A 57,671-nucleotide genomic window follows, 5' to 3' on the forward strand; every position below is an offset into this window, starting at 1 on the left:
ATAAATCATTAATCAAATGGTATTGCATAAGCAATAACCGATAAAAGTCAGAATAATGAATTTATTTCTGGCTCTTTGAATCTGGATATAATTTCTTTATGTTCGGTTTAATCATCAATTGTTAATTTTTAAACGATTGAAAATATAGCGCCCGTGTATTTAGTTGCTAAAGAACAACCTCTTCATCCATAAAATTATTGAACATACTTTTAAACATTAACTGATTATTTATCGCTTAAATTTGCTAAGTGAATTAATGTGATAGCCCATTAGTTAAGTAAAAATAAGGCGAGGGCACAAAAGGAAGATGATACATGGCAATTAGTCATGATCAATTAACGAAACAAGACAAGTCAGGCTGTAGGCAAAAATAGGCTGGTGCGCAAGAAAGTTGTAAAAAGATGAAATGCCTAAAATAACATTTGGAAAGTAACTAACTATATGATAAATATTTAATTCTATTTTAGATAGCTAACAAAGCAGATCGCCTAAAAAAACAACAAAAAAGTTGGTAGAATTTTACACTTTGCTATTTTAATTAATAAACAATAGGTTATAATTAGGGTGTTCCCTGTATACACAGGGATAAACCGTTACTGGAATACATGAATTTGTAAATTATTTAGTGTTCCCTGTATACACAGGGATAAACCGCGCACGGGGCAGATTTTAACGCCGTTGTGATCGTGTTCCCTGTATACACAGGGATAAACCAGCCGGAGCCGATTGTTAACACAGGAGGCGATTTGTGTTCCCTGTATACACAGGGATAAACCGTAGTCATAGTAAAAATAAAGCACCTTGACGGCGTGTTCCCTGTATACACAGGGATAAACCGAAACACAATCGATACAGGTATTAAACGTAAATGTGTTCCCTGTATACACAGGGATAAACCGGATCTGCCGATTTTTTTCTATTCGGTTATCCTGTGTTCCCTGTATACACAGGGATAAACCGCGGAGTTTGGCTCGTGCCGCGTTTAACCGACTGGTGTTCCCTGTATACACAGGGATAAACCGATCGGCGATTCAACGCCTACCGAAATCAGCATGTGTTCCCTGTATACACAGGGATAAACCGTGGCTAAAAGAAAATCTAAGCGAGGCTCAGGCGGTGTTCCCTATATATACCTAGGGATAAACCGAATAGAATTAAACGCCGAAATTCTTAGATGTGCGTGTTCCCTATGCACATAGGGATAAATCGTTCCCCTCAAATAGGGCTATCTTTAAAATTATCGTGTTCCTTAAATGAATAGGGATAGCCATCATTTTCAAAGATCTAAAAATTAACGCTTTGTTCAAACTCCTAATTATTTCTTCTGTTATCAAACTTCTAACTATTGTTATAACATCTGTCTACGAATTAATGGTTATAACATTCGGCATAAAGCCGAATAAAACAAGAAGCTAAAGGTAAGATCAATATAAAGTCGTTCGTTAAAATCATCTACCAAAAAGTAACATGTTATCTTGTTCTCAAGAATTGCTCGGTGCGCAGTAAAAATTGCAAAAGAGTTTCCGCTAAAAAAACTCCATGATAGCAAGTAACTATATGATAATTATAAAATTACATCCATAATGTCTATTAAACTAAATCGCCTAAAAAAACAACAAAAAATCGGTAGAATTTTACACCTCCCTATTTTAATTAATAAACAATAGGTTATAATTAGTGTTCCCTATACACACAGGGATAAACTGTTCGCATGCGAACAAATATGAATAATCGGTAAGGTTTCCTTTATTCTTAAATAGTTCCAAGCAGGCATTTTGTGAAAATCCCTGCTTGGTGGGCGTAGATAGATGCCATATGGTTTTAAAACGTCTAAAAACTCATTTTTTGACAATGGCGTTTCTGCAACTTGTCATTTATAATCCTTATTTTTTAAGTTTAAGCAATCTTAATGCATTGGCTGTGACAATCGCTGTTGTTCCCGAATCAGCTAATACAGCAAGCCAAAGTCCTGTAATACCAAATAGGCTGGTAATTAAAAATATCAACTTAATGCCTAAAGCAATCGTAATATTCTGTTTGATATTACGGTTAGCAAAGCGCGTTAAACGTATCAATTTTGGTAAACTCAATAAACTATTTTTGGTTAAAGCCGCATCGGCTGTTTCGAGTGCGACATCTGTTCCGCTACCCATTGCAATACCTACAGTAGCGGCTTTCATGGCAGGGGAGTCATTAATACCATCGCCAACCATGGCAATAGCGGTTGTGGTGCTTATTTTTTCAATTTCATTTAATTTATCGGCTGGTAAAAGTTCCGCTCGGTAATCAATATTGAGTTGTTGGGCAATAGCTTTGGCTGCTCGTTCATTATCGCCTGTTAACATCAAGGTTTTTAAGCCTAATTGATGAAGTTGATTGAGTGCACTGACCGCATCTTGGCGAAGTACATCTTGCAAAGCAATGATACCCAATAATTTTTGATGAGATACTACAACGACAACCGTTTTTCCTTCAGTTTCAAGCTGTTGTATAAGCTGTGCATCTTCTTTTGTTAATTGGGTTGAAAGGGTATCGAGCCTATTCGGAGCTACAACGTAAAAAGTCTCTTGATTGATATCTCCTTGAATACCGACCCCAGCAATCGCTTTACGATTATTAGCTTCAGTAAAAACAATCTTATTTTGTTTAGCATAGTCAAGGATAGCTTTGGCTAACGGATGATGTGATCCACTTTCCACCGCAGCAACAACAGTTAACAAGTGTTCGGTTGTGATATCACGATTGATAACATCGGTAACTTGAGGTTTGCCTTCGGTCAGGGTTCCGGTTTTATCAAAAGCAATCATTTTGATTGAACCTATATGTTCTAGGGCTGCACCGCCTTTAATTAACACACCATATTTAGCCGCACTCGATAACGCAGAAGTAATAACAGCCGGTGTTGAAATAACTAACGCACATGGGCAACCTATTAATAGTAAAGTTAATCCACGATAAATCCATGTGTACCAATCAGTCTGAATCAATAGAGGCGGAATAACCATTACTAATAGCGATAATAGGGCAATAGCAGGGGTATAATAGCGACTAAATCGATCAATAAATCGCTCTATCGGTGCTTTGCGTTCTTCAGCATCTTCAATAAGTTGTAAAATACGGTCAACAGCGTTTTGTCCTGTTTCTGAGACAACTTTTAATTGAATGGTGTTATCTACCACTAGTGAGCCAGCTAAAATTTTATCACCATATAAATAATTGACTGGAATCGATTCCCCTGTTAGTGCGCTTTCATCAATGCTGGCTTGCTCACTGATTAAGATCACATCTGCCGGTAATCGACCGCCTGATGATATTTCGATAATATCGTCAGGTTTAAGACTATGACTTGCCACCGTTTTTCGATTTCCGTCAACAACAATCACGGTTTCTTCTGGCATTAATTTAACCAGTGAGGAAATACCTTTTTTAGCTTTATTGCTGGCAATCCCTTCAAGCATTTCGCCAATCATAAACAAAAAAATCACCATGGTGGCTTCTTCTGCGGCACCGATAAATAGCGCACCAATTGCTGAAATACTCATTAGCGTTTCAATGGCAAAGGGAGTGCCACTACGGGTTAAGATAATTGCTTCTTTGGCTATTGGAATGATGCCAATTATAGCCGTAACAATGAAGGCATACTTACCTATATCATGATTGATTAACAGGATGATATAACTTATTACAATTAAGATACCCAGCGTCACTAAAGGCAGTAGCGCTTTTTTATCCAAACTGTGTGAATGCTCATGATGATGATGTGGCGAAGATTCAAAAATAGGGGTATAACCTAATTCAACCACTTTATCTTCAATGAGTTTGATAATTTCTTTATTTTTGTTGGGCACAAATACCATGAGTTTTCCAGTTGAAAACGTCATTTTTATTTGATTGATATCGGGTAACGTTTTGATTCCATTTTCAATTTTTTGGGCGCAATGCGCACAATCCATGCCTTGAATTTTCCATGTTAATTTGACAGTTGGGCTTTGCTGGTCAGGTTCATCGGGTGGAGGATCAAGATCATTGGTTTGCGTTTGAATATGATCATGATTTTCACGCCCCAGATTGGATTGATGGTTTTTATTAATATTACGGGCATGAAGTGAATTATGTGCATGATTATGTGTGATGTTTTGGCAGCTATCATGGCAGTGATGATCAGCGTGCTGATGAGTGGATTTGTTATTATATAACATAACGTTACCTCGGCTAGTTGATGATTTTTATTGTACGCTTGTATCATTAAAAATAAATCTTTTTTTAATGATATTTGTCAAGGTTTGGTTTGTATTAATTAAAAAGGATTGAAAACAAGTCATGCGGGATTAAACCCGAATGCTTAACATGTTTTTTGTTATGCTTATTTTCAGTATATAATTATTTCATTCTATATACAGGAAATCACTATGCCGAGTACTTCATCTTTTCGACAATTAAAAGGGGTAATTTTTACTGCTTTTCTTGTTACTACTTTCATTATCGGAATCGCAGGCGCTTTACAATCTCCGACATTAAGTCGTTTTTTAACTGATGAAGTCAATGTTGATCCCATTCTTGTCGGTCTTTTTTATTCAGTCAATGCGATTGCCAGTATTGTGGGGAGTTTCTTGTTGGCGAAATATTCGGATAAAAAAGGTGACAGACGACTCATTGTCATATTCTGTTGTTTAATGGGGGTTTTCAATAGTCTGGTTTTTGCCTTTTCTCGGCACTATGTCTTTTTGATTACGTTGGGCGTGTTATTTGCGGCATTATCCTCAGCGGCAATGCCACAAATTTTTGCGTTAGCACGTGAGTATGCGGTTAAAACGGGTCGTAATGTTGTGGCATTTAACTCACTTATTCGAGCTCAACTTTCCTTGGCTTGGGTTATTGGTCCACCTTTGTCATTTGCGTTAGCGATCAATTATGGTTTTACTACCATGTATCTAAGTGCAATGGGGATGTTTTTTGTTGCGATGATCTTTGTCGCCATTTTTTTGCCTTCAGTCGAAAAAAATCCGGCTACACAGCAAACTCAAGCTATGAATCAGCAGGAGATAAATCAACCGTTATTCCAAAATAAAAATGTGGTTTTTTTATTTTTATCAACCGTATTTATGTGGACGGCGAATATGATGTATATCATCGATATGCCATTATATATAAAATCGAGTTTACATCTGTCGGATTCCTTGCCGGGTCAGTTAATGGGGCTTGCTGCAGGAATCGAAATTCCGGTTATGCTAATTGCCGGTTTTTTAGTACCTTATTTAGGAAAACGTAATCTATTTTTTATTGCAATTGGCTGTGGTGTTCTGTTTTATATTGGCATCATCCTGTTCAAAAATGAAGTGGCATTATTTTCATTGCAAATTTTTAATGCGCTTTTCATCGGTATTGTGGCGAATATTGGAATTATCTATTTTCAAGATCTTCTTCCTACCCGAATGGGCGTTGCTTCAACGCTTTTTAATAATGGTATAACGTGTAGCGTTATCATTGCCGGTCTGATTCAAGGTTTCGTCTCTAAAGCATTTGGACATGAAATGATATATTGGATCGCTTTAATTATGGTGGCGGTTTCTTTCCTGTTTTGTGCTTTTGTTAACGAATCAAAATCAAATCCTTAATAGTCTTTGTACGTCTTTCGATATAGGAAAGACGTACGCATTAAGCATTAGTCAAAATTTAACGCATTTTGCAATGTGTTAAGACTAGGATAATGTGTTCTTTCATAACTCATAGGCGTGATTGCAACGTAGCCACTGTTTGCTATATCCAGTTCTTTGTCTTTATGGCAAGCGGTTTGATTTCGTTTAGCTCTGAACCAAAAATAGTCATGTCCTTCTGGGTCTTTAGTCGGGGTGAGTATCAGTTCGCTTACATCCGGTTCCCCTTGTTTGGTGAGTTTATATCCTTTTATTTGATCAGCATTACAATCTGGAAAATTGACATTAAAACAGATGTTTTTAGGCATTGATAACCCATGCAATTTTCGAATGACGTTTTCAGCATGGTGAATGGCACAATGCCAATTTGTCGGTTGATTATCTTCACTGCTCACTTGGCTTAATGCCATTGCCGGTACGCCAAGGGTCATCGCCATCATGGCTGCCCCAACGGTACCCGATAAAATCGTTTCAAATCCAACATTAGACCCATTATTAATACCGGATAAGACTAAATCAGGTAATTGGTCTGTCATTAGATGTTTTAATGCAAATAACATGCAATCTGCTGGCGTACCATAAACGGCGTATTCGGTATGAGAACGTTTAGAAACTCTGAATGGGGCTTTTAAACTGACGGAACAAGACACGCCGCTTTGATCTATAATTGGCGCCACTACCCAAACTTCATGAGCCAGTTTTTCCGCCACATTTTTTAATATTTTGATACCTTGGGCATCGATGCCGTCATCATTCACTAATAAAATACGATTCACTAATTTGACATCCATTTTGTTTCCTTATGTTGTTCGTTACTCAGTAAAAGTGTCACATTGTTCAATTGAACCACTATCAAACCCTTTTTTAAACCAAGCGTAACGTTGTTTCGACGTGCCATGTGTAAAACTATCGGGCACTACATAGCCATCACGTTGTCGTTGTAGGCGATCATCACCAATGGCTTCGGTTGTGTTCAGTGCTTGCTCGATATCACCAACTTCAAGTAAGTTCTGTTTTTGAACTGCATTTCCCCATAACCCTGCATAGCAATCGGCTTGCAATTCTAATCTTACTGATAATTGATTATCGCTAACATCGGAATATTGTTTAAATTGTTTTAGTTGATTAAATGTGCCGAGTAGATTTTGCACATGGTGACCGATTTCATGGGCAATGACATAACCTTGCGCAAAATCACCGCCACCGCCTAGTCGCTGTTTCATCTCTTGATAGAAAGAAGTGTCCAGATAAACCGTTTTATCAATACTGCAATAAAACGGCCCCATAAAGGTTTGACCAGTACCGCAAGAGGTTTGCGTTGAACCTGTATAAAGAACTAATTTGGGTGGGATATAGGTTTTGCCGAGGCGTTTAAATTCCTGGCTCCAATAATCTTCGGTGCTGGCTAAAATGACCGACGTAAATTTCGCTGCTTGCGGATCATCAATCGCATACTCAGCGCTGTTTTGTGGAGTGCTATTAAGATCAATAACATCAGAATTGAGTAAACCCGTTAAATCAACGCCATAATAGCCGGCGATTAAAACAACAATGAATAGAACAACTCTACCTTTACCACCAATAGGAATTCGCGTTCCTAATTCACTTCCTGATTGTGAGCGGCGATCTTCAATATTATCACTCTCTCTTTGGTCTCTCCAGCGCATAGGAATTACCTCATCAGTTTTAGTAACGTCATTTTAAAGGATTATTTCATGGGATACTAGGTAAAGTTAAATTTGTTACAGGTGAACGATTTAGAGAAGGGTAGAACAGCTATTTTAAAAAAATTTAACCAGAATTGTATCGAATATATTGACGTGAAAGTTTCAACTATCAGATTGGTTGTAATTTTACAACCTGATCTTATGTTGCTATAATTAAAGCCTATTTTTTTGTCAAACTAAACGTAATTATCAAACTTAATTGATTGATAGTAATAACGATAAATCGTTTAATTCTTTTTCTGTTCCTTGTATATCTTCAAAATTTAAGTAATCAATAAACCATTTGTTGTCACTAAAGCACTATAGCAAGTCTTTATCAAAATTGTATTCAACTTATTCCATAATTTGCATGAAAATAGGCGGTTTTTTATGAAGAAGGCAAAAAAGTCAATTATAAAACCTTTGAATATTGATGATATTACCATTATTGATGATAGTAAGCTTAAAAAAGCCATTACGGCTGCTGCACTCGGTAATGCGATGGAGTGGTTTGATTTTGGTGTATATGGTTTCTTAGCCTATATATTAGGGCAGGTGTTCTTTTCAAATGCATCGCCCAGTGTTCAAGTTGTCGCTGCGTTAGCCACTTTTTCAGTCCCTTTTTTAGTGCGTCCATTGGGCGGTGTGGTGTTTGGTTTATTAGGTGACAAATTAGGACGGCAAAAGGTGCTGTCTATGACAATTGTGATTATGTCGTTAAGTACCTTTTGTATTGGCTTAATTCCTTCTTATGCAACTATTGGGATTACCGCACCAATCTTATTGTTACTGGCAAAATTAGCACAAGGATTTTCAATTGGTGGTGAATATTCTGGAGCGGCAACCTTTGTGGCTGAATATTCGCCTGATCGTAAACGAGGATTTATGGGGAGTTGGCTGGATTTTGGGTCAATTGCAGGTTTTTTAATTGGTGCAGGATTGGTTGTCATTTTATCTACTTTATTAGGTGATGCCAAATTTCGAGATTGGGGATGGCGTATCCCGTTCTTTTTTGCGTTACCTTTAGGGGTAATTGGTCTGTATTTGCGTCATGCGCTTGAGGAAACGCCCACTTTTCAGCAACAATCTGAGTCTAATGAACAACGGTCTGAAAAACCAACTAAAATTACGTTAAAACAGATTTTAACCCAATATTGGAAGAGTTTTATGGTCTGCGTGGGCTTAGTGATCGTGACCAATGTTACCTATTATATGTTGCTGACATATATGCCAAGTTATCTATCGCATGATTTAAACTATCATTCCGATCATGGTGTATTGCTGATTATTGCAATTATGATTGGTATGCTATTTGTTCAACCCATGATTGGCTTAATAAGCGATAAAATTGGGCGAAAACCCTTTATTATTGGCGGTAGTGTGGGGTTACTTATTCTTGCTTATCCGGCCTTTATGATGATTAATAGTGATAATATTGGTTTAATCTTTTTGGGATTACTAATACTTGCCATACTACTTAATTGCTTTACAGGTGTGATGGCATCTATTTTACCCGCTATTTTTCCTACCAATATCCGGTTTAGTGCGTTAGCTATCGCTTTTAATATCTCGGTATTAATTGCCGGGGCAACCCCAACAGTGGCAGCTTGGCTTGTCGAAGAAACCAATAACTTATATATGCCTGCATACTATTTGATGGTTGTGGCAATGGTTGGGTTAGTCACTGGTTTAAAAATGCGAGAAACCGCAAATCAACCATTAAGAGGCGCCACACCCGCTGCTTCAAATCGTCGCGAAGCAAAAGAAATTTTATCGGATCATTTTGATTCAATTGAACAAAAAGTTGAAGATATTGATGAACAAATCGAGAATCTGCAAGAACAGCGTCAAGATTTAGTCGATCAACATCCTAAACTAGATTAACGACGATAAACATTCGGATGTCAATCAGAATTTTTGAATAAGTGGTTTTGCTAATATTGAACACGCTCAAATCAAGAGGGGATAATATAATCTTCTCTTGATTCTCTCATCCCTCCAAAAAATTGAACATTGTTGTGTGACGGTTTTACAAGTGATAATTGTCAAAGTCCCATTGCCAAGTATTGTAAGTGTTTATTTGCTTTGGGTTTGGTGGATACTTGCCGATTGTGGTTGTTCAATTCTCTTACTGAAAGTTTATTAAATAGGAATTGTCATGATTGGATTGTAATCCTAAAACAGTTAACAGAATTTGATTTAAACATATAAGGTTAGGTGAGGCTCTCTTTAAATTCACATATATTTTTTAAATAAATAATAAGCCATACCTCCTAATAGTATGGTGATTGCATAGAGCTTCCATAGACTTTGCCAGATGATTGAAAAATTGACGTTTTTTAAATAAATCTGTTTAGTCAATTCGATAAAGTGACGCACTGGATTGATTTCAGTTAAATACTGTAAGCAGAGTGGCATGTTTTCGATTGGCGCAATAAAACCAGATAGTAAAATAGCCGGCACCATAAAGGTAATAATGCCGATAAAGGCTTGTTGTTGAGTTGAGCAAAGTGCAGATATAAATAATCCAAATCCCACTAAAGAGAGTCCGTAACTCATCATACAGAGATAGTACCAAATAAACGATCCTTGAAACGGTATTTGATATATAAAAATACTGGCAATAAGTACGATTGTTCCTTGTAATGTTGCCACAATGATTGCCGGTATCGCTTTACCAACAAAAATTTGCCATGTCATTAAAGGTGAAATACGTAGTTGGTCAAGCGTGCCTTGTTCACGTTCTCTCGCTACTGATAACGAGGTTACGATCATAACGCCAATGGTGGTAATAAGTGCAACCAGCGAAGGTAAGATAAAATGTTTATAGTCTAAATTACTGTTATAACGGTGACGAACGATTAATCCTCCCTTATCTTGATTCATATTTTGTTGCTGATATTGCATAATAATTTGTTGAATATAGTTAGCGGCAATTTGGGCACTATTTGATTTACGACCGTCTAAAATTATTTGAATTTGTGGCGATTGTCCATTCAGTAACTTGCGAGAGAAGTCAGCAGGAAATTGTACCACTACCAAGGCTTTTTGATGATTAATCGTGTCAGTAATGGCTTGCTGTGAATTTAATATCAATACGTTTGAAAAACTGCTGGCATGGGCTAGCCGATCGATTAACTCCGTCGTCGGTTCATCAATCGTGGGGCGATAAACGGCAATGGTCGCATTATTGACATTCAAGGTTGCAGCAAAGGGAAAGATAAAAATTTGTAGCAATACTGGCACGATTAAGATAATGCGTGTCTGTTTGTCTTGCCAAAGTAGGGCTAACTCCTTTTTGATTAGAGTTAATGTGCGGTAAAAGGCGATAGTGTTGAAAAATTTTAACATAGTATTACTCCTTTACCTTAATCTAATTGCATTCGGGTTTTTTTGAAAATCACCACAAATAACAGCAATAAACACATCAGTAAAAAGCCTGCATTAATCAGCATGACTGAAAAAATATCGCCCGCTAAAAAGAGGGTTTGTAGAATATTGACGTAGTAACGTGCAGGAATGATATAGGTAACTAGTTGAATGATAGCGGGCATGCTATTGATTTCAAATACAAAACCTGACAGCATGACCGCAGGTAAATAGGCCGCATTTAACGCTATCATTGCGGCATTAAATTGATTCCGCGTAAGCGTGGATATTAATAAGCCAAGTTGCAAAATCACCAATAAAAATAGACTGCTGAGTAGTAACAATAACGTAAAGGATCCACGAAAAGGGACATGCATAATGCCTACGGTGACAATAAAACAGATAATTAAGGCTATTAAACCGATTAAGTAATAGGGAATCAATTTAGATAATAAGAACTCCAACTTGGTCATCGGGGTAGAGAGCAATGCTTCCATTGTGCCACGTTCCCATTCTCGAGCAACGACTAACGACGTCAATATCGAGCCAATTATCGTCATAATAATGGTTATTGCACCGGGCAAAATAAAATTTTTGCTGATTGCTGCGGAGTTAAACCAAACGTGTGAAGTCATGTCAATCATTGGTTGACTATTCATTAATTGCTGTTGACTGCGCTGCTGTAACCAGATTTGCCACACACCGGTTAAATAGCCTTGTACAAAATTAGCGGTATTCGGTTCACTTCCGTCGGTAATTAACTGAATGGCTGCTTGCCTATTTTGCACTTGTTGAGCAAAATTAACTGGAATGATAAGCATACCTCGAATTTCGCCAGCATTTAATTTTGCCGATAATGCTGAACGATTATCCAGATATATGGGTTCAATATAGGGGGAACCATTTAACACTTGGACAAAATCATGCGCAGGTTGACTTTTTTGTTCAACTAATACCCCAACACGGATTTTATTGGAATCTAAACTGATACCATAGCCAAATAAGAAGAGTAATATTAATGGAATAATAATTGACATGATCCAACTGCTCGGGTCACGAATAATCTGTTTCATCTCTTTTTTACACAATGTTAATGTTCGAGAGAGTGAAAATATCATGTTGTTGCCCCTGAGTTAGCGTCGTTCACCAATTTAATAAAGGCTTGCTCCATGGTGGCGTTGCATGCGACCGATTGCTTAAGTTGGTTGGGGGAGCCTAAAGCAATCAACTTACCACCATTAATTAATGCAATGCGATCACAATATTCTGCCTCGTCCATAAAGTGAGTGGTGACCATGACCGTAACCCCTTTTTCGACTAAACTGTTGATATGGATCCAGAACTCACGACGAGTGATAGGATCGACGCCAGATGTCGGTTCATCAAGAAACACAATATCGGGTTTATGCATTAACGCACAGGCTAAAGCTAATCGCTGTTTGAATCCTAAGGGGAGTGATTCTGGTGTTTTGTCTAAAATAGGCTCAAAATTAAATGCGGTTATCATTTCATTCATGCGCAGTGTTTGTTCACTGCCTATTAAGCCGTAGATACCTGAAAAGAAGCTTAAATTTTGGAATACAGTTAATCTGTCATATAAAGAAAAACGTTGTGCCATATAGCCAATGCGTTCACGTACTTTAGTTGCACTTTTTTTGAGATCAAATCCCAATACTAACGCTTGCCCATCACTAATTGGTAATAAACCACACATCATTTTAAATGTTGTCGATTTACCTGCGCCATTGGGCCCTAATAAACCAAATATTTCACCACGCTTTATGGCAAAATTAACATGATCCGTTGCAATAAAATGACCAAAAGTTCGGGTAAGATCTTTTGCTTCTATGACAATATCGTTTGGCAGACCGGCAACCTGCGGCATAATTTTAGTTAATATTGATTCTTTTTGAGTTATTCCGCCTAATCGGTCAATAAACGCATCTTCAAACCGTCCTAAGGTAGGTTGATAAGTGATGTTAGTTGTCCCAAGTTTTGCTATGACTTGTTCAATGGCGTGATTCGGCTTGAGTATTAAGCGAATACGATCACCTTCAATCACGCCGTCACTGACTTCAGGGAGTTTTAAGGCCGTTTGTAATAACCGACGATGTGAAATTGGCGAAGCGAGCAGGTAAACTCGATCTTTGACACGTTCAGTTAAACATGAGGGTTGACCTTGAAAGAGTAATTCACCTTGATTCATCAGTAAAATTGTTTCACATTGCTCGGCTTCATCAAGATAAGAGGTGCTCCAGATAATTAACATCCCTTCTTTGGCTAGTTGATGAACCATGTGCCAAAGTTCTTGGCGTGAAATAGGATCCACGCCAACACCAGGCTCATCAAGTAATAATATTTGTGGATCGCCAAGCAAAGTACATGCTAACCCCAATTTTTGCTTCATTCCCCCCGATAACTTGCCCGCCAAACGTTGGGTAAATTTAGTTAAATTGGTGAATTTTAGGAGTTTGGCAAAAATTTGTTGACGTTCTTCTTGTTTGATATGTCGCAGATCAGCAAATAAATTAAGGTTTTCACTAACCGTCAAATCCTCGTAAAGACCAAACTTTTGGGGCATATAGCCTAAAATTGCGCGCAATTGATCCCGATCTTCAGTCGGATTATATTGCGCAACATTAATTTGACCTGCACTTGGCGAAAGCAAGCCTGCCAGCATACGCAATAGTGTTGTTTTCCCTGCACCGTCAGGGCCAACCAATCCTGTCACACCCTGTGCAAAAATTGTTGTCGATAAAGGTTTTAGTGCGACAGTGACTTGCTGATTTTTTTGCTTAAACACTTTGGTCACATGAGTGAGTTTGATTTGCTGGCGATTTTGTTTAGTCATAGCGATTATTCTGCAAATTTAATCGTTACCGGCATGCCTTGGCGCAACATATCATCCGCTTGACCGTCACCAGTTTGACGGATTTGAATACGTAAGCGGTAAACTAAATCTGTACGTAATACAGGGGTTTCGACGGTTTTAGGTGTAAATTCGGCCGTAGGCGATACAAAACCAATCTGTCCAATATAAGGTTTATCTGGCTGTGAATCGGTATAAACATAGACAGTTCTACCCGGAGTGGCTTGATGTAAATTGACCTCGTCAATATAAGCACGTACCCAGACAGGTCTGTCTATAGATATAGCATAAATCGGGGATCCTGCGGTTAACATTGTGCCTGATTCTACTGCCCGAGTTAAAATGGTGCCGTCGGTTGGTGCATAAAGTTCGGTATCCGATAAGTTAAGTTCCGCTTGGTCTAACTCGGCTTTAGCCGCTTGCACGGTGGCTTGTGCAGCTTCAACTTCTTCTTTTCGGTAACCATTAGTAAGTTGATCAAGTTTTTGCTTTGCTGTTTGTAAATTAGCGTTAGCTTGATTACGTAAGGTTAAACTGTTTTCAAGTTGATCTTTAGAAATGGATGATGATTTCATCAATTTGACCATGCGTTGGTAGTTATTTTCAGCATAATCATAACTTGCTTGATATTGTAAAACTTGTGCTGCTGCTTGGGCAACTTCTTCTTTACGATATCCGGTTATCATTAAATCAAGTTGCGCCTGCTTTACCATTAAATTTGCTTTCGCTTTATTTAAAGCGATTTGATAAGGTTTTGCATCCAGTTTAGCTAATAGATCACCTTGTTTAATCGAATCACCTTCTTCGTGATTTAATTGTATTAAGCGTCCTGATACACGAAAGCTACTGTTTACCGTTCGGATATCCACATTACCATATAAAATCAGCGATGAAGGACTTTTATACATGAACCAAATTGCCCAAATTACTGCAATAATGATTAATATTAACAGGGAGATAAGCCCTTTTTGTTTCATGGATATTCTCATTTAGTTTACTCGGCAAGATGTTTTAAAAGTTTAGTTAAAATTGAGCGTAACTGCTGGCGTTCTTCTTGAGTAATAACTTGCCAAGCTTGAACCACTTTTTTTTCCATGGGCGGTATTTCATATTGAAAAAAATTGATGCCTTTTTGGGTTAAAATTAAGCAATGTGAGCGGCGGTCATGCGGATCAGCTTGGCGGGCGACTAAGTCATTTCCCACCAGTGTATCAACAAAACGGGTAACTTGTACGCGAGTAAAATTGGTTAATTCACTGATTTTCGATGGTTTTACCCCTTCAGGGTGAAAGGCGTTAATCACTAATAAAACCGCAAATAATTTATCATCTAATTGATAATGTCGGTAGGTTTGATTCAAATTTTCTAATAGTGCTTCGGTACTAAATTGCAATAAGCGACTTAAAAAAATCTCGTCATAGTTTGAAGAGAGTCCACGAGCTTTAAATTTTTCAATCAGTTTTTCAACGGTTGCTATCGGGATTGCCATCACATCACCTTATTTAGATAATTTCATTTGAAACTATATCAAATGAAATTACTTTTTACAACCATTAATTTAGTTAACTAGTTTTGTTGTTATCCGTCATCGGTAATAATTTACTATGATATTGGCGACGGTATTCGGTAGGGGTACGTTCAGTTTTTTTTCTGAAGATTCGACAAAAATAGTGACTATCTTTGAAACCTGAAGCCAAGGCAATATCTTTGATATTTAAATCATAGTCTCTAAGGCGAGTTTTTGCATATTCCAGACGTACATGGGTAAGATATTCATTCAAACCTATTTTACCTTCTCGCTGGAATAGGTGAGATAGATAATTGGGTGAAATATAGAACATTTTAGCGAGAAAATCTCGGGTGATATCGTCACGAAAATGGCTATCAATATATTGCCGAATTGCCTCAAATAAGCTAACTGTTTTGGTTGAGGTTTCGACATCAACATTCAGTAAGTCGAAGGTATGACTTAATAAGCTTTGAATAAGATGATAAGCGGTAGGAGCACGCTCGCAAGGCTGATGCTGCCAAGTTAGTTCAGCTAGCGCTTGAATGATAAACGCCCCAATACGTGCTCCTCGCCTAGGTACATTAATTTGATCATAAGATGTCAGTGCTTGACCGTCCCACTGGTTGATAGTCATGCTAATTTGTTGTTTATCATACAGGATGCTTAATGTGGTGAAGGGGGTTGTATAAGCGGGCTTGCTCCAACTTTGTGCTGTAATATATAAAAGATCGCTAGGAAATAACGTTTTTTCAATAATGTTTCCTTGATAGTCTGCCCATTGTATGGATTGTTTTCCCTCTATCATGATTTCTATTCTGGGTAAACTGACTTGATCAGCAAGTAGTGGTGCTGATTGAGCATAATTAGCAAAATATATCTGATTCGTTTGTTGATGATTAAGGCATTTTGCTAACACTTCATTGATCGTTATCGCCATATCGCTATCTTCATAAAATAATATCGTAGATAAATCGAGTTATGTATCGTAACCATGATTATATACTGCCAAATAGTATTTTAAAGTATCAAGTAAATCGTTAATTTTATCATTAGGATATTCTTAAAATGTTTTTAGTGTGATCTCACTCACATTTTCTTATTAAGCGTACAAATATCCAGTAAATTGCAGGATTGTCATCTAGGCTATCGGTTTAATATTATCTAGTATGATATCAATACAGTGATTAATGATTTGAACATTCAGCAGGAGTTAACCATGGAGTTATATTTAGATACCGCCGATATTGAAGCCATTAAACGTCTAGCCCCCATTTTACCGATTAAAGGCGTCACAACCAATCCAAGCATTGTGGCAAAATCCGGTCAATCACTCTTTACCTTATTATCGACACTGCATGATTTATTAGGCGCCGATAAATTACTGTTTGCACAGGTACTTTCAAGCGATGCATCATCCATGATAAAAGAGGCAGAACAACTCAGAAGAGTCGTACCCAATATTGTTACTAAGATTCCTGTTAATGCAGAAGGACTGAAAGCGATTAGAGCTTTAACACAACAAGGAATCCCTACTTTAGGCACTGCTGTTTATGGCGCAGGGCAGGGATTATTAGGTGCGCTAGCTGGGGCTAAATATATTGCGCCTTATGTCAATCGAATTGATGCCCAAGGCGGCAACAGTAAAGATACCGTGCAAGAGTTACAAAAACTGTTAGCGTTACATTGTCCTCAAACTATGGTATTGGCGGCAAGTTTTCGCACACCTAGGCAAGCATTAGATTGTCTGTTAGCCGGATGTGAATCTATTACCTTACCGGTGGATGTAGCTGAACTATTTATCTCCGATCCAGCTGTAGATGCAGCGATAGTAAAATTTGAACAAGATTGGCGTAATGCGTTTGGTTCACTGACTTATTAATTTAAACTGTCATCATCTGTTATCACATTCCGCCTAATTGTGTGGAGTGTGTTTGTCTGTGTTTCTGAGCAATAATTGAAAAGATAGCCTAAAAATTTAAGTTTTGTTGTATGATAGTTAAAAATGAAATATTAGGTTAGCCATAATGACAGGAAAAAAACAAACATCTATTGTTAATGCACTTTTAACGGTATTGAGAATTGAAAGGTTATCGCATAGTTTTATTCGAATTAACTTTAGTTGTGATAAACAGCTGACGGTTAATCCTTTATGGATTTGTCCTCATTTAAAATTATTGTTTGCTGATCCTTCAACGGGAACGATAATTTTTCCACAATTAGACGACAATAATAAAATTCTGATAAATGACAAGATTCGTCAATTGGCTCGCAGTTACAGTATTCGTCATTATGATGAAACGACACAGCAATTAACGATTGATTTTGCCATTCATCAAGAGGGATTAGCTTCGGTTTGGGCTCAGCAGGCTAAAGTCAATGATCAGATAGGTTTAGTCGGCACAGCGGCAAAACTTATGTTTAATCAGCAAAGTTTGGTGTTGATTGGTGATATAACAGCTGTACCTGCCATTTGTTATACGCTTGAACACCTACCTAACAATGTTAATGTTCAAGCGTTTATCGAAGTCAATCACCCAACAGATATTATGGCTTTACCGAAGAATAGTCTAAATACTCATGTTAACTGGCTGATACAAGATGTTAATCAGCCAAATCAACTTGTTGAAACAATAAAAAAAGCGAATATTGTCCATAGTGATAATTTACTTATTTGGGGCGGAATGGAGCGGGATTTAGCCCAGCAAATTCGACATACGCTTAAAGATAATTATCCTCATTTACCCCCCGATGCATTTCATATTATTAGTTATTGGCGACATGGTTTTGCTGAAGGGGAGTTTAAACATCGTGAATAGTAACGTGTAATTAAGATGAACATTCTGGCTCATTTACATCTTGCCACTTTAGCTAATAGCTCCTTAATTGGCAATAGTGTGGCTGATTTTGTTAAAGGGGATCCTTATCTTGTTTATCCGCAAACGATAGCCGACGGTATCATGTTACATCGTAAAATTGATAGCATGGTCGACAGTTTGACTGAAGTGAAACAAGCCAAAACACACTTTATCAAACCGCATCAACGTGTCGCACCGATTGCACTTGATATTGTATGGGATCATTTTTTATCTAAACATTGGACTGATTATGGCATGGGGCAATCAGTGTCTGAATTTGACCAATACACCAGACAACAAATTCAGCCCTTTATTCATCTCTATCCTGAACATTATCAGCATTTTATTCAGTCTATGTGGCATGGAAAATGGTTAGAAAATTACGCAAATCTTGAGTTTGTTGGAAAAGTGCTTAATGGTATGGCCACCCGACGACCAAAGCTATGGTTATTAAAAGAGACTATTTATGATATTAAGCAGCACTACAAAGAATTCGAATCGCTGTTTTTTAATTTGTATCCTAAAATGTGTCGTTTAATAATAGCTGATCCTATTTAGTTATCATCACCGCTAGGACTACCTGTTATTAATGTAAAATTAGACTTAACAAATGTGAATTAATAACTTGGATCTGTCCTAAGCGGATTGCTAATTACCGTAGATACTAATTGGGTAATATAATTTTCCCGTTTTCAGTCGTGATTAAATCCTTTTGGTTTGGTGTTTGCGAAATAGGGACAAGCGTATTTTCGGTCAATTGTGGAGCAAAACCTATTTTACCACCTCTGGCTTTTGCACGAACAACCTGGCTTTCAGGTAAAGAGGCATGATTCGTTAAATGAAACCATAACCATTCCATGGCATCTTCCCCATAATAATCAATTGGTAAGAGCGAATTATCAAATGGATAAGTGCCATCCAAGTAGCTGGTGTTTTCAATCTCATAATAGCGCAGTTGCGAGGCGTTACCTTCTACTTGGCTATTTAATGCGACATAAGCACGTGCAGTATAATCAGGTAGCTGTTTAACGTTATGACGAGCATGAACGATAAGGGTTTTTGTGCCATGTAAATTTGCTGATGCACTCACTTGATTAATGCCAAATTTAACTCGAGGATGCGTTAATTTTTTATATAAACATATGGCGCCCTTAGCATTATAGTCAATGGCTTTTTTGTTATCTGAACCCGAAAAGAAATCGCTTCTTGGTGAATAGGCATCTTCATTATTAACCAGTGCTAAAGCCGTTGAATCATCCGTTAACCATATCGGTAAATGACCCGTTGCAAAAGACCATAGCTGTTGAAATGTCACTTCGTGTAAACTAGCAACTTTACCTTGATAATTTATCGGATTTTGTTGCGTACTTGCGACCGAGTAACCACACATTCTATCGGTGACATCAAAATGACCATAGGCACTGATATATTGATAAGGCAATCCAATTGTTTCTTTATAATAAAAATAAGGGAGTTGGATATCCATTGATGGCGTCCAACCATAGCTATGTAATTTTTCAAGTGCTTCTTCAGGGGTACCTTTTGTTAATAAGTTTTCTTTTTTTAGCGCATCACAACGGTTTTGCGAATAAAGGTATTTGTCGGCAAACGGAATAGTGATCGTTTTGTGCTTAGCTACAATAGCAGGTATAGCACAAGGAATATACAGGGACGCATAACTACTGTAATCAGCAATTGATTTATAATCGATTTTTTGAGGAGCACTTTTATTATATTGAATGGAAACGGTGCTATTTTCAACATTGGGTTGAATTTGTGGATTAACCGCAACGATACCTTTAATGACATTGTCAGTATCAAGTTCACCTGCTTTTAATGCTGCACCGCCACCATCACTTGCACCATAAACTAAAACTATTGTGTTATCCTTATTAAAATGAAACTTAGAATCAGAAGGGAATTGTGTATTAAGGGCATAAAAAGCAAATTCAATGGATTTTAATACAAATTCGCCCCATCTTTCTTCAGAATTTAATCGTGAATGGAGTTGTTTTATTGCATAGCGATTTGGATATTTTTTAATAAATCTATCTCTATTGAAAATAGTGGGTTCGAATAATAAATTAGTAGATTGAGTATGCCCATTTATGGCATAACCACGCTTATGCTCAATATCATAAATACCATTGCCTAAACCTTTATCATTATAAACAACCGCACAATTGTGCCGAAGTCCCCATAAACCACGAATTTGCACATCTTTTGCATTATATAACCCGTCTGAATCCGTCGCAGGCACTGCAACAATACATGGTTTATTTTTATCAAAATCAAGCGGGATTTGCAGTAACATGCCCACCTTTTCTTGTTCTAATTTTAGTGTTGCTAAAATTTCAAATCCCGGAATTTTGCCATCAAAAAGGGGACTTAATTCCTGGCGTCTAAATCCAAATAAGGAGCCTTCACCATTATTGATATTGATAAAACGATTGAGTTTTGCTTGCCGTAGCTCTTGAATGGTTGGCTGAGTCGGATCACTGAAATGTGGGGTATAAATTGACGTGGATAAGGTAGTAAATCCTAAACCTGCCGTAACGAGGTCATCACTGTCACCATCGTAATAAACGGCTTCTTCGGTAAGTAGCCAGTCGGGAGCTGAGATTGAGTAATTTTGAGAAGAATCGGTCTGAATATCTTGTTGAGCGTGCAAGGAAATTGGAATAAGTGTGGAGCTAAAAAGTAATAATGATAATAATGTTTTAACGTGAAAGTTGTGCAATTGCATTTCAAATATTCCTTTTTGATAGTCAGACTGTTAAATAGTTGCGTATCATTCATTGCAATCAAAAACATTAACAATCCTGTTAATGTTAGTTTTTGAATGACAAATCCATTATAAATTATTTTCTAATTTTTGGTATGATTTAGATTGGATAGGTTCCAAAATGCCGCGATAATTTTTTCGGATAATCGCCTTTTTTGGACACACATTCCTATGTCAAAAGGTTGCATTAAGTTGGTTGACCATTCAGTAATACGCTCTCTTATTCTTTCGGGACTGTTTTCCATCACAACTTTCGGTAATAGGGCAACACCGCAGCCTAATGCCACCATTGAGACAATGGCTTCATGTCCGGCAACGGTGGCATAAATTTTAGGGCTGGTAATTTTCTGTTGCTTAAACCAAAGATCAATACGTTGTCGGCTTGGGCCATGCTCAGGTAAAATGAAAGGGATATTATGCCAATCGGGCTTTTTTTGATGAAGTTTATCACTAAAGGTGCTATTAAGTTTGGGTATTAACAAAACCATTTCAATTTCACCAAATTTTAAAAATTCAACACCAGCAGGCAATTGTTTCGGTTTGCCTGCGATAGCGAGATCCGCCTCGTTAGACTGGACTTTTTCAACGGCATCTGCCGCATCGCCAGTTGATAATTTGATTTCAATCAGTGGGTAATGTATACGAAACTGGTCTAAAATGTCGGGTAAATGGCTGTAAGCGGCTGTCACTGAACAAAAAAGTCTTAATTCACCAATGAGCTGTTGATTGGATAATTCTAACTCTTGTTTTAATTGCTGATGTTGACTAATAACTTGGAGTGCAAAACGTTTGACCTTTTCGCCAACTTGGGTGATTTGAACTTGCCGATTATCACGTATAAAAAGCGGATGACCAAAATAGTCTTCCATGCGTTGGATTTGCCGTGATAAAGTCGATGGGCTAACATGCATAGCATTAGCTGTCATGCCAAAATGACACGTCTCACATAAATGTAAAAATAATTTCAAATCACGAATATTCATAGAAAGTTCCGTTTTGATAAAACTTTTGCGTAGTTCAGCGCTATTTTATACTGTAAATGTACAAATTGGCTAGGCTAGTGAAGATATTATGCAGAGATAATTAAATAAGGAAAATCACAGGTAATACATTCATGGCAATGCATAGCGATACCTGTTAAAATGCTCGATTATTTTTGTACAGGTTAATGAACGTTAATTTTATGACAGAACAAGCTTATTTAGACGAAGTTAATGCTCGTCGCACTTTTGCTATCATTTCGCACCCTGATGCCGGTAAAACCACGATTACCGAAAAGGTTTTGTTATTCGGTCACGCAATTCAAACTGCCGGAACGGTAAAAGGGCGGGGAGCCAATGCTCAACATGCAAAATCTGACTGGATGGAGATGGAAAAACAACGTGGTATTTCTATCACAACTTCTGTGATGCAATTTCCATATAATGATTGTTTAGTCAATTTACTTGATACCCCCGGGCATGAAGACTTTTCGGAAGATACCTATCGCACATTGACAGCAGTGGATAGCTGTTTAATGGTCATTGATGCGGCTAAAGGGGTGGAAGATCGTACTCGTAAATTAATGGAAGTGACACGGTTACGTAATACCCCAATTTTAACTTTTATGAATAAGTTAGACCGTGATATTCGTGATCCAATGGAGCTGCTTGACGAAGTTGAAAACGAGCTTAATATCCTATGTGCACCGATCACTTGGCCGATTGGTTGTGGTAAGTTATTTAAAGGCGTGTATCATTTGAAAAAAGATGAAACCTATCTTTATCAATCGGGTAAAGGTCACACTATTCAGGATGTACGTATTATTAAAGGGTTAAATAACCCCGAATTAGATACAGCGGTGGGTGAGGATTTAGCTCTGCAATTGCGGGAAGAGCTAGAACTGGTTCAAGGTGCATCAAATGAGTTTGATTTGGATGCTTTTTTATCTGGTGATTTAACCCCTGTCTTTTTTGGTACAGCGTTAGGTAATTTTGGTGTCGATCATATGCTTGATGGCTTAACTGCTTGGGCGCCAACACCACAACCTCGTCAAGCGGATAAGCGAGAAGTGAAATCCTCAGAAGAAAAATTTAGTGGCTTTGTCTTTAAAATTCAAGCTAATATGGATCCAAAACATCGTGACCGAGTTGCTTTTATGCGTATCGTGTCAGGGAAGTATGAAAAGGGCATGAAGTTACGCCATGTGAGGATTGCCAAAGATGTGAATATTTCTGATGCCTTGACATTTATGGCAGGTGATCGTGAACATGTCGAAGAAGCTTATGCCGGTGATATTATTGGATTGCACAATCATGGTACGATTCAAATCGGTGATACGTTTACGCAGGGTGAAGATTTTAAATTTGTTGGTATCCCTAATTTTGCGCCTGAATTGTTCCGACGGATACGATTAAAAGATCCGCTTAAACAAAAACAGCTATTAAAAGGATTGGTGCAGTTGTCAGAAGAGGGAGCTGTACAGGTATTTAGACCCTTATCCAACAATGATTTGATTGTCGGAGCGGTCGGTGTGCTGCAATTTGATGTTGTGGTTGCGCGCTTAAAATCGGAATACAATGTAGAAGCCATTTATGAACCGGTGAACGTCACAACCGCCCGTTGGGTAGAATGTAGTGATGTGAAAAAATTGGAAGAATTTAAACGTAAATGTGAACAAAATTTAGCGCTGGATGGTGGCGATAATCTTTCTTACATTGCACCAAGTATGGTGAATTTGAATTTAACACAGGAACGTTATCCGGATGTTGAATTTAGAAAAACACGTGAGCATTAATGTAAACTTCATTTATCCGTTTTTGGTATAACCGATAATGCCAATTAAGAAGAGCTAGGTGACTAGCTCTTATTTAATCTTCTTCAACATCAAGCCCATTAATAGCAAAACCATCGAAAGAACTCCAGTTTGAAAATACTTCAGTCAAGGCATTAATCATGCCAAATAGCTCATCTTCTTTACCTTCAAAGCTAATTTCTGTGAAGTCAACTATATGATCAGTTGAATTAACATCAGAATTCTCATCATTTGACCCTTCTTCGATTTCACTATTCGTTTGGTCATAGGAGTAATATTTTTCGAATTCTTCACTGAGTATACCATTTTCAAGGGCAATAACGATTTTATGAAGATTTTCATCTCCCCATGATAACCATTTAGCACTGATATCATAAATTAGTTCATAATCAGTACGATAAACCATGATAATATATTTTAAGGAATAAGGTTCAATATACTGGATAATTTGCTTGCTTTGATTAATATCTTTTAACCAAAATGGGACTACAATCTCAATTTTTCCTCCCCAACTTTCACTCAATTTTTTTATCGCTTGTGCCCATTGTTGCCAAATCAGATCTTTATTTTGGTCATAATCACTTAATAAATAGGGTTCTATATCATATTGAATTCCAGCAAGACAAGGTTTATTTATACGTCGCTGACAGAATTGCTTAATTATCTGATTACGTTCAATCGCATTTTGTAAACCACTTTCAAGTATCATTTCTGCTGCTCCTTCAACAGCAATGATCTCAATACCATTTTGAAATGCGATGTCTAAGAGATTTATTAGCTGTTCTTCATATTCAATTTGCTGGTTTTCAATAAATAATTGTAAATAAATCTGATTGATCCCTTTTGATTTTATCTTTGTGATAAATTGGTTAGGTGAGTTATTCCATGTGGTTGCTTTCCAATTCCACATAGCAAGATTGCGGTTTTTTTCCGGATAAGTTAAGTTATCAATCAGTGTATTTGAATGTGTTGATTGTTCAATGTCCAGTTTTGGAAAATTTGAACTATCTGGTTGAGGGGATGTATCAAGTGATAAGGGTTGATTTTGATCAATCATAATTGGAACCGGATCACTCATTGCTACCTGCTCAATAATTTGCGTTGTATTTACCACGGCGCTTAAAACCGAATCGCTATTAGGATTCGACAAATCATGTTGCAATGCCGTATCGTATTGGCTCGTTTCGGTGTTTTTAAGGTTGTTCAACATCGACACATTACCCGCAAAAGCCGCAGGCATGACAGTAATTAGAATAAATAGTACATTGCTTGATAGTCGTTTAATGTTATTTATCAAATTTAACTCTCTCCATTTTTCCCCAAGATAATTTACCTTTTTTCAAACGGAAGAAACCTTTAAATTTCCAATATAAACAGATTTGTCGATAGCCAAAATTATCAATCAGCGAAATAAAAAGTAGTGATACAAAATATCTGATTTTATCTAATCCTCTTAGCAAGAGGCCGTCAATGGCAATGGCAGTCGAGGTGATTAAAATATTGTAACTAATAACAAGTAAAAAATAGGATAAAATTAAATTACCATCGACCACATCAAAATAACAAAAAAGAGGTAATAATACATAACCTAATAATTCAGCAATCGGCCCTAAAATATCGGTTAAAATCGAAAAGGGTAAAAGAATAAAACTTAATCTTTTATATTTTAACTTAAAAGTAAACTCCCGAAAATGCAAATAAGTTTGCAATGCACCAATATGCCAACGTATTCGTTGATTCTTTAATACTTTCCATTTTTCGGGTACTTGAGTCCAGCATACCGCAGTTGGGACATATTCTATTTTATAATTGGCTTTGGTATCATAGATTAGTTTATGTAATTTTACCGTAAAGTCAAAATCTTCACCAACCGAGTCAGCCGAAAAACCACCAATTTTTATGGCTAAATCTCGACGGAACAAGCCAAATGCGCCTGATATAATCGGTAATATTTTAATATGATTCCAGGCCACTTTAGCCATTAAAAATGAACGCATATATTCCAATGCTTGTAATTGAACAATGTACTTTCGTGATAGTTTTATTTTTGTTACCACCCCTTTATTAATCAAACAACTGTTTGCAACTCGGACGGTTCCACCCACGGCAATAGTTTTAGGACTGTAAATAAAAGGAATAACCGCTTTAGTTAATGCATCGGGTTCTAAAATGGAATCAGCATCAATGAGACAAACGATAGGGGCTTGACTTAAATTGATTGCCGCATTATGTGCATCGGCTTTGCCTCCATTGACTTTATCAATCACGCGAAGACGGCTATCTTTTTGAGAGATATAAACCCCTCTTATTTTGGCATGAGATAGGTGATTTTGTTCCACATTATTTAAATGATGGGCGGTTTCTTGTAATCGAAAATGGTCATAAATTAATTGAAAAGTATTGTCGGTTGAGCCATCGTTAATCACAATAATATCAACATTAGGGTATTCCGTTGCGAGCATCGATTCAATACTATCGATAATGGTAACGCTTTCATTATAGGCAGGCATAATAATAGAGATAGCCGGTAAAATACCTTCATTCTTTTTAATATTCTGAATTTTTTTATCGTTATCTCGCGCTTTAATTAGTACATAAACAGAAATGATAAGTTGCAAAAAATAGATGAGCACTTGTAAAAGTCCGACAATCATTATGAGAATAACCAGCACTTCCATGCAAAGCTTGATTGCATAGTATAAATCATTGTTCATAAAGTTTACCCGTGTTTAATTTTGAAAATATTGTTGTTTTTATCGAGGATATGGACAAATCGCTTAGTCGTAAAATCAAAATATTCTGTTATCAATTCTTCAATACTACATATCTTTTCTTGATAGCAAAATTCATTAATAAAATTAAGTAGATAACAGCTGTGAATAATACCGGAAGAACTATTTTGTAAATCGATTAACGATTCATAAAACGCCCGCATATAATCGCGTCTATCTTCTTTAGCTAACATAGCGTAAGGCGTGATATAATTTATAGAAATTTGGGTTAAGATGTTAGATAGATTATCAACAATTTTGCTAAATTGTTGATTTGCTAGTTCGGTTTCAAACTCTAAAAGCTTATAGGATGGAACTAATCGTAAAAAACAAAATAGACCATTTTGCGATATTGAATTAGACAATAAGATTATGAGTTCAGCAAGAGTCACGTTAGGATTACTGATCGCTAAACTCAGCGCTGCTGCAACAGCAACTTCTTGGTTATGGTTTTTACAAGCATGTTTCAACGCCGCAAAGGTTTGTGTGGAAGGGTAGTAAGACAACATGTTTGCGGCATCAATGCGTTCTTTCGTCGTTCCTTTTTTTAATAAAGTGCGCAATTTTTTTTGAAATACTTCATTTTCAAACAGCGGTAATACCGGTTCAAGCTCATTGAACTGTTTTTCAGCAAAAAAAGCGGCAATTAAGTCGACGGAATTTAATGCATATTTCGATATTTTGCTTGCATAAAAGGCGTTTACTTTACTTTTTTGTGCAATCAAATCGATTAATTTTAGTTTTAAATCATTAAATCTTTTCCGATGATATCTTCGATCAAGATAAATTATTGACGTGATAAAAACAATTATCAGACCAGCAAAAATCATACTGACATTGTAAATATTCATATACCGTATTAAAATGTCCATTTTATACCACATCCTAATGTTTTCTTGTTGTACAAATTACGGTTGCGGTTGGTGTCTTTTCGACCTTCAGCAGTGTAGTTAAATTGAAGACTTAATCTGTCAGAAACATCATACGTTAGACCCACGAAATGTGCTTTCGCCTTGATTAATGAATGATTATAGCGGTTAGAACGATCTGATGTTTCTTGAGCATTTGAGTAACCGATAAATAGATGCAATTTTTCGATTGGTGTTGCGGTTAGCTTAATTAGAAAACCGTTGGTATGATTATTATCCTGATCATAAGTATTGTACCACTTACCGGCAATTGATAATCGGTCATTCAAGAAGTATTGCTCAATCCCTGGCGTAATACTTTTGATATTTCCGTCGTTGTAGTGGTCGAACTTTAAATCCAATGTGATATGAAGGGAATTAAAATATTTATTTGTTGATGATAATAATACATAGTCAGCACCACTTGCTAAAGTATAACGTGCAAAGAATTTTTTAGACGTCGCGGTAAAGCCTGATAAGTAGCCGTAAGCACGATCATTTAGCGTATGCCAAAATGTTGTACCAATTCTTTGATCATTCATATTAAAACGATGAGATTGAGCAACATGACCTGTAATCGTACTTGTTTTAGACAGTTTGTAAGATAGCGCAAACTCCATTTCGTTCCAGTCAGCATAAGATTTTGTTAAATGACTATGAGTACCAGCAACATTGAGTGTCCAGTAATGAATCGATTTTTTGATGTCAGTGATTGTTTTTTTTAATGTTAACAATTGGGTATCATTGGGTGATTGCGTTAAATAGTGATTAAGTAGTAATTCAGCTTCACTTGGATTATCAATATTTTGTGCTAACACAACGCTGACCAATCCGTATTGGGCATCGACATAATTGGGGGCTAAGACTAAAGCCTTTTGAAACGCTTGTTTTGCTTGATCTAAGTTTTTCAGCGCATAATAGTTAAATCCAAGTTGGACAAGTATGTCTGAATTAGTTGGTGATAGTACAAGCGCAGATTCTAATTTTTGCGCAGCGAGATTAAAATTTTGCATTTTTTTTGCTTCAATGCTTTCATTTAATAATTGTTCTGCTTTGATTGCGTTATTTCCATAAATTGGGTTTGCTAATATAGTAGAACTGTAGGCAAAAAAACTTAGCATTAAGACTAACTTATAAGACATAAAACCACCTTAATTCAATATATTTCAAAATCTATGTTTTTATTTTTATTTGTGTATGAATCAAAGCACTATTGAAATGATGTAAATTAATCAATGAGTTGTTCTGAATCAGCAAAAAATAGAAATCTTAGGTAATATCACAGGATGATGTAATTTTAATTACATGGTTTAGGTTATCCAAACGCGTGGATTATATAAAATACATATAACAAAGAATAGAAATATTTGGTGTAGTTTTGTTTAGTTTGATAGCTATTGTTTATTTATGTTTTTTTGCCCTTAATTGTTGAATTAAGACTATAATAGTTTTTTAAATGGGAAAATTATATGAATAAGATGAAAATTAAATTGATTATTTTTACTGCGTTAGGATTCATTATTTCCAACTCTTCTAGCGCAATTGATAATAAGCTTGTTCACCCTGTATTATTGGAAAAGGTACAACAAAGTGAACGAGATAAACGTCAATATGAAGTGATTGAGTTACCAAACAAAATGCAGGTGTTACTGGTGTCTGATCCCAATGCAGTCAAATCGCTTGGCTCACTAGCACTACCGGTTGGTTCATTGCAAGATCCAAAAGCACAGCAAGGCTTAGCGCATTATACTGAGCACATGGTACTTATGGGCTCAAAAAAGTATCCTAAACCAGCAAGTTTTTCTAAATTTTTAAGCCGTCACACCGGCAGTTATAATGCAAGTACTGCCGCACATCGTACCGCATTTTATTTTGAAGTTGAAAATAGTGCTTTTGATAAAGCATTGGATTATTTAGCTGATGCCATTGCCGAGCCTATCTTAGATCCTAAATTTGCCGATAAAGAACGCAATGCCGTTAATGCCGAATTGACTATGGCACGATCCAATGATGGTTTTAGAATTGAACAAGTTAATGCTGAAACCATTAATCCCGAACATCCTGCATCACAATTTTCAGGGGGTAACTTAGAAACATTAAGTGATAAGCCAGACAGTAAACTACAAGATGCCTTAGTCAATTTTCATCACGATTATTATTCTGCCAATATTATGGTCGGGGTCATTTACAGTAATCAATCGATAAATAAATTGGCAAAATTAGCCGAAGATACCTATGGAAAGATTCCCAATCGCCATACTATTGCGCCAAAAATTGATAAGCAGGCAATGACGTCGGATTCGTTAGGTAAACAAATTTATATGATTCCTGCACAACCTAAAAAGTTGTTGTTATTGCAATTTCCCATTGAAAACAATTTAGCTAAATTTGCCGATAAAAGTGATGAATATATCACTTATTTAATTAGTAATAGTAGCCAAAATACATTATCTGACCAACTTCAAAAACAAGGATTAATCGAAAGTATATCCTCCTCGATTTCACCTAATCGATATGGCAATAGTGGTATTTTTAGTATTAATGTCAGTTTAACCGATGCAGGGCTTAGCCAGAAAGATAAAGTTATTGGCGCTATTTTTAATTATTTGCAGTTAATTCAAAAAGAAGGTGTAACCGAAGCTTATTATGAGGAGTTTAAGAAAGTTTTAGATTTAGGATTTAAATATCAAGATATTGAACGGGATATGTCCTATGTTGAATGGTTATCGGATCAGATGTTGCTATATCCAATTCAAAATGTCCTTAATTCAGATTATATTGCAACGCATTTTGATAAGTCTGCAATTATCGCCCGACTAAAAAGTTTAACTGCCGATAATGCCCGGATATGGACGATTTCACCGAATCAAGCAACCAATAAAACCGCTTATTTTGTTGAAGCGCCTTACAAAATTGATAACATTACTAAAGAAGAAAAATTAAATTGGACAGAGTTAGGTAAAGATTTCTCGTTTACCTTACCAGCGCTCAATCCTTATATCCCCGATGACTTTTCGATTGTAAAGCAAAGTGAAACTCCATTACCAGCCGTTGAGTTTAACAAACGGGGAAATCATATTCATTTAGCTAGTCAATATTTTAAACAAGATCCGAAAGCTGCCATAGTGGTTTCATTGCGCAATAACGAGGCATTTAAAGATGTAAAATCACAGGTCATTTTTTATTTACTTGATTATATTGTCAGTCGAAATTTAGCGCAGTTAGAATTTCAGGCAGGTGTCGCAGGTATGTCTTTATCATGTTCGGGTGATAATGGACTAATGATCACTGCAACGGGCTTTAATCAACATCTGCCAGATATGATAACCGCTATCTTAAATAGCTATCGAAATGTTAATATTGATGAGCAAAGTTTAGCATTAGCGAAATCCTGGTATCTTCAAAAACTTGATGCCGCCGATCATGCTAATAGTTATTTATTATCGATGCAACCAGTTAAAGCTTTATCTTATATTCCTTACTTCGAACGCAGTGATAAACGCCGAATAACAGCGGATATCAGTGTGAATGATGTATTGGCTTATCGTGATAAGTTACTGTCGAAATCCGTTCCTTATATGATCAGTTTAGGGAATATATCGAACGATAATTCACTCAAACTTTATCAGGAAATACAAAAAACGTTGGATGCGAATATCGAGTTTGAACCAAAACCAACGATAAAAATAACATCGACGCAGACAGCAAAAATTACGCAACATGCAACTTCGAGCGACAATGCTTTAATGATTGGATATATTCCAGCGAATTATAGTGAAATCGAGGGACAAGTTTTAAGTTATACGCTGACCAAAATGATTGAACCTTCTTTTTATGAGCAGTTGCGCAGTAACGAGCAGCTTGGTTATGCCGTGTTTACCATTCCGTTTACCATAGGTGAATCGTCAGGATTAGGATTTTTAATTCAAAGTAATCAGTATGATCCTGATTATTTACTTAAACGCTATCAAGATTTTTATCCTAACATGTTAAGTAAATTGAAAGAATTATCCGATCAAGATGTTGAGCAATATAAAAAAGGCGTGCTCAATGAATTGACAATGCCGCCACAAACGCTAGAGGAAGAATTAAATCTTTATCTGTCAGATTATCGTTTATCACGCTTTAAATTTGATTCACGTGAGAAAAAAATCAATCAATTGAAAAAAATTACTCAGCAAGATTTGATTAACTTTTATACCCATTCTGTTATGGAGCATAAAGGTTTAGTACTAGCGTCGCAGGTACTCGGTAAACCATTAGAAGGTTCCAAAGTACCACAAGCTATTAATGGTAATGAGTTGACGGATTTTGACAATGCTTCAAGTTTACAACATTCTTTGTTAAGTGAAATGACTAAATAATTTTGATGTTAATAAGGTTTGTTAAAACAGAATGTAAAATCACATAACTGAAATAAAAATAAGGTAATTTTCACCGAAATTACCTTATTTTTTTATCTGAATTTTTAGTTAAATTGAATATTAATGGTAATAATCAATAGTATTATCTTCATTATGGTGGTCATTTGAACCCGGTATCGCTCGGGATCGTTCGATTGGCACGTAACTACCACTTGGCGTTTCAACTTGGCATTCACTTAAATAGATTGAGTATTTGGTGTTGGCATGCATACTTTCACCACGAAAATAACAGTGAACCGCACTAAATAAGTGATTTCGACACAATATTGCAATAGCAAGCCAAACCACAAGAATAGCAATAGCCACCCATTTTAAACGCCGCCAAAGAAACGACCAAAATCCTTGTTTACGAAAACGGCAATAAACAAAAATGAGGATAATAACGGCAACAAATCCTAACGCTTCAAATAACCAAAATAGCCACATACCATTTTCTCCTGAATTAGCTATAATTTGTGACTATTTTATACTAAGTTACAACCATGATCCATTGCGAATGATACCCACAGCTATGCCTTCAATAGCAAAATTTTGTTGTTCAAGATCAACCAAAATTGGAGAAAATTCACTATTTTCGGCAATCAGATGAACATATCGACCTTGACGAGATAAGCGTTTAACTGTCACTTCATCTTCAATGCGTGCCACAATAACTTGTCCATTTTTGACATCCTGAGTTTTATGCACCGCCAGTAGATCACCATCCAATATACCGATATCTTTCATTGACATTCCCTGTACACGTAATAAAAAATCGGCATTGGGTTTAAATAAATTGGGATCCACTTGATAATAACTTTCAATATGTTCTTGAGCAAGAATCGGTGAACCGGCTGCTACTTGACCAATAAGCGGTAGACCTTCCGCTTCATTTTTTTCATGATTTTCAAGTAACAGGCGGATACCTCTTGATGAGCCAGCAATCATTTCAATAGCGCCTTTTTTGGCTAAAGCTTTTAAATGCTCTTCTGCTGCATTAGCTGAACGAAAACCTAATATTTTTGCTATTTCTGCTCGTGTTGGTGGCATTCCGGTAGTCTGAATATTATCTTTGATTAAATCATAAATTTGCTGTTGGCGTTCAGTTAATGGTCTCATTCGATTTTCCTGTTTATTTATACAGATATATGTGATTATATACAGCTAAGTTAATAATGCCAACCCTTTCTTTCATTGATTTTTATTTTATTTCTGCTCAACAAGGTTTAATTGTGTTTATTAAGGTGAATGTTATCTGACTTTTGTTACAAAATAACGGAGGTTGAATTTTAACCTGTATATCAACAATAAATGATAATAGTTTAAATATATTCATAATGTTATAAAAAATGATTGTGCGTTTAATTTTGTATATTGGATTGGACTGTTTTACGATGTGTTTTCCTTGTTTTGTTTCAGAGATTAAGGTTATATAATGAAGGTCAGTAGTATGATATACTACGCAAAATTGTTTTTTTAATTGGAATTGTCTCATGCCTTATGTTGTTGCACTCAGTGGTGGAATTGCCAGTGGTAAAAGTACCATTGCACATCTATTTGCTGATTTAGGGGTTCCAATTATTGATGCTGATATTATTGCTCGCCAAATTGTAAAAAGTGGCACCTTAGCATTTTCTCAAATTGTTAAACATTTTAGTCAAGAAATTGTCTTACCTGACGGTGAATTGGATCGTCGTCAATTAAGAGAAATTATTTTTAATAATGACCATGAACGTCTTTGGTTGAACAGTTTATTACATCCGATTATACAGCAAGAAACCCAAGCTCAAATTGAAAAGCAAACTGCTGATTATGTCATTTGGGTGGTACCATTACTTGTTGAAAATAATTTACATCATTTTGCTGATCGCGTATTAATGATAGATATACCTGAATCATTGCAATTAGAACGTCTTATGAATCGTGATCATATTGTTGAGTCATTAGCCCGAAAAATGATATTTTCACAGGTTTGTTCTGGCAAACGTTTGTCGTATGCTGATGATATTATTATTAACAATGATGATTTAGATTCATTAAAACAGCAGGTTTGTAAATTACATCAACAATATTTAAAAAATTCAAAAATTAAGAATGGATAAGTATGAATAATATTATTTTTGAACATCCTTTAAATGAAAAAATGCGTACTTGGTTACGATTAGAATTTTTATTAAAACAAATTAATACGCATTGCCATTTGAATGAAAATAATGCGCTGCTCTTTTTCCATGCCTTATCTGAACTTCTTGAGATAATAGAGCGTAGTGATGTCAGAGGGGAACTCATTAAAGAAATTGAATCACAAAAACAAAAACTGATTTCATGGATGAATATTGATGGTGTTGATAAGGATCTAATCAGTGATTTAATCCTCCGATTCGATTCGTTTTTAGTCAAATTTAATGCTACCGCTCGTTTAGGGCAGTCATTAAAAGACGACCGTTTTATTACGTCAATAAGGCAACGTTTAACCATTCCGGGTGGGTGTTGTAGTTTTGATCTGCCTTTCTTTTATTTATGGTTGAAACTGTCTCAAGAAACACGAAACCTTCAGGTAAGAAATTGGCTGCAACAGTTGTCTTTATTAGATGAGGCATTATCTTCTTGTATGCAACTTATAAGACAGCTGGGCGAGTTTAAAAAATATCATTGTAGTAACAATTTTTTTCAAGAAACTAACGGAGAAATTAACTTAATTCGTGTTCGTGTTTCATTAGATAAAAATGTTTATCCTCAAGTATCGGGGCATATGTCACGGTATAGTATCCGTTTTTTACCCCTTGAAACTTGCGAAAACACAACACATGATTCGATTGAATTTGAACTAGCTTGTTGTTAGTTATGGTAAAGTCTATTTTGAAGAAACTGAAATGAGTAATCAAACACACACTTTTGTAAATTGTCCGACTTGTCAAAAACAAGTCGAATGGTCAGACGTTAGTCCTTATCGACCTTTTTGTAGTAAACGTTGCCAACTTATTGATCTCGGTGACTGGGCAACGGAAGAACACCGTATTGCTGATAAAGAGATAAGCGAACAAGATCGTTGGAGCGAAGATGATAAATTCAATTCTTCAGGTAATCAGTAATGAAAATTTTGGGTATTGAAACATCTTGCGATGAAACAGGGGTGGCGATTTATGATGATCAACATGGATTGCTTGCTAATCAACTTTATTCACAAGTCAAGTTACATGCTGATTATGGTGGAGTGGTACCGGAACTTGCATCACGTGATCACATTCGTAAAACCGTACCACTGATTCAAGCGGCCTTAAAAGAAGCTAATTTAACTTCGCGCGATATTGATGGTGTGGCTTATACGGCTGGGCCCGGATTAATTGGAGCATTAATGGTAGGAGCCTCGATAGGGCGATCACTCGCTTATGCGTGGAATGTGCCTGCGATTGCCGTCAATCATATGGAAGGTCATTTACTTGCCCCTATGCTTGAAGATAATCCGCCAGCGTTTCCTTTTGTGGCTTTATTAGTTTCAGGGGGACACACTCAACTTTTCAGTGTGACTGGAGTAGGAAAATATCAGCTACTTGGCGAATCCATTGATGATGCAGCAGGTGAAGCATTTGATAAAACTGCTAAATTGCTAGGGATTGATTATCCTGGAGGAGCGAAATTATCAAAATTAGCTGAGCAAGGCTTATCTTCTCGATTCCATTTTCCTCGACCGATGACAGATAGGCCAGGTTTTGATTTTAGTTTTTCTGGTCTTAAAACAGCCACAGCCAATACCATTCATCAGCATAGTCAAAATAATGCGATTGATGAACAAACCAAAGCCGATATTGCCCGTGCTTTCGAAGATGCGTTAGTCGATACTTTGGTCATTAAATCCCGACGAGCACTTGAACATACGGGATTTAACCGTTTAGTCATTGCTGGTGGTGTGAGTGCCAATAAGCCTTTGCGTGACAAATTAACACAATTAATGCAACAGCGAAAAGGACAAGTTTTTTACCCTAGAGTTGCGTTTTGTACCGATAATGGTGCGATGATAGCTTATGCTGGTATGATTCATTTACAATCTAAAGAAGGTAATGAACTGGCGATTGAGGTAAATCCTCGATGGGCTTTAAATATATCCAACAGTTAGTGTTGGATATATTTAGTTGGTTTAGAAAAGAGCATGTTTAATTATCTGAATTAGTGAGTTTATTGGTGTTTTCAGATTGCATTGCAACGAGTTTTTCTAGATTTCTATTGATACTAAAAGTCACACAGATTAATTCGAAGCCAATACGTGTAACAATAGCCCCGCTAATTAAACAGAACAATCCATAAAAAAAATTACCTTGGAATATATTGAATAAACAACTCAGAACGACGCAAGCTAACGATAACCAGTACAGAATGGTTAATATACTTGGCATGATTAAACGATTAAAGAAAAGTAAATCTATAGGTTTAAAATCTTTCATATCTTTCCCCAATGTAGTTTCACATAAATTTAGGTTATTAAAGCATATAAAAAGCTAAACTATAGGATGATTATCTAAAATAATCGTTGTATATTAGAGTACATTTTTTAGAGGAAATCAATGCAATTAAAGATTAAATATTTATGAAAACTTATATTACTGGCAAAGATGCCGCCCTTGAAGATTCAATCCACTATTTCCATCAACAATTAGCTAAATATCAATTAGACGTTAAAGAGGCGTCTTGGCTTAATCCCGTTGCTAATGTTTGGTCAGTTCATATACAAAATACCCAATGTCCTTTATGCTTTGCTAATGGTAAAGGCGCAAGTAAAAAAGCCGCACTTGCATCGGCTTTAGGTGAATATTTTGAACGGTTATCAACTAATTATTTCTTTTCCGATTTTTATTTGGGAAAACAAGCAGCAACGGCTAATTTTGTTCACTATCCAACGGAAAAATGGTTTGCAGTGCCTGAGGATAATACTTTGCCAGAAGGCCTGTTATCGGAAAAATTATTACAATTTTATGATCCAGAACAAGAATTAAACGCAACCGATCTCATCGATTTACAGTCGAGTAATCGTGAACGTGGTATTTGTGCTTTACCATTTGTTTCTCAAACAGATCAAACAATTGTTTATGTTCCAGTAAACTTAATTGCTAATTTATATGCTTCAAATGGTATGTCAGCCGGTAATACACGTAATGAAGCCAGAGTGCAAGGTTTATCTGAAATTTTTGAACGCTACGTTAAAAATAAAATTATTGCTGAAGCAATTAGTTTACCGACAATTCCAAAAGAAGTGATTGATCGCTACCCAAGTGTGTTAGCATCAATTGAATCACTTGAAAATGAAGGATTTCCACTTTATTGTTTTGATGCGTCTCTCGGCGGTAAATATCCTGTGATTTGTGTGGTGTTGTTTAATCCTCACAATGGCACTTGTTATGCTTCTTTTGGTGCTCACCCTAATTTTGGTGTTGCACTAGAAAGAACGGTGACCGAACTATTACAAGGCAGAAGTTTAAAAGATCTTGATGTTTTCTCACCACCAAGTTTTGATAATGATGAAATTGCGGATTTAAGTAACTTAGAAACCCATTTTATTGATTCAAGTGGTTTAATATCATGGGATTTATTTAAACAACAAGCCGATTTTGAATTTGTAGATTGGGATTTTTCGGGAACAACGGAACAAGAATTTAATAATCTTATGGCTATTTTCCATGAACAAAATACCGAAGTATTAATTATGGACTATGAGCATCTAGGGGTATATGCTTGCCGTATTTTGGCGGTCGGTATGTCCGAAATTTATCCGCCTGAAGATCTTTTAATTGCCAATAACAACATGGCGATACATCTTCGTGATCTTATTTTATCACTACCAGTAAAAAACTATTCTGCTGAACAATATCTTGCCATTATTGAACAATTGGATGAAGAAGGATTAGATGATTTTGCACGAATTCGTGAACTGCTTGGTATCGCTACAGGCAAAGATAACGCTTGGTTAACATTACGAGTTGGTGAGCTAAAAGCAATGCTTGCATTAGCCGCTCAGGATTTAGAACAGGCTAAATTGTGGATTGATTGGACGATAGAAATGAATGAATCTATTTTGTCAGCTGAAAGAAATCATGATTATCGTTGTTTACAAACGTTGGTGAATTTTATTCTTCAACGTGATGCAAGCCAATTCCGTGATTATCAAAAGGCCTTTAATAAAATGTATGGTCAAGCTTGTGTTGATAAAATGTGGCAATATGCCCTTGGCGAAAAAACATTTTACGGTCTAAAAGACGCTTTAGTGACCGCTAAATCAGTTGATGATGATGTTGAACAATTTGCCATGCATCAAAAGTTATTAGCTGTGTATCATAAATTGCATCAAGCTATGCAATAAAGTGCTATAAAGTTAATTAATTCATCCACCCAATTAAATTGGTGGATGAATTAAACGTTAAGCTTGTCTGGCAAAGTCGGCAGCTTGCTTAACCAGTTCTTCACTCGGTCTTACTCCCGTATATAAGTAAAACTGTTCAAGGGCTTGTAAAACTGCAACATCTGCGCCTGAAATCCTTATTTTGTTTAATCGATTGGCATAATTCATCAAAGGTGTTTCAACCGGCATGGCAACCACATCAAAAACAATATCTGCATGGTTAATCATGCTGTCTGGAAAAGCTAAATGATTTTCCTCATTTCCGCCCTGCATCCCGATAGGCGTGACATTAATTATCAATTTTGCTTGTTCGGGTGAAATTTCAATTTCATCTTTTACCCAACGATAATTGTATCGTTTTGCTAACGCTTCTCCTTTTTCTTGATTACGTGCAGCAATAATTCCATGGGTAAAACCTGCATCGAAAAAGGCGCCAATCACGGCATTAGCCATACCACCACTGCCTTTTAATACAAATGGGGTCGTGTTATCAATATGATGTAAAGCAATCAGTTTTGCAACAGCGATATAGTCTGTGTTATAGCCTTTCAAATGATAGTCAGTATTCACAATAGTGTTAACTGAATGGATAGATTTAACGGATTCATCGAGTTCATCAAGAAATTCAATGCAGGCTTCTTTATAAGGCATAGAAATGGCGCAGCCACGAATTGCTAACGATTTAATGCCATATATTGCATCTTTTAAATTATTAGTCGTAAAAGCTTTATAAAGATAATTGAGATCGAGTTTCTCATATAAAAAGTTATGAAATCGAGTTCCAAAATTGCTTGGTCTGGCAGCTAATGACATACAAACAATCGTATCTTTATTGATAATTCTTGCCATTTTTATTGTTCCTTGTGATCATATTCATCTATTTTTTAATTTTAACACTTTCTCGATTTAGACGTATTGAATTATGGTAGCAAATAATACAGGCCCTAACATACAACAAGAAAAAGCCACCGTTAGCACAATGATTTATCTTTATTGTCACAAACAGCATCATGTTCCTAACAATCAGCTATGTGATGAGTGTAATGATTTATTAAAATATGCAATGCAACGCTTAACCTTATGCCGATTTGGTGAGGATAAAACAACCTGTGAACGTTGTCCAAAACATTGTTATCGTAAAGATTATAAACAAAAAATAAAGCAAGTGATGCGTTTCTCAGGTCCAAGAATGATGATTTATCATCCTATTATGGCCCTCAAACATCTTTATAAAAATTTGACTAAGCAATAATTTTCGCAATCAATTTTGCGACATCATTTAAGTTCACAAAGGATAAATGTGAAGGCGCTATTATAAAAATTAAAAAACGTTAAAATCCATATTTACCATTAAACAGGTTTAAATTTATATCCGTCTGTTTTAAAAAGTAAAAATTGGTTATAATGGCACACTATATTATATAGTTCAGATAACTCGTAAAATATCGTGATTATGATAATGGGTGTTCACAATTAAAAGTAGAGATAATCATAAATAACTATTATCTGTTTTATTTAATGACATAAAACATAAGGATGATGAATATTTAAACATTTTTGATCCATACGCAAATGAATGCGCTCACAATCAAAGTTATCGGTGATCATTTCATTAGCAGTTAAAAAGTTTAAATATCTAAAGCCCTTTCTTAAGGTAATTTAATAATGAAGAAGATATCAATAATTTTTATATTATTAGCACATTTGTCGTTTGTTATTCAAGCCCAAGAGTATCAATATAATGATTTTGGTATCACCAAATCCTTTGAATTTGGACCAAGTAATTCTAAAAATTCATCAAATCAGCAACGTGATATTATAGAAGCGATCTATTTTGAGAAAGATGTACAATTATCATGGAACAGTAGTATTGACGATTTTGATATTGATTTCTTTTTTGTTAATAATAAAAACGATAAAAAAACGGTGGAAATTCTGGTAAATAATATCCAAAATACAGAGTGGGTTTATTTACCAACCAAATTGAAATTAAATGAATTAACTAAGGGAGATATTGCTTTTTTGTATCTTATACAACTTAAGAATATCGAGCCGAATAGTTGTTTGCATCACTATTTTGATGTTTACGGTTATTCAAACTCAAAGTATCCTGAAGGAATTTTGGATTACTTAGATTACAATCGTTTAGAAGTTCAAAATAAAATGCGTATTTGTTTATCAGATAAAGGCTATTTGTAGTCAAGTTTAACTAAATATTGATAAGTCATTGTCTCGGTATGCTCAAAAAGAGAGCGAAATCTTGTACCGTCAATAAGTCGCACCATTTAATGAATTTTTTGCCTTTCCTTGATAACCTAAATTTTTTAAAGTGCAGTGCCTTTAGTGGGTATCGTTAATTTTAGGGTATCAACGCCTTCTAGTTGCAGAAGTTTAATTTTTTTATCAATGCCACCTGCATAACCGGTTAAACTGCCGTTACTGCCAATGACTCGATGACAAGGAATAATAATGGATAGTGGATTACGCCCAACTGCTCCGCCGACAGCTTGGCTTGACATACTTGCAAGTTGATTGGTTTTCGCAATTTGTTTAGCTATATCGCCATATGTGATGAGTTCACCATAAGGAATTTTACAAAGAATATCCCAAACTTGATGACGAAAAGGGGTACCAATCGGGGCTAAATCAAGTTGATTGATAGCCGGATTTTTTCCTGAAAAGTAGTGATCAAACCATTTTTTTGTGTGGTTAAAGATGGGTAAGTTAGGTTGGCTTTCAAGGGGAGCATTGACGGTATCACCAAAATATTTTTGTCCTTCAATCCATACAGCAACAAGTTGATTGTTTCGGCTTGCCAGCGTAATTAACCCTAATGGTGAAACGTAATCGGATGAATAAAACATATAAACCTTAAAATTTGGAGCTCAACATTGAAATTAAATTATGCTTGTTTATTCACTAAATTTCTAGTTTTTTGTTGATATTGCCAATTACATTTTGTTATTTGGCTTACCTAAGCAAGCCAAATAAAATTAAGACGTTATTTTGTGCTTTGTTTCCCTTTTTCGACATAACTCATATCGCCAAAACTTTCGACAATAAATTTACCTTCATCGGTATAACGAATTTTGGTAACACTGGCATTGCCTAATGGAGAGGTGATTGGAGCATCAAGCAGATCTTCTACCATAGACATAATCGCAATACCATGTGAAACAACTAATACGTTACCACCACCTTGTGCTTTTGCTGATTCAGCAATGGTTTTTAATGCGACTTCCATTCTTTTTTTAACTTGCTGATAATTTTCTGCTTGTCCTGATTTTTCAACCGCAGCCACGGCATCTAACATTTTTTGTAGTGTTATTTTACCTTTAGCAAGATCAGCCATTAAATCCTTGTCAGAAGGATATCCTAAATGTTGCGCAGCAGGAGTCCACATATTGGGATCTAGATCGCCTTCAAAATCGCCAAAGCAGGCTTCACGTAGTGCTTCCATTTCATTAATTGCCAATGTATCACCTTTACTTTCTAAGATAATACGTGCTGTTTGTCGTGCACGGCCTAAGTCACTTGAATAGGCAGTAATAAATTCGACATCTTTTAAGCCTTGTCCTAATTGTTCAGCAACTTCTATACCAGACTGAATTAATGGTGTATCAGACCATCCTTGAGCACGATGAACGTTGTTAAACATGGTTTTACCATGACGGGTTAAATAGATTGTCACTTCACTGGCAAAAGCTTGTGAAATTGATATGACCATAACAAAAAGTAGGCTAATAAATTGAATAGATTTTTTCATGTTTCATCCTTTATTTAACAAAATTTTAAAATAAATTAAATCGATAATCGATAACAGTTTCCGCTGATAAGGTTGGGGAACGTTGTGCTCTTCCATGTTTGAGGTTTGGTGTCGCATCTGAGGCACTCATCGTTTTGTAAGACCATCCATAACCAAATTTAGATAAAATCGAGAGATTTTTAAACATGCCAGAACTCGGTTTCCAAATATTAAAAATGTTGATCTCACCATTTTTTAATCGGTCATGCTTATAATTAAATTTAGCATAGTTCATATACAATCCAGTGGTATTATCCTTAATAAAATCATAATTTAATACGGCGGTGAAAACAAGTTCCCCATCGCGCATGTAATCTGCTGCTGCGGCGGCAAGTCCATTAAAACGACCACGGTTATTTTTACCGATATGGCGTCCATAATACCCAAGAGCGTTATGTTTATTTGCATCGGTATAGGCGAGCCCCACTTTGATGCTCCAGTCTTCTTCTTTCCATTCAATGTCGGTTGCATAGTGCCATGCATGGGAATCAAACTCTTTTCTATTTTGTTTCATGGCATCATAATTTTTCATCGCATAGCTACCATAAAATTGTGAACCCAAAGTTAAATTTTTAACGGGTTTATAAGATAATTCAATTGCATGCCGTCTTAAGTAATCTTTGGCGACACCATAAGAATAGTCGATTTTGGTATCACTATCTTTATAAGCCATTTCAACTGTTGAGATGTGATCAATGACTTTTTTACGATCGTTTGTTAAAAAGTGAACTTTTTGGGCGGATTCACGGGGTAGGGCACTGTCTAAACGACCAAATGAAAAGGCAAAGTCATCATATTTTAATATGCCACTAAATCCGAGATAGCTGTTTCGTGTTAAATGTTGTGAAGAGCTAATGATGCCTAAATCTTTCACACTATGCCAGCCCACTTTACCGTTAAAATTTATCCTATCTTCACCCAGTTTTATTTTTATATAACGCTGAGTAAATTTATTAAAGCCATGCGCATTGTGTTTACTATAACCTTTACCGTGGTTATAAAGTAGATTACGGGTTGCAAAATAGTCACTTGCACCCAGTCTTATTGCATTGTCATAAGTGACATCCAATCCAAGTGTATCAAACAGATAACCCGATTTATAATTGAACGTGAAAACTTGTCCCCAAGCACTGTGCACTTCTTTTGGTTGAGCGGCATTTTCTTTTAAATATTTCCAATGATTACGGGTAGAAAAATCAAGTTTACTATCGGTAATAAAAGCATTCTCTATAAAGCTAGGTTGTAAATGATTATTGGATATTGGGTTTGCGAGAACGGAATAAGACATGATATTAAATAATGCGAAGGTTAAATATCTTATTTTCATTTTTATATCCTTTTTTTAATTATCAAAAACCTAAATAGCCGGTTAAGCAAAGTTACCTCTAATGCTATTTAGGTTTTGCCTGCTGTAAGCAGTAACTTTCCAATTTTAGGTGTGACACAAAAGTTAAGATTTTAAAATTTCGCCTTTTGATGCAATCACCGCTTGATACCAGTAGAAACTTTTCTTTTTATAGCGTTTTAGCGTTCCCGAACCGTCTTGGTTTAAATCGACATAAATAAATCCATAACGTTTAGTAACTTCGGCTTTTGAAGCACTAATCAAATCGATTGGTCCCCAACTGGTATAGCCCATCACTTCGACACCATCATCGATAGCTTCACGAATTTCCACAAGATGATCGTTCATATAGTTAATACGATAATCATCATTTATCGTGCCATCTGCTTCTAATTTATCTTTTGCGCCTAAACCATTTTCAACAATAAATAATGGTTTTTGGTAACGTTCATAAAGCATATTTAATAGATAACGGATTCCTGTTGGATCGATTTGCCAACCCCATTCCGATGCTTTTAGATAAGGATTTGGTACCATATCTAAAATATTGCCTTTTGTTTTTTGTGATTCATCTGAAGTTGCGCAACAACTCATATAGTAACTGAACGATACAAAATCGACCGTTTCTTTAAGATCTTGTCGATCTTGTTCGGTAATCGTTAAATTAATATTGTTTTCTCTGAAAAAACGTTTCATATAAGTCGGGTAATAACCTCGAACTTGAACATCACCAAAAAATAGCCAACCATGGTTTTCTTGAAGTGTAGCCCAAACATCTTCAGGCTTAGGTGTTAAAGGATAAGCAACAGCGCCTAATAACATGTTACCTATTTTGGCATCGGGAATAATTTGATGACATAGTTTTACCGCTTGACTGCTGGCGACTAACTGATGATGAATGGCTTGATAGATCTGTTCTTTATTACTGTGTCTATCCAATCCGACACCGGTAAAGGGTTCGTGTAATGACATATTGATTTCATTGAACGTTAACCAATATTTCACTTTATTCTTGTAACGCTCAAATACGGTTTTGGCATAACGAGTAAAAAATTCGATGACTTTACGATTTCCCCATCCACCATATTGTGTGACAAGGTAGTAGGGCATTTCGTAATGCGATAAGGTGACAAGTGGGGTGATGTTGTGTTTTAACATTTCGTCAAACAGTTTGTCATAAAACGCCAGTCCTTTTTCATTTGGTTGTTCTTCATCACCATTTGGAAAGATTCGAGTCCAAGCAATTGACGTTCTTAAACACGAAAATCCCATTTCAGCAAATAAAGCGATATCTTCAGGATAGCGATGATAAAAATCAATGGCACGATCTTTAATGCCGGTAATTGTGTTTTTATTACGATCGATGATGTCACCAAATAAACCGTTGGGTGTACAATCTGATGTAGATAAACCTTTGCCATCTTCACGATAGGCTCCTTCAACTTGATTGGCAGCAATTGCTCCGCCCCAAAGAAAATCATTCGGAAATTGTGTTAACATGTGTTACTCCTTATTTGCTGATAACGTCAATAAAACGTCACCCTTTTCAATAGTTTCTGATTGATGAATAGTCTGGATCTTCTGATAGTCATCACTGTTAGTAATGATGATCGGCGTGGTAACTTCAAAGCCTGCTTGTTTGATTGCCTCGATATCAAAACTGACGAGTAAATCGCCTTTTTTGACTTGGCTACCGGCTTGAACATGTGCTTGAAAGTGTTGACCGTCTAATTTAACCGTATCGATCCCGATATGAATTAATATTTCCACGCCAGAATCAGTTTGAAATCCGATAGCGTGTTTGGTTCTGAACAGTGATACGACTTCACCGTCATCAGGGGCATAAGCTTTCCCTTCTGTTGGAATAATAGCAATGCCTTTACCCATTAGTTCGCTGGCAAAGGTGGGATCATTGACTTGATTTAATGGTATTATTTTTCCTGTTAACGGACTGAAAATCGTGACAGGATGCAGATTAACCGGATTAGAAGGGTTAGGATTGTTTGTTGCTGCAGCATCATCTTGAACTGTCGATTTTGTTTTTGGCATACCAAATAAATAGGTTGCAATCAGCGCTAAAGTGAATGACAGAATACAACCAACGACGACCGCATAAAATTTTTCATCTATACCTGTTGGTGGAATGAGTTGTAAGAAGGAGAAAATATTAATAAAACTAAATGAATAAATGACGCTGTGATAATAACCAACAATGCCTCCACCTACAGTTGCTGCAAGACAACCAATAACAAATGGTCTTTTTAATGGTAAATTGACACCATAAATTGCCGGTTCGGTTACCCCAAAAATACCGGATAATACCGACGAACTTGCTAATGCTTTGAATTCAGGATCTTTGGCTCGAAATCTTACCGCTAATACGGCACCAACTTGTGCGAACACAGCAGGGAACAGAATCGGTAACATAAAGTCATTTTGATAAACTGATAAGTTATTTAAGGCAAATGGAACAAGTCCCCAATGAATACCAAATATTACCATGACTTGCCAAAGTGCCGCTAAAACCATGGACGCTATAACCGGACTGAGTTCATACATGAAGATGATACAACTTGCGATAGCATTACTGACATACGTTACCGCAGGACCAATTACCGCAAAAGTTAATGGAACAGTGATAAGAATTCCGAGCAGGGGAGCGATAAATTTTTTAAATGAATCATGCATGATTCTATTGAAAGTTCGTTCTAGTAAAGAATAGAACCAAGCTGCCAAAATAATCGGGAAAACAGATGATGCATAAGGAATTAATTGTATTGGTATTGAAAACATTTCGGTTTCTAACGAAAATTGACCGCTAGGTATCATATTGGCGATACTTGGATGAACTAAGGCTCCACCTATCGCCATTCCAACATAGGGGTTGCCACCAAATTTTTTTACCGCAGAAAAACCTAAAATAATAGGTAAATAATAGAGTGGGGCATCAGCAATGGCATACAAGAATTCATAGGTTGGTGTTTGTGCACGGACAATATCCAAAATTTGTAATAAAGAGATTAAACCTTTTAAAATCCCACCGGCAACTATTACGACTAGAACAGGAATAAAAATGCCGGAAACGAGATCAATTAATTTCGATAAAAAACCTGATTTTTTATTTGGTTGTGCCTCGGCATTGGATTTCTCATTGAGGTTGGTTAGTTGCATAATATTGTTATATACATCTGCCACATTGTTACCAATGACAACTTGAAATTGTCCACCACTTTGTACAACTGTTATCACCCCTTTTTGTTTTTTGAGGATATCTGCATTAGCTTTATTATCATCTTTTAATGCAAATCTTAGACGAGTTGCACAGTGTACCAGACTGATAATATTGTCTTGACCACCGACATATTCAATAATTGATTCGGCAAGTTGTTTGTTTTTCATACCTTATCCTTTTTTAAATGCAAAAAAAAACCTAACCACCTCAAGTTGAGGTGATTAGGTTTTGCTTACACAACATAAGATGCTATGCAATAACAATCCAAAATTTATTCGCTTAGGCTAGCATAAATAAAAAAAAGTGAATATGATTTCTCATTTTGAGATGTTCAAATTGTGAACTGCATCACATTATTTTTTGAGCTCAGTGCGTAGTCGTTCAATATGAATGGTTAAATACAGACTTTCATCATCGGTAAGTGGATGTTGATATTGTTGAATTAAATGGAGATCAATCTGTTTTGTGCATAGATATGCCTGCTCATACTTTTTACGAATTAATTCATATAATGAGGCATCTTGTTGAACCGGTTGAGTTTGACTCAAAATGCGTTGTGAGAAGAATTTTAAGTGTGTCACAAAACGTTGATAAGAAAGACAATCTTCATCATACTCAAAATTAAAATGGTATTTGACGATATTAAGAATTTCACGCATGATTTTGGTCATTTTAACGATATTGGGCATCGTATCATTAAGTTGAGCATTAATAATATGAAAGGTAATAAAACCCGCCTCATCTTCAGGTAATTCAATGGATAAACGTTTTTTGATGACCGATAAAGCATATAAACCAACTTGAAACTCTTTAGGATAAAGTTTTTTTGTTTCCCATAAAAAACTATTTGGAATATCAAATCCTTGTTTATGGCGCTCTATAGCAAAATGAATATGGTCAGTGAGTGAAATGTAAATACTGCCTTGCAATTTGCCATTCAGGACTTGCTTGGCGTGATTAATGATGATTTCTGAAGTAGTGAATATTTCAATGGGTATTTCGGATAGTAATTCAGCAAATCTTGGTAGCGTTTCTTGGTTGTTGAGAGAAAATTGTTTTTCAATCAGTTTAGGATCAATCAAGTCTCCCTCACGTTTTTTAAATCCAATGCCACGACCAGTGACAATGAGTTCATTGCCTTTGGAATCAAGTGTAACGACTACATTGTTATTAAGAATTTTATAAACTTTCATCTGTCACCGTCTGATTGAAAACTTTAGGTATTATGAATAGACAGCAGAAAATGAAAAGAAGAAATATAAGAAAATGTGATAGGCATCATATTTTTAGTAAATTTCGATTACCTAACTTAAATAAAAGTTAACAAAAAACCCGATATTACTATCTAATATCGGGTTTTATTATTTATTGATTATTCTGCAAGCAGTTTATTCATGGTTTGAATAAATTTACTTGGATCACTTAATGATCCTTTCTCTGCCAATAATGCTTGATCTAATAATAATTCAATCCAGTCGCTAAATGCCGTTTCGTCTTGTGTATCAGCAATACGTTTTACTAACTTATGATCAGGGTTGATCTCAAACGTATATTTGATTTCAGGCGCTTTTTGACCGGCAGCAGCAAAAAGTTTTGCCATTTGTGTGGTCATTTCATCCGCTGCAGTAGTCACTATTGCAGGTGTATTGGTTAAACGATGCGTTAATTTAACTTCTTTTACTTTATCGCCTAACACTGCTTTGACACGTTCAATAAATGGTTCAAGCTCTTTTTCTGCTTGTTTTTGTTCTTCGCTATCTTGATCGGCAAGTTTTTCAATCGATTCGTCAGATTTACTGATTGATTGGAACTGTTTTCCTTCAAATTCAGTTAAATTACTCATCATCCACTCATCAACACGATCAGATAATAGTAAAACTTCAATGCCTTTTTTGCTAAATAATTCCAAATGTGGGCTATTTTTAGCCGCACCATAACTATCAGCGGTAATGTAGTAGATCTTATCCTGACCTTCTTGCATACGACTAATATAATCGTCTAAGGAGATGGTTTGCGCATTGCTATCCGAATGCGTAGAAGCAAAACGGAGCAATTTCGCGATAGCTTCACGGTTAGCATAGTCCTCACCCGTTCCTTCTTTTAGCACTAAGCCAAATTCGCTCCAGAACTGTTGATATTGTTCTTTATCATCTTTAGCCAGTTTTTCTAACATTTGTAATACACGTTTTGTACATGCATTGCGTAAACTTTGGGTGATTTTGTTATCTTGCAATATTTCACGTGATACATTCAATGGAAGATCATTAGAGTCAATTAAACCTTTTACAAAGCGTAAATAGTTTGGCATAAATTGCTCTGCATCATCCATAATAAAGACACGTTGTACATAAAGTTTTAGACCGTGTTTGTTATCACGATTCCACATATCCCAAGGCGCTTTTGACGGAATATAAAGTAAACTGGTGTATTCTTGTTTACCTTCTACTCGGTTATGGCTCCAACTGAGTGGATCGGCAAAATCATGAGAAATATGTTTATAAAACTCTTTGTACTCTTCGTCGGTAATTTCAGATTTACTCCGAGTCCAAAGGGCTTGAGCCTTGTTTACTTTTTCCCATTTTACGTCTTTGCTTTCTTCGTCGATGGTTTGTACTTCAACAGGGAGTGAAATATGATCAGAATATTTACTGATAATTGAGCGTAAACGCCAATCATCTAAAAACTCTTTTTCATCTTCTTTCAGATGTAAAATAATTTCAGTACCACGTGTCTCTTTATTATCATCAGAAATCGTATATTCACCTTCGCCAGCCGATTCCCACATAACCGCTTCATCAGCGTTAGCAGTTGCAGCACGAGTTTTGACGGTGACTTTATCTGCTACAATAAATGCAGAGTAAAAACCAACACCAAATTGACCAATTAGTTGGCTGTCTTTAGCTTGATCGCTACCGATTGATTCCAAAAATGCTTTGGTGCCAGATTTGGCAATCGTACCTAAATTTTCGATAACTTCATCACGTGTCATACCGATACCATTATCGGCAATGGTTAAAGTTCCTGCTTCTTTATTCACAGAAATACGTACGCCAAGCTCAGCATCACCAGCATAAAGGCTAGGATTTTCAAGTGCTTTAAAACGTAATTTATCAGCCGCATCGGATGCGTTCGAAATTAACTCTCGTAAAAATATTTCTTTATTGGAATATAAAGAATGTATCATTAAATGAAGAATTTGTTTAACTTCGGATTGAAATCCACGAGTTTCTGTACCTTGCTTACTCATTGACTAGTTCCTCTAATATATTTAACTGATTCAATTAACAATTTATACCGATAACCTTGATTAATAAAGCTATCCATGCTTTCAACGTCTGCAAGAGCAGATTTGATTGCAAAAGGGTATAACTGTTAAATGAATAACACTGTCATAATAGTTTGATTTATTGTTGTATTGTTATATGGGAATGAAAATGAGGTTTTCAATAGAGATTAAGTAATTTTGGTAATTGTTTGCTGTTTTTTTGTTAGCTTGGTGGGAAGAAAGCCTTGAAAATATCAAGGCTTTGCAGATGATAATTAACTATTTCCCTTCTGGAAAAAATCCAAAAACAAGAATAGCAACAATTGCCACTGGAATAATAAAACGGGTTAAGATTGTCCAAATGTTAAACCAGAAAGCGTTTAGATTAAGTTCTTCATGAATTCGTTTTTGATTCATCATCCATGCAGCAAAAATAATGGTACCTAAACCGGTTACTGGCAACATGATTTTACTGGTTAAGTAATCAAGTAAATCAAAAATATTTTTATCAAATAATGTGACATCTGCCCATTTATTAAATGAAAGAATACAAGCAATACCTAAAGCCCAAATAATAATACTGGTGACAATGGTTGCCGTTTTGCGTCCCATATGGGTTTTTTCTTCGAGTAACTCTACAGTCGGTTCTAATAATGAGATTGACGAGGTTAATGCAGCAAACGTTAAGAATATAAAGAATAATATGCCTAAAATTGAACCGCCAGCCATATTGCCGAATGCAATTGGTAGTGTCACAAAAATAAGACCAGGGCCTGAACCCGGTTGTAAATCATTAGCAAAAACGAGCGGGAATATTGCTAATCCTGATAAAACCGCCACAATCACATCCAAAATGACCACTGTTCGGGCTGTTGAGAGTAGATTGACATCTTTCTTTAAATACGAGCCATATGCCATCATAATTCCCATACCTAAAGATAGACTGAAAAATGCGTGACCTAAAGCAGCTAATATTGCCGTGCCATTTAAGGCAGACCAGTTAGGTGTAAATAAGAAATCACAAGCCTTCCAGAAAGAAGAACCGCTGGCATATGCGGCATACCCAACCAGCACTAAGAGTAATATACCTAAACCAGGCATCATAATCTTACAGCCACGTTCCAAGCCAGCTCCAACGCCGAGAGCGACAATAAAGGCCGTTGCAAACATAAATACTGTATGCCAGATTAATAAACTATTTACATCGCCCAGAAAATTATTAAAGAGATTTTCGGTTATTCCACCATTCGCACCTTCAAATGTGCCTTGCGCTGCTAGAACGATGTAATCTGTTGCCCAGCCACCAATCACACTATAAAAGGAGAGAATTAAGAATGAACCAAGTACCCCAATTATTCCTACCCAGCCCCATAATTTTGAACGACCTTCAGAAACGGCCACATCTTGCATGGTATGAATCGGATTTTTTTGCCCTCGGCGCCCGATCAACCATTCTAAAACAAGGATAGGTAGCCCAATGATAAACATAAAGAGTAAATAGGTGAGCACAAATGCTGAACCACCCATTTCACCCGCCATATAGGGAAATTTCCAAATATTACCTAAACCCACAGCAGAGCCAGCTGCTGCTAGCATGAATCCCATGCGTGAGCTCCATTGGGAATGACTTTTCTTCATAGTACCTGTACTCATGAATTTTCCTTTGATTCTTAATAAATAGTTTAATTTGCGTTTAGTAAAATTATGTCTTAATTAAAACTTTAAATCATGCCATGAAATCAAACTATTCACAAGAAATCATTACAGTCATTGACAATATTGTTTAAAAATTTAACTAGAATTGGCGTCAATCATTAAAATGAATCAAATGATTCGATTATTATTAGATCCAACCGATGAGTTTCAATATACCGATAAGGTTAAAAAGTAACCAGGAAGGTAATATCATAATCCAAATACTGATACCAAAAAAGAAGGCTAAAATGAAGTTATAAACGCCTACTATAAAATATATTATATTTGTTTGGAGATCTTGATAACTGTATCCAAAAGCACCATCGGTTATCATTAAAATAAACATTGGAATCAGTGCAAAAATAAACATGATAAAACTGCCTATAATTGGTATATCCATTATTTTTATTAAACTAGGTCGATTTGTTCTTAGCGCGATTATCATAATTTGTCTTCCTTATATTATATTTATACCGTTTTTATGAATTAAATTAATTGTCTATTTTTTATTGGTAAAAAGTATATCATTTGAACGCTTAAACTAAGTGGATTTTTTTGTTAATAAAAAGCGGGCAGTGTAAGCTATTTTATTGATAATTGATTGGAGTTAGCATATAGTAAAACCCATTTTTTACACTTTAAAAACGCCAGCATGTCACAAAATATCGATATTAACGAAATAAATAAATTCTCACAATTAGCCGCACAATGGTGGGATCCAAATGGTCAATGTAAACCTTTACATATCATTAATCCATTACGTGTTGATTATATATTGCAGCAATGCGAATCTCTTACTGGCAAAAAGGTGTTAGATGTCGGGTGTGGTGGTGGCATCTTATCAGAAAGCCTTGCTAAACTTGGTGCGCAAGTGACCGCTATCGATCTGGCGGATGAGTCTTTAAACGTTGCTAAAATGCATGCAGAGCAAAATGGTCTTTCTATCGATTACGAAAAACAAACCGTTGAAGCGCATGCAGAAGAACGATCAGAATATTATGATGTGATTACTTGTATGGAGTTATTAGAGCATGTCCCCGATCCATTCTCCATCATTAATGCTTGTGCTAAGTTGCTAAAACCCAGTGGCAAACTATTCTTATCGACAATCAATCGAAATACCAAAGCAAAGTTATTACTTATTTATGGTGCTGAATACATTGCTCGGCTTGTGCCAAAAGGAACACATGATTTTAATCGCTTTATTCGACCTTCAGAATTAATGGACTTAGTCGAGCAATCTAAATTAGCGGTTAAAGGCATTATTGGTATGGAATATCATCTTTTAAAAAATCAATTCAAATTAGGTCACAATGTGGATGTAAATTATATTTTAATGGCGCAAAAAGAAGTTTAAATTTAAAAGTGTGATCTTATTCTCATTTCTAATAAATAGTGTAAATTTTCCTCTAACATTCCCACATATATCGTTACTATGTGGGTAAATACTTATTGTTAATTTATTCGTACTTACCCATAAAATGCGATGTGTTCAAATCTTAATTGATTTGCAATTTACTAATTATGTTTAAAGTATTTAAGTCTAGCTGTGTCAATTTAACCAGATTGGATGTTGTTGATTAAGAGGAGTTGATTATGCCATTAATCATTATTGCTTTTGGTGTCTTGATGTTATTGATTCTCATGTTACCTTTACGAGTTAATGGTTTTATCGCATTAATTTTGGTGGCACTTAGTGTCGGTGTTCTGGAAGGGATGCCCGTTATGGAGGTCATCAAATCAATTAAAAATGGTGTCGGTGGCACGCTTGGCAGCTTAGCATTAATTATGGGATTTGGCGCAATGTTAGGCAAATTACTCGCCGATTGTGGAGGTGCACAGCGGATAGCAACAACGCTCATTGCCACTTTCGGCGATAAAAAGATTCAATGGGCAGTGACGCTTACGGGATTTATTGTTGGATTTGCTCTGTTTTATGAGGTTGGTTTCGTTTTATTGTTACCCTTAATTTTAACTATAGCAGCAACCTTAGGTATCTCTCCGCTATATATTGGTATTCCCATGGCGGCGGCTTTGTCGGTTACACATGGTTTTTTACCGCCTCATCCTGGACCAACAGCGATTGCACAAATATTTAAAGCCGATATGGGAAAAACCTTACTTTATGGCACAATTATAGGTATTCCAACCGTCATACTAGCTGGACCTATTTTAACTAAATTACCTTTTATTCGTGCGATTAATCATCCTGTTGAAGAAGGCTTATATAATACTAAAACATTTACTGAACAGCAGATGCCTAGTTTTCGTGTTAGTCTTTTTACCGCATTGATTCCAGTTATATTAATGTCAATCCGAGCCATAAGTGAAATGACGTTAAATAATGGGCATTGGTTGCTACCCTATGTTGAATTTTTTGGGGATCCAGTCATTGCAACGCTGATATCAGTATTAATAGCCATATTCACTTTTGGTTTATTACGTGGCCGTAGCATGTCAGACATCAATACTAGCTTAGTTGATTCAATTAAAATTATTGCAATGATGCTATTGATTATTGGGGGTGGTGGGGCATTTAAACAAGTTCTTGTCGATAGTGGCGTGAAAGTTTATATCGAACAGATAATGCATGGATCGACTGTTTCCCCCATTGTTATGGCGTGGCTAATTGCAGCCTTATTAAGATTAGCCTTAGGGTCGGCAACGGTTGCAGCACTAACGGCAGGTGGGATTATTTTCCCATTAATTGCTTCAACGGGTGTTAGCCCAGAATTAATGGTTATTGCAACGGGTGCGGGTAGTGTCGTTTTTTCGCATGTAAATGATCCGGGCTTTTGGTTATTTAAAGAATATTTTAATCTGAGCATTACCGAAACATTGAAATCATGGTCTTTACTCGAAACAGTGATATCTGTCAGTGGATTAATCGGCTGTTTGATCATTAATCTTTTTTTATAAGGTTAGTTTGTATGAGATATAATTATTTTTGATGAAATAATAAGAAGGATAACTGTTCAAACTATTTCAAGAATCAAAATACCGCTGGTCTTTTATCGCAAAAGTCAGTAGAATACATCGGCAATATTTTATCAACAATTCAACTCAATGGTGAATATTGTCATGTCTCGTATAGTTAAAGAAGCACTTACATTTGATGATGTGTTATTAGTTCCTGCCCACTCCACGGTATTACCCAACACTGCTGTTATTTCTACTCAGCTAACCCAAACAATTAAACTCAATATTCCGATGCTGTCAGCTGCAATGGATACGGTGACTGAATCCGATTTAGCCATCGCCCTTGCGCAAGAAGGCGGAATTGGTTTTATCCATAAAAATATGTCAATCGAAGCTCAGGCTAACCATGTAAAAAGGGTGAAAAAGCATGAAAGCGGTATCGTCCAAGATCCCGTGACCGTTTTACCTACTGCCACGATTCGAGATGTTATCGAACTTGCTAAAGAATATGGTTTTGCCGGTTTTCCTGTGGTTACTCAATCTCAAGAGTTAGTCGGGATTATTACCGCTCGAGATGTTCGTTTTGCGACTGATTTATCGTTACCGGTAACGGCAGTCATGACACCAAAAGAACGACTTGTTACGGTAAAAGAGGGCGAACAACGTGAAATTGTGCTGAAAAAAATGCATGAACACCGTGTTGAAAAAGTGTTAGTTGTTGATTCCAAATTTCACCTTAAAGGAATGATAACGGTTAAGGACTACAATAAAGCAGAACAGAAACCGCACGCTTGCAAAGATGAAAAAGGGCGTTTGCGCGTAGGGGCGGCAGTGGGCGCTGGTGCAGGCAATGAAGAACGGATTGCGGCATTGGTTGAAGCAGGTGTTGATGTTTTATTGATTGATTCATCTCATGGACATTCAGAAGGTGTATTAGAGCGGATTCGTCAGACAAGGCAAGCGTATCCGGAATTACAAATTATTGGGGGGAATATTGCTACTGCGGAAGGTGCAAAAGCATTAATCGATGCAGGGGTAAATGCAGTTAAAGTCGGTATTGGTCCAGGTTCTATCTGTACTACGCGTATTGTGACAGGTGTTGGTGTGCCACAAATTAGTGCCATTATGGATGCAGTTGAAATGGCTCAACGACATAATATTCCTGTTATTGCTGATGGTGGTATTCGTTTTTCGGGTGACATTGCTAAAGCCATTGCCGCAGGTGCATCATGTGTTATGGTTGGCTCAATGTTTGCTGGAACAGAAGAAGCCCCTGGTGAAATCGAATTATATCAAGGTCGAGCTTATAAATCTTATCGAGGTATGGGATCACTTGGCGCAATGGCGAAAGGTTCATCTGATCGTTATTTCCAATCTGATAATGCCGCTGATAAATTAGTTCCTGAAGGTATTGAAGGCCGTATTGCCTATAAAGGCCCATTAAAAGAAATCATCCACCAACAAATGGGAGGATTACGTTCTTGTATGGGATTAACTGGCTGTGCCACTATCGATGAGCTAAGAACGCAATCTAAATTTTATCGAATAACCGGCGCTGGCATGAAAGAAAGCCATGTTCACGATGTGCTAATAACCAAAGAGCCACCAAATTATCGAGCTGGATCTTAATTTTTTTATCAGTATAAAAGCATCGTTAATCATTGATGCTGTTCAGTAATAGTAAAAATCCCAACAATTTCAGCATTGTTGGGAATCTTAATCTCTAAAGGGGGATAGTCTGCTTTAACAAGCTGCTTTATAACGCTTTGCGTTAATTACTCAAGTCCCAGTACTTTACGTCCATTCCGAGTGGCGACGTTAACCACATTATCTAAATCGGTATATCGACATCCGGTTACAAGCAGTTTTAGCTCTTCCCACATATTACCCGTTGAAAAGGGGAGCATATAATCACTGACATTATCAGTACCAATCGCAACAGGAATTCCTGCTGCGGCTAATTCATCAACAGGGGTTAAGGAGTTACGGGTTGGGCCTTGTTCTTCACGCCTTGGACTGTCAATCCACGCAAACGGACAGGCAATCACCATCATTTGGGCTTCTTTCATTTTTTGGTATAATTTTTGACGATATTCTAAGCTATGGGCAGTAATTGAAATACTATGAATTGCCACTACACGACCATGCATTGCATGTTCTAAGGTTTTATCTGTTAATTGCTCTGTTTCTATCTCATCGGATGAATTAAATTGATCTACATGAACATGCACCATTTTGCCTAAAGATTTGCCCGTTTGCATTAATACATCCAGATGTTTAAGTCCCATACCTTCACCATGATCACGTTCATCACGGCGAGGTAAGCCACCAATAATATCGACAAGATCGGCACCTTTATCAAACCAATAGCGAGCCTCTTTATCAATCACGCCTTTTAAGGTCTGATTCACCAGTTTAATGGTGATATCGTTTTTATAGGTTTCTCGTGCTCGTAATGCGCCTTTGATTGCACGCTCTTCAGCGATAGGGTCAATATCCACAAATGAGCCCATGGCACTAACACCTTGTTCAATCATTCGTTCAACAGCCATACTAAAATGACGATAATAGTCTTCTTCGGTCATGGCGGCTTTGACTTTGTCTAACGTATCCCATTTTTCAATCAATGTCTGTTTTTGGTACACATCAAAACTGTCAACGGTAATTGTAAAAGCACGATCAGCGTGCATATGTGCATTAACCCAACCGCCATTTTGCTTGATTTTGTTCATTAAAAATGCTTTTAAACTTTGATCTCGACTGGTTAATAACATCTTTTTGTTGTCTGTCATAATATGCCTCTACAAATAAATTACCTAAAGTTGGTTTAAAAATTCAAAAATAACAGCTAAAAAAAATCCTCCATAAAGGAGGATTAAAAATAAAACCAACAATGTTTAAAATCTGGATTGTTGATTCACATGGCTTCATAGTTTAAAGACTCTAGCAGGTTATTTAGTAGCAGAAATTCTAAACCTATCTTGATTAATATCAAGCGTTATAATAGTGAAAATATGCAAATAAATGATATAGTTAAAGTATTATTTTTTAGATTTTCTTGTCATCATTTGATGGTCATTAACAATTTTGGTTTTATTTTGGGTAACATGATTAGGATAACGGATTAATTTTTATCAATAAGCGATTGTCAAAAAAATGAGATTTTCCATAATGCTTTTTTATTGATGTTAAAACAACCTATGTTAGTATAAAGTTGATAAAGTTTGCCTAAGATAAGAGGTTATTATGAGCCAGTTAAATATTGTTGCTACGCTAAAAATCAAGTCAGAAAATCATGCCGCTTTTCAAACGCTTTTTAAAAAACTTGTTGAAGCAAGCCGTAAAGAAGCGGGATGTATTCGTTATGAACTTAATCAAAGCATCGATGATCCCGATGT

General features: G+C 36.2%; 46 protein-coding genes and 1 CRISPR repeat array (1 of these 47 running past the window's edge). Of the genes, 18 read left to right on the forward strand and 28 right to left on the reverse strand.

All coding sequences use genetic code 11. The features are described from left to right. Window positions 1-564: 564 nt before the first annotated feature. A CRISPR array of direct repeats spans window positions 565-1,083; the repeat unit is 29 nt; unit sequence GTGTTCCCTGTATACACAGGGATAAACCG. Between the two features lie 800 nt (window positions 1,084-1,883). Next, window positions 1,884-4,199, reverse strand: a complete 2,316-nt coding sequence (locus ACGH4F_RS03990; RefSeq protein ID WP_411590084.1) for a zinc/cadmium/mercury/lead-transporting ATPase — start codon at window positions 4,197-4,199, stop codon at window positions 1,884-1,886. Window positions 4,200-4,409: 210 nt separating this feature from the next. Between ACGH4F_RS03990 and ACGH4F_RS03995 the strand changes: the two genes are divergently transcribed. Further along, the gene (locus ACGH4F_RS03995) at window positions 4,410-5,615 is read left to right on the forward strand and encodes an MFS transporter (protein ID WP_411590086.1); all 1,206 of its coding nucleotides are present in this window, start codon (window positions 4,410-4,412) and stop codon (window positions 5,613-5,615) included. A 47-nt stretch (window positions 5,616-5,662) separates the two neighbouring features. On the opposite strand, the gene surE is transcribed toward ACGH4F_RS03995, so the two are convergent. Together surE and ACGH4F_RS04005 are read right to left on the reverse strand one after the other, a co-directional pair. Continuing rightward, entirely contained in the window at window positions 5,663-6,445 is a 783-nt protein-coding gene (surE, locus tag ACGH4F_RS04000; RefSeq protein WP_411590088.1) for a 5'/3'-nucleotidase SurE, read from the reverse strand. Between the two features lie 21 nt (window positions 6,446-6,466). Next, on the reverse strand, window positions 6,467-7,321 hold the full coding sequence (locus ACGH4F_RS04005; protein ID WP_267352218.1) for a neutral zinc metallopeptidase: 855 nt from the start codon (window positions 7,319-7,321) through the stop codon (window positions 6,467-6,469). A 429-nt stretch (window positions 7,322-7,750) separates the two neighbouring features. Here ACGH4F_RS04005 and proP point away from each other — a divergent pair, with 429 nt between their 5' ends. Beyond that, window positions 7,751-9,244 (forward strand): glycine betaine/L-proline transporter ProP, encoded by a 1,494-nt coding sequence (proP, locus tag ACGH4F_RS04010; protein WP_411590090.1) that lies wholly within the window; start codon window positions 7,751-7,753, stop codon window positions 9,242-9,244. A 351-nt stretch (window positions 9,245-9,595) separates the two neighbouring features. Here the strand turns inward: proP and ACGH4F_RS04015 are convergent, their stop codons facing one another. The 6 genes from ACGH4F_RS04015 to ACGH4F_RS04040 all read right to left on the reverse strand — a co-directional run bounded on the left by ACGH4F_RS04015 (window position 9,596) and on the right by ACGH4F_RS04040 (window position 16,045). Then, a complete protein-coding gene (locus tag ACGH4F_RS04015; protein WP_411590092.1) occupies window positions 9,596-10,711 on the reverse strand; it encodes an ABC transporter permease in 1,116 nt (371 codons plus the stop codon). Between the two features lie 17 nt (window positions 10,712-10,728). Further along, entirely contained in the window at window positions 10,729-11,847 is a 1,119-nt protein-coding gene (locus ACGH4F_RS04020; protein ID WP_411590094.1) for an ABC transporter permease, read from the reverse strand. Continuing rightward, window positions 11,844-13,580 carry an ATP-binding cassette domain-containing protein gene (locus tag ACGH4F_RS04025; RefSeq protein ID WP_411590095.1) on the reverse strand — a complete coding sequence of 579 codons (1,737 nt, stop codon included), beginning with the start codon at window positions 13,578-13,580 and terminating at the stop codon, window positions 11,844-11,846. The genes ACGH4F_RS04020 and ACGH4F_RS04025 overlap by 4 nt, the downstream gene beginning before the upstream one ends. Before the next feature lie 5 nt (window positions 13,581-13,585). Further along, window positions 13,586-14,575 (reverse strand): secretion protein HlyD, encoded by a 990-nt coding sequence (gene hlyD / locus ACGH4F_RS04030; protein ID WP_411590097.1) that lies wholly within the window; start codon window positions 14,573-14,575, stop codon window positions 13,586-13,588. Window positions 14,576-14,592: 17 nt separating this feature from the next. Beyond that, the gene (locus ACGH4F_RS04035; RefSeq protein WP_411590099.1) at window positions 14,593-15,087 is read right to left on the reverse strand and encodes a MarR family winged helix-turn-helix transcriptional regulator; all 495 of its coding nucleotides are present in this window, start codon (window positions 15,085-15,087) and stop codon (window positions 14,593-14,595) included. Between the two features lie 73 nt (window positions 15,088-15,160). Further along, a complete protein-coding gene (locus tag ACGH4F_RS04040; RefSeq protein ID WP_411590100.1) occupies window positions 15,161-16,045 on the reverse strand; it encodes a helix-turn-helix transcriptional regulator in 885 nt (294 codons plus the stop codon). Window positions 16,046-16,324: 279 nt separating this feature from the next. Between ACGH4F_RS04040 and fsa the strand changes: the two genes are divergently transcribed. The 3 genes from fsa to ACGH4F_RS04055 all read left to right on the forward strand — a co-directional run bounded on the left by fsa (window position 16,325) and on the right by ACGH4F_RS04055 (window position 18,521). Further along, entirely contained in the window at window positions 16,325-16,987 is a 663-nt protein-coding gene (gene fsa / locus ACGH4F_RS04045) for a fructose-6-phosphate aldolase (protein WP_294827079.1), read from the forward strand. Between the two features lie 145 nt (window positions 16,988-17,132). After that, on the forward strand, window positions 17,133-17,924 hold the full coding sequence (locus ACGH4F_RS04050; RefSeq protein ID WP_411590103.1) for a siderophore-interacting protein: 792 nt from the start codon (window positions 17,133-17,135) through the stop codon (window positions 17,922-17,924). 15 nt (window positions 17,925-17,939) lie between these two features. Next, window positions 17,940-18,521, forward strand: a complete 582-nt coding sequence (locus tag ACGH4F_RS04055) for an ACP phosphodiesterase (protein ID WP_411590105.1) — start codon at window positions 17,940-17,942, stop codon at window positions 18,519-18,521. 106 nt (window positions 18,522-18,627) lie between these two features. Here the strand turns inward: ACGH4F_RS04055 and ACGH4F_RS04060 are convergent, their stop codons facing one another. Next, window positions 18,628-20,709: a 3-hydroxybutyrate oligomer hydrolase family protein gene (locus ACGH4F_RS04060; protein WP_267359255.1), complete on the reverse strand. Its 2,082-nt coding sequence runs from the start codon at window positions 20,707-20,709 to the stop codon at window positions 18,628-18,630. Between the two features lie 122 nt (window positions 20,710-20,831). Next, on the reverse strand, window positions 20,832-21,731 hold the full coding sequence (gene ilvY, locus ACGH4F_RS04065) for an HTH-type transcriptional activator IlvY (protein ID WP_267352206.1): 900 nt from the start codon (window positions 21,729-21,731) through the stop codon (window positions 20,832-20,834). A gap of 200 nt (window positions 21,732-21,931) precedes the next feature. Between ilvY and prfC the strand changes: the two genes are divergently transcribed. Next, entirely contained in the window at window positions 21,932-23,524 is a 1,593-nt protein-coding gene (prfC, locus tag ACGH4F_RS04070) for a peptide chain release factor 3 (RefSeq protein ID WP_411590108.1), read from the forward strand. A gap of 73 nt (window positions 23,525-23,597) precedes the next feature. Here the strand turns inward: prfC and ACGH4F_RS04075 are convergent, their stop codons facing one another. Genes ACGH4F_RS04075 through ACGH4F_RS04090 form a run of 4 tightly spaced genes read right to left on the reverse strand, consistent with a single transcriptional unit; the run spans window position 23,598 to window position 28,363 of the window. Further along, window positions 23,598-24,839, reverse strand: a complete 1,242-nt coding sequence (locus tag ACGH4F_RS04075) for a hypothetical protein (protein WP_267359257.1) — start codon at window positions 24,837-24,839, stop codon at window positions 23,598-23,600. After that, on the reverse strand, window positions 24,829-26,256 hold the full coding sequence (locus ACGH4F_RS04080) for a glycosyltransferase family 2 protein (protein WP_267352203.1): 1,428 nt from the start codon (window positions 26,254-26,256) through the stop codon (window positions 24,829-24,831). The genes ACGH4F_RS04075 and ACGH4F_RS04080 overlap by 11 nt, the downstream gene beginning before the upstream one ends. Before the next feature lie 5 nt (window positions 26,257-26,261). After that, window positions 26,262-27,185, reverse strand: coding sequence for a hypothetical protein (locus tag ACGH4F_RS04085; RefSeq protein ID WP_267352202.1), 924 nt, complete (start codon window positions 27,183-27,185; stop codon window positions 26,262-26,264). Beyond that, window positions 27,173-28,363 carry a YaiO family outer membrane beta-barrel protein gene (locus tag ACGH4F_RS04090; RefSeq protein ID WP_267377790.1) on the reverse strand — a complete coding sequence of 397 codons (1,191 nt, stop codon included), beginning with the start codon at window positions 28,361-28,363 and terminating at the stop codon, window positions 27,173-27,175. Before ACGH4F_RS04090 ends, ACGH4F_RS04085 begins: the two co-directional genes overlap by 13 nt. 327 nt (window positions 28,364-28,690) lie before the next feature. On the opposite strand from ACGH4F_RS04090, the gene ptrA reads away from it, so the two are divergent. After that, on the forward strand, window positions 28,691-31,585 hold the full coding sequence (gene ptrA / locus ACGH4F_RS04095) for a pitrilysin (RefSeq protein ID WP_411590110.1): 2,895 nt from the start codon (window positions 28,691-28,693) through the stop codon (window positions 31,583-31,585). A gap of 120 nt (window positions 31,586-31,705) precedes the next feature. Here ptrA and ACGH4F_RS04100 read toward each other — a convergent pair whose 3' ends face one another. Then, window positions 31,706-32,071: a hypothetical protein gene (locus ACGH4F_RS04100; RefSeq protein WP_267352199.1), complete on the reverse strand. Its 366-nt coding sequence runs from the start codon at window positions 32,069-32,071 to the stop codon at window positions 31,706-31,708. A gap of 48 nt (window positions 32,072-32,119) precedes the next feature. Next, window positions 32,120-32,743, reverse strand: coding sequence for a transcriptional repressor LexA (gene lexA, locus ACGH4F_RS04105; RefSeq protein ID WP_267352198.1), 624 nt, complete (start codon window positions 32,741-32,743; stop codon window positions 32,120-32,122). 374 nt (window positions 32,744-33,117) lie between these two features. On the opposite strand from lexA, the gene coaE reads away from it, so the two are divergent. The 4 genes from coaE to tsaD are packed head-to-tail and all read left to right on the forward strand — an operon-like array spanning window position 33,118 to window position 35,738. Beyond that, on the forward strand, window positions 33,118-33,726 hold the full coding sequence (coaE, locus tag ACGH4F_RS04110; protein WP_267352197.1) for a dephospho-CoA kinase: 609 nt from the start codon (window positions 33,118-33,120) through the stop codon (window positions 33,724-33,726). Between the two features lie 2 nt (window positions 33,727-33,728). Further along, entirely contained in the window at window positions 33,729-34,466 is a 738-nt protein-coding gene (gene zapD, locus ACGH4F_RS04115; protein WP_267359265.1) for a cell division protein ZapD, read from the forward strand. 31 nt (window positions 34,467-34,497) lie between these two features. Beyond that, a complete protein-coding gene (gene yacG, locus ACGH4F_RS04120) occupies window positions 34,498-34,716 on the forward strand; it encodes a DNA gyrase inhibitor YacG (protein ID WP_065557965.1) in 219 nt (72 codons plus the stop codon). Continuing rightward, window positions 34,716-35,738, forward strand: coding sequence for a tRNA (adenosine(37)-N6)-threonylcarbamoyltransferase complex transferase subunit TsaD (gene tsaD / locus ACGH4F_RS04125; protein ID WP_411590111.1), 1,023 nt, complete (start codon window positions 34,716-34,718; stop codon window positions 35,736-35,738). The genes yacG and tsaD overlap by 1 nt, the downstream gene beginning before the upstream one ends. A 37-nt stretch (window positions 35,739-35,775) precedes the next feature. On the opposite strand, the gene ACGH4F_RS04130 is transcribed toward tsaD, so the two are convergent. Next, window positions 35,776-36,063: a DUF4282 domain-containing protein gene (locus ACGH4F_RS04130; RefSeq protein WP_267359269.1), complete on the reverse strand. Its 288-nt coding sequence runs from the start codon at window positions 36,061-36,063 to the stop codon at window positions 35,776-35,778. A 143-nt stretch (window positions 36,064-36,206) separates the two neighbouring features. Between ACGH4F_RS04130 and ycaO the strand changes: the two genes are divergently transcribed. Then, the gene (gene ycaO, locus ACGH4F_RS04135; protein WP_267352194.1) at window positions 36,207-37,973 is read left to right on the forward strand and encodes a 30S ribosomal protein S12 methylthiotransferase accessory factor YcaO; all 1,767 of its coding nucleotides are present in this window, start codon (window positions 36,207-36,209) and stop codon (window positions 37,971-37,973) included. A gap of 57 nt (window positions 37,974-38,030) precedes the next feature. Here ycaO and ACGH4F_RS04140 read toward each other — a convergent pair whose 3' ends face one another. Next, window positions 38,031-38,852 carry a shikimate 5-dehydrogenase gene (locus tag ACGH4F_RS04140; protein ID WP_411590152.1) on the reverse strand — a complete coding sequence of 274 codons (822 nt, stop codon included), beginning with the start codon at window positions 38,850-38,852 and terminating at the stop codon, window positions 38,031-38,033. An 82-nt stretch (window positions 38,853-38,934) separates the two neighbouring features. On the opposite strand from ACGH4F_RS04140, the gene ACGH4F_RS04145 reads away from it, so the two are divergent. Then, window positions 38,935-39,264 carry a nitrous oxide-stimulated promoter family protein gene (locus ACGH4F_RS04145; protein WP_267352192.1) on the forward strand — a complete coding sequence of 110 codons (330 nt, stop codon included), beginning with the start codon at window positions 38,935-38,937 and terminating at the stop codon, window positions 39,262-39,264. A gap of 413 nt (window positions 39,265-39,677) precedes the next feature. Next, window positions 39,678-40,211, forward strand: coding sequence for a hypothetical protein (locus ACGH4F_RS04150; protein ID WP_267352191.1), 534 nt, complete (start codon window positions 39,678-39,680; stop codon window positions 40,209-40,211). Between the two features lie 125 nt (window positions 40,212-40,336). On the opposite strand, the gene ACGH4F_RS04155 is transcribed toward ACGH4F_RS04150, so the two are convergent. The 8 genes from ACGH4F_RS04155 to ACGH4F_RS04190 all read right to left on the reverse strand — a co-directional run bounded on the left by ACGH4F_RS04155 (window position 40,337) and on the right by ACGH4F_RS04190 (window position 51,312). Beyond that, window positions 40,337-40,876, reverse strand: coding sequence for a methylated-DNA--[protein]-cysteine S-methyltransferase (locus ACGH4F_RS04155; RefSeq protein WP_411590112.1), 540 nt, complete (start codon window positions 40,874-40,876; stop codon window positions 40,337-40,339). A 137-nt stretch (window positions 40,877-41,013) separates the two neighbouring features. Further along, window positions 41,014-41,778, reverse strand: coding sequence for a histidine phosphatase family protein (locus ACGH4F_RS04160; RefSeq protein ID WP_267359281.1), 765 nt, complete (start codon window positions 41,776-41,778; stop codon window positions 41,014-41,016). 25 nt (window positions 41,779-41,803) lie between these two features. Beyond that, window positions 41,804-43,144 (reverse strand): OprD family outer membrane porin, encoded by a 1,341-nt coding sequence (locus tag ACGH4F_RS04165; RefSeq protein WP_411590113.1) that lies wholly within the window; start codon window positions 43,142-43,144, stop codon window positions 41,804-41,806. 123 nt (window positions 43,145-43,267) lie between these two features. Next, on the reverse strand, window positions 43,268-44,662 hold the full coding sequence (locus tag ACGH4F_RS04170) for a glycoside hydrolase family 1 protein (RefSeq protein WP_267352187.1): 1,395 nt from the start codon (window positions 44,660-44,662) through the stop codon (window positions 43,268-43,270). A gap of 3 nt (window positions 44,663-44,665) precedes the next feature. Further along, window positions 44,666-46,561 (reverse strand): beta-glucoside-specific PTS transporter subunit IIABC, encoded by a 1,896-nt coding sequence (locus ACGH4F_RS04175; RefSeq protein WP_267359287.1) that lies wholly within the window; start codon window positions 46,559-46,561, stop codon window positions 44,666-44,668. Between the two features lie 186 nt (window positions 46,562-46,747). Then, window positions 46,748-47,587 carry a BglG family transcription antiterminator LicT gene (gene licT / locus ACGH4F_RS04180; RefSeq protein WP_411590114.1) on the reverse strand — a complete coding sequence of 280 codons (840 nt, stop codon included), beginning with the start codon at window positions 47,585-47,587 and terminating at the stop codon, window positions 46,748-46,750. Between the two features lie 179 nt (window positions 47,588-47,766). Beyond that, window positions 47,767-49,641, reverse strand: coding sequence for a molecular chaperone HtpG (gene htpG, locus ACGH4F_RS04185; RefSeq protein ID WP_220215302.1), 1,875 nt, complete (start codon window positions 49,639-49,641; stop codon window positions 47,767-47,769). Window positions 49,642-49,938: 297 nt separating this feature from the next. Further along, on the reverse strand, window positions 49,939-51,312 hold the full coding sequence (locus ACGH4F_RS04190; protein ID WP_411590116.1) for a sodium-dependent transporter: 1,374 nt from the start codon (window positions 51,310-51,312) through the stop codon (window positions 49,939-49,941). Between the two features lie 694 nt (window positions 51,313-52,006). On the opposite strand from ACGH4F_RS04190, the gene ubiG reads away from it, so the two are divergent. The 3 genes from ubiG to guaB all read left to right on the forward strand — a co-directional run bounded on the left by ubiG (window position 52,007) and on the right by guaB (window position 55,902). After that, entirely contained in the window at window positions 52,007-52,711 is a 705-nt protein-coding gene (ubiG, locus tag ACGH4F_RS04195; RefSeq protein WP_267352183.1) for a bifunctional 2-polyprenyl-6-hydroxyphenol methylase/3-demethylubiquinol 3-O-methyltransferase UbiG, read from the forward strand. Window positions 52,712-52,950: 239 nt separating this feature from the next. Further along, window positions 52,951-54,273 (forward strand): gluconate transporter, encoded by a 1,323-nt coding sequence (gene gntT, locus ACGH4F_RS04200; protein WP_411590118.1) that lies wholly within the window; start codon window positions 52,951-52,953, stop codon window positions 54,271-54,273. Between the two features lie 162 nt (window positions 54,274-54,435). Next, window positions 54,436-55,902, forward strand: coding sequence for an IMP dehydrogenase (guaB, locus tag ACGH4F_RS04205; RefSeq protein ID WP_220215297.1), 1,467 nt, complete (start codon window positions 54,436-54,438; stop codon window positions 55,900-55,902). 146 nt (window positions 55,903-56,048) lie between these two features. Here guaB and ACGH4F_RS04210 read toward each other — a convergent pair whose 3' ends face one another. Further along, a complete protein-coding gene (locus tag ACGH4F_RS04210) occupies window positions 56,049-57,065 on the reverse strand; it encodes an amidohydrolase family protein (RefSeq protein WP_267377822.1) in 1,017 nt (338 codons plus the stop codon). Window positions 57,066-57,519: 454 nt separating this feature from the next. Between ACGH4F_RS04210 and ACGH4F_RS04215 the strand changes: the two genes are divergently transcribed. Then, window positions 57,520-57,671, forward strand: partial view of a putative quinol monooxygenase gene (locus tag ACGH4F_RS04215; RefSeq protein WP_411590119.1) — the 5' portion only. Its footprint extends 139 nt past the window's final position; the window shows 152 of its 291 coding nt (coding positions 1-152); the start codon lies at window positions 57,520-57,522; its stop codon lies off the right edge, out of view.

This window comes from Gilliamella sp. CG35, from assembly GCF_046635745.1.
GTDB classification, from domain to species: Bacteria; Pseudomonadota; Gammaproteobacteria; order Enterobacterales; family Orbaceae; genus Gilliamella; species Gilliamella apicola_I.

Bases quoted from the DNA above. Each gene is read 5' to 3' on its own strand.
- ACGH4F_RS04155 (WP_411590112.1), bottom strand. From the start codon at position 40,876: ATGTTTTATTCATCCGATTACGTTTCACCATTAGGGTTAATTACGCTG.
- ACGH4F_RS04100 (WP_267352199.1), bottom strand. From the start codon at position 32,071: ATGTGGCTATTTTGGTTATTTGAAGCGTTAGGATTTGTTGCCGTTATT.
- ACGH4F_RS04020 (WP_411590094.1), bottom strand. From the start codon at position 11,847: ATGATATTTTCACTCTCTCGAACATTAACATTGTGTAAAAAAGAGATG.
- yacG (WP_065557965.1), top strand. From the start codon at position 34,498: ATGAGTAATCAAACACACACTTTTGTAAATTGTCCGACTTGTCAAAAA.
- ACGH4F_RS04160 (WP_267359281.1), bottom strand. From the start codon at position 41,778: ATGAAAAAATCTATTCAATTTATTAGCCTACTTTTTGTTATGGTCATA.
- hlyD (WP_411590097.1), bottom strand. From the start codon at position 14,575: ATGAAACAAAAAGGGCTTATCTCCCTGTTAATATTAATCATTATTGCA.
- htpG (WP_220215302.1), bottom strand. From the start codon at position 49,641: ATGAGTAAGCAAGGTACAGAAACTCGTGGATTTCAATCCGAAGTTAAA.
- ACGH4F_RS04145 (WP_267352192.1), top strand. From the start codon at position 38,935: ATGGTAGCAAATAATACAGGCCCTAACATACAACAAGAAAAAGCCACC.
- ACGH4F_RS04035 (WP_411590099.1), bottom strand. From the start codon at position 15,087: ATGGCAATCCCGATAGCAACCGTTGAAAAACTGATTGAAAAATTTAAA.
- ACGH4F_RS04015 (WP_411590092.1), bottom strand. From the start codon at position 10,711: ATGTTAAAATTTTTCAACACTATCGCCTTTTACCGCACATTAACTCTA.
- ACGH4F_RS04190 (WP_411590116.1), bottom strand. From the start codon at position 51,312: ATGAGTACAGGTACTATGAAGAAAAGTCATTCCCAATGGAGCTCACGC.
- ACGH4F_RS04080 (WP_267352203.1), bottom strand. From the start codon at position 26,256: ATGAACAATGATTTATACTATGCAATCAAGCTTTGCATGGAAGTGCTG.
- surE (WP_411590088.1), bottom strand. From the start codon at position 6,445: ATGGATGTCAAATTAGTGAATCGTATTTTATTAGTGAATGATGACGGC.
- ACGH4F_RS04170 (WP_267352187.1), bottom strand. From the start codon at position 44,662: ATGTTAACACAATTTCCGAATGATTTTCTTTGGGGCGGAGCAATTGCT.
- ACGH4F_RS04060 (WP_267359255.1), bottom strand. From the start codon at position 20,709: ATGCAATTGCACAACTTTCACGTTAAAACATTATTATCATTATTACTT.
- zapD (WP_267359265.1), top strand. From the start codon at position 33,729: ATGAATAATATTATTTTTGAACATCCTTTAAATGAAAAAATGCGTACT.
- ACGH4F_RS03995 (WP_411590086.1), top strand. From the start codon at position 4,410: ATGCCGAGTACTTCATCTTTTCGACAATTAAAAGGGGTAATTTTTACT.
- tsaD (WP_411590111.1), top strand. From the start codon at position 34,716: ATGAAAATTTTGGGTATTGAAACATCTTGCGATGAAACAGGGGTGGCG.
- ACGH4F_RS03990 (WP_411590084.1), bottom strand. From the start codon at position 4,199: ATGTTATATAATAACAAATCCACTCATCAGCACGCTGATCATCACTGC.
- ubiG (WP_267352183.1), top strand. From the start codon at position 52,007: ATGTCACAAAATATCGATATTAACGAAATAAATAAATTCTCACAATTA.
- ACGH4F_RS04090 (WP_267377790.1), bottom strand. From the start codon at position 28,363: ATGTCTTATAAGTTAGTCTTAATGCTAAGTTTTTTTGCCTACAGTTCT.
- lexA (WP_267352198.1), bottom strand. From the start codon at position 32,743: ATGAGACCATTAACTGAACGCCAACAGCAAATTTATGATTTAATCAAA.
- ACGH4F_RS04210 (WP_267377822.1), bottom strand. From the start codon at position 57,065: ATGACAGACAACAAAAAGATGTTATTAACCAGTCGAGATCAAAGTTTA.
- coaE (WP_267352197.1), top strand. From the start codon at position 33,118: ATGCCTTATGTTGTTGCACTCAGTGGTGGAATTGCCAGTGGTAAAAGT.
- fsa (WP_294827079.1), top strand. From the start codon at position 16,325: ATGGAGTTATATTTAGATACCGCCGATATTGAAGCCATTAAACGTCTA.
- proP (WP_411590090.1), top strand. From the start codon at position 7,751: ATGAAGAAGGCAAAAAAGTCAATTATAAAACCTTTGAATATTGATGAT.
- gntT (WP_411590118.1), top strand. From the start codon at position 52,951: ATGCCATTAATCATTATTGCTTTTGGTGTCTTGATGTTATTGATTCTC.
- ACGH4F_RS04005 (WP_267352218.1), bottom strand. From the start codon at position 7,321: ATGCGCTGGAGAGACCAAAGAGAGAGTGATAATATTGAAGATCGCCGC.
- prfC (WP_411590108.1), top strand. From the start codon at position 21,932: ATGACAGAACAAGCTTATTTAGACGAAGTTAATGCTCGTCGCACTTTT.
- ACGH4F_RS04050 (WP_411590103.1), top strand. From the start codon at position 17,133: ATGACAGGAAAAAAACAAACATCTATTGTTAATGCACTTTTAACGGTA.
- ACGH4F_RS04040 (WP_411590100.1), bottom strand. From the start codon at position 16,045: ATGGCGATAACGATCAATGAAGTGTTAGCAAAATGCCTTAATCATCAA.
- ACGH4F_RS04165 (WP_411590113.1), bottom strand. From the start codon at position 43,144: ATGAAAATAAGATATTTAACCTTCGCATTATTTAATATCATGTCTTAT.
- ycaO (WP_267352194.1), top strand. From the start codon at position 36,207: ATGAAAACTTATATTACTGGCAAAGATGCCGCCCTTGAAGATTCAATC.
- ACGH4F_RS04085 (WP_267352202.1), bottom strand. From the start codon at position 27,185: ATGGACATTTTAATACGGTATATGAATATTTACAATGTCAGTATGATT.
- guaB (WP_220215297.1), top strand. From the start codon at position 54,436: ATGTCTCGTATAGTTAAAGAAGCACTTACATTTGATGATGTGTTATTA.
- ACGH4F_RS04130 (WP_267359269.1), bottom strand. From the start codon at position 36,063: ATGAAAGATTTTAAACCTATAGATTTACTTTTCTTTAATCGTTTAATC.
- ptrA (WP_411590110.1), top strand. From the start codon at position 28,691: ATGAATAAGATGAAAATTAAATTGATTATTTTTACTGCGTTAGGATTC.
- licT (WP_411590114.1), bottom strand. From the start codon at position 47,587: ATGAAAGTTTATAAAATTCTTAATAACAATGTAGTCGTTACACTTGAT.
- ACGH4F_RS04175 (WP_267359287.1), bottom strand. From the start codon at position 46,561: ATGAAAAACAAACAACTTGCCGAATCAATTATTGAATATGTCGGTGGT.
- ilvY (WP_267352206.1), bottom strand. From the start codon at position 21,731: ATGAATATTCGTGATTTGAAATTATTTTTACATTTATGTGAGACGTGT.
- ACGH4F_RS04150 (WP_267352191.1), top strand. From the start codon at position 39,678: ATGAAGAAGATATCAATAATTTTTATATTATTAGCACATTTGTCGTTT.
- ACGH4F_RS04055 (WP_411590105.1), top strand. From the start codon at position 17,940: ATGAACATTCTGGCTCATTTACATCTTGCCACTTTAGCTAATAGCTCC.
- ACGH4F_RS04025 (WP_411590095.1), bottom strand. From the start codon at position 13,580: ATGACTAAACAAAATCGCCAGCAAATCAAACTCACTCATGTGACCAAA.